Here is a 43,579-nt window from a genome sequence, read left to right as displayed (position 1 = left end):
CGAATACATCGCCAAAATCTGGACGGCAGAGCCGGATAGGTTCATCGTCGATCCGATCCACCAGATGCCGGGACTAAACACCGAGCAAATTGACGTCCCACTGACTTTGCCCAGTTATTCCGGCCCCAAGGCTGGTAATCGTGGATAGACGCTGGCGGGCGAGGGCAGTCTGAGAGGGATTGCTAACGACGAAGGTTAGCTGTCCCCCACGCGTCGAAATGTCGCCGATTTCGATACGCGGGGTTCCGTTGCGCATTACGACCGATACGCTGTCACGCATCGCCTCGACCCGCGTCTTCGCCAAATCAGCGGTATCGCCTTCGAGGAGTAGATAGCTTCCACCATTGAGATCGAGCCCGAGGTTCACGTGGGATTGCGGATACCAAGCCGGTAGGTGGCTAGTTGGAATAAGGCTGGGGATGCCGAGCATGATGCCAATAAGGCACACGCACAGGACCGCCCCCGCCTTCAGACGGGAGAAATTAAGCATTTTAGATTCTCGTTCGCAGTCTTGAAGAGACAAGTGCGCCAGCAAGGGCACACCGTATCGGCCGCGCGTCTCAGGCGCGGCCAGACATCTTCAAGCTCCGGGAGGACCAGTAGCGGGGTGGGCGCGGACTGAACGTTCGGCGAAGCCTAGTGCGACGAGCTGAACGGGGGAAAGGCGCGATGGTGTTGGATTTGCGGCATTCGCCAGCTCAGCAGGGGGTAGGGCATTACCTCCGCTCTGCCGGGGGTCGTGCCGATCAGCTTCTTCGTGGAGAGCAATCGCGCGTTCACTGAGCGTGAACGGTCTCGCCGCGGCCTCGCGGACAGCCAGACCCTGCCCACGGCCGTGAACCGAGCCAGGCTCGCCGCACGAACTCAAGCTCAACAACGCTGCGAATAGCGTTTGCAGAACAGCCAGGAAGACGGACGGCGAGATCAGATCGGGGCACCCCTGTATGTGCGCTGACGTTATTTACGGCGCACACCCGTCCGGAAAGATTTAAGCTATAGCCGCATTTTGGCGAAAACAAGAAGAAGGTGGCAGACTGCCCGATCGCGGGACATCCGGTTTAGCGTCTGGGGTCTCATGAGACGAACCGTGTTTCTGGTAGAACCTGATTGTGAACGGCAGTCGGAACAGTCAGGGGGTTCCGTTCCCGAAATCGATCGATTCCGAGAAATCCACGCAGGCACGTTGGTCGATGCTATTCGGGACACGGAGCTTAGGTCTTGCAATTCGTGGACAGGCGGTCAGACTTCCGATGCTGCGTGACTGGCGACACAGGTGGGTTCTGCTGGCTCAGTTTGGCATCGATCTTTCGAAGAAGTCGTCACCCACCTGATGGTCCCCATGTTGATCCTGGCTGGAAAGTAGGATCACGAATTCCGCGGGGCAACCGATCTGGGCGCCACGCTCCGGCACCGGTCGATTGTCGCCCACCGGCTTCACCCGCGTCGCACCTGATACGGAAGATAGCCCCGCGGGCGGTGTGCCACATGGCACACCAGGCTCAACCCTCGGAAAGCAGGGTCCTCAGATTGGCCAAGACCATGATCGCGGCCTCCGCTTCGGTCATAAGAAGAAGCCGCGACAACGAACGGACCGCCCGCCCGGCGTCGATTGGCTCGGCAGCACGACTCCCCGCCTTCGTAAACGGACCGTCCGTTTCCGTCAGGAGGCGATCTCGTGGCAGTGATCGGATGAAGGCCGCCTTGCCTTCCTTCTCGAGCATCTGCTCGTTGACGGAAAAATAACAACCGAGGTCGGCTGCGCGGCGTGCGTCCGACGCCGAGCCAGTGAACCAGTGGAGCACGACGCGTCCGCGATCGGACGGCAAATGCGCCTCGACCATGTCGAGCACGGCTTTCGCCGATCGCACGCTATGCACCGAAAGGATCTTTCCCCCGGCGTCGGCACACGCTTGAAGGACGTGGGCGAAAACCTTCTTTTGCGCATCGAACGACGCATAATAGCGTGTGCCGGCATCAAGGCCCACCTCGCCGACGTAGCGCGTTTCAGGCAGCAGCTTCTCCCACAGCCTGATCTCACCGGCGCGCTCGCCCACGAGCTGTGGATGAAGGCCCAAGGCGGCGCGCACGTGCTTGGTCGACGCCGTGACCTCCGCGTTGCGTCGCCATGCCTTCGGCGTCGTCGTCACCGTCAGCGTGAACACGCCAGCCCGGTCGCTGCGATCCACGGCACGTTCGAAATCCGGATAGAGGTCCAGGTGGCAATGGAAATCGACTAGGTTCGTCATCGGCCGCGTCTACTTCGGTTTCGTGCGGACGCCATCCAAGAGTCGACCAACTTCCTCCAGTCCACGGGCATAGACACCGGCCATCTCCGCCTGGTCGTCGATGTCGTGATCGTAGAGGGGGCCTGGCTTGTGGATGAGCACCTTAGCGAGTTCGGGCCTGGCACGGAGCCTTGCTATCGCGAGCTGGAAGGACCGCACCTGCACCCCTTCGGCCTCAGCGCTGTTCAGTGCCCGGCGCTTCATATCTGTAAGGTAGTATTCGGTCGGATCACCGTCCGGGATCGATGCCCGTCGGATGAGGCACGGGAGGCAATAGCCACAATGCCCCTGCGCCTGGCCCGCCCAGCGTAGCTTTGCCGGTGATGAGCATGAGATAGACTTGTCGGCGATCGACAGCAGGAAGGCCTTGTCCGTACACGCTTCGACCATCTCGCCCTTGGTCATCGCCCAATAGGGGTTGGCGAGCGAGCCATCGATCCCGAGCGCGGCGACCAGTTCGGTCCAGCGCGCCATGTAGAAGGGGTGCGTCGTACGGGTGCTGAGTGCGCCGAGACGCAACGGATCCAAGGGCACGTTCAGGGCGATCAGCCCGTTCTCCGGGACCTTCAGTTCGAAGCGACGACGCAGCGCCGTACCGGCTGCCACGCCAAAAGCGAAAAACAGGAACGAGCGCGCTCGGGTCGATGTCTCCGAACCGACCCCGTCAGCGAGATCATGCGCGAACACCATCGGCAGGCGAACCCATTCGAAACGTTGCTTGAGGAACCGGGCCTTCAACTCGGCATGGCACAGATACTGCGCTTTGCTCCCCGCACCCTCGCCAGCATGACTGACCAGCAGGGGCTTTTCATCCTTCGTCAGGCTGTCGATCGCCCCGATCAGGCTATCGAGCCCGCCCGAGAACAGGTTGACGCCGAGGAGGTCGGTTTGCAGCAGTGGTGTAGGGACCGTTCCCGCAAGACGTTCCTTGCCCGCTGGTCGTTTGCGGAATTCGATCGACCAGCGATCGCCGCTCAAGAAGCCGAGCGCACGCATCACGATCGGCCGCGCGCGCTCCCAGGCTGCGACATCGCTGACCGGCGTGACGATACGGATCTCGCGCGTCCAACCATCCTGCGCTTCGGTCGCGCGCGAGATGCGCGTGTCGGCAGCGTAGACCAGCGCGCCGAGGATCAGGAGATCGATACCGATCTCATCAGGCACCAGATCAAGCTTGCGCAAGTCGTTGAGTGCGGTTTGTATCCCGTAGGCGATACCGCCCGCGTTCAGGAGCTGAACGTCCGAGCGGACCTCGTCCGTGCCCGTGTCGATCGCTGGCTTGTCTTTGGCACCCATCGTGCCGACGAGCAGGTGACGCTTCATCGTGCGGCCTCCGCATCACCCATCGCCTGAAGGATCCGATACGCGTCCTCGTACACCGACGTCACGAACCCGCTGATCTCCGCCGGCGATAAGGCCTGAATGTTGCTTCCCGATTGGGAGACGGCATCGCTGACACCGCGCTGGATGAAGTCGTGCAGCATGTCCTCGACGTTCTGTGCAGCTGCGGGATTGGCCGGGAGGGCGACGGCCTTCGTCCCAATGTCATTGCAGATCCGCGCTTCGATGGTGTGCGCGACATACAGTTCGAAGACCGTCGTCATCTGCTCGGGTGTCAGTCCATCGATGTCGGTGATGCCGGCATCGGCGAGATCGGCGATCGTCTCGATAAAGGCGTTGCGCGCGATCCCTTGGTCGATCGAGCCGTCTTCCGGGCAAACGTAATCGGCTAGACCAGCGAACACTTCCTCGATCGGGCGACCCGCAAGCGCCGTGAGGTTCAGCTCACGCAGCGTCTCGGCGATGCCGTTCGCCTGCACCGATTGCAGCAGTCGGACGACATTGGCACCCGACGCGCGTGCGGCGCCCATCCGTTGTGCGGCACGCCGCGGGCTCCCCATCGACGACCGGACATAGCCGGATACGGCGCGTCCGAGACTCTTGCGGTCGGTACCGCCCGATTTAGCGAATGTCGTGAAAGCGCTACGGGGCGCGCTAAAGCGGCCTGCCGGACCAGGTGGCGGCAGAGGGGTAGCGGGAGGCGGTGCGGCGCCATCACCCTGGTCGGCTCCATCATCGGCGTTACCGTCACCATCCTGACCATCGGCACTCCCGTCCGCATCACCGCGGTCGGAATCATCGATGAAGGTCGGAACGAGCGGCCGATCATTCGTCGGCCCATCGAAGGAAGATGAGGTGCCCATCAGCCTTTGATCCCCGTCCGGAGCGCGGCCGTCGCGGTCGCCTGGAGCGCCGGGTTATCGCTGAGCTTGCTCCACCGCTCGATCAGGTTCTGGAAGCGGCGCTTCTCGCCTTCTTCGGTCAACACCTCGGACCAGCCCGCAACGACCCACGGCCCGCAGGTTTCAGGCAACATCCCCAGCATATCGACCAACGCAGATTGCAGATGCGGTTGCGTGCGAACCAGGATCGTCGCGCCGTCGATGCCCGCGGGCGGGCGCACGAAATCGCCTGCGGCGAGGATCCGGCGTCGAACGAAATCGAACACCAGCGACGCTTCCGGTTTCGCCAGCGCGCGCAACTCGGCGTCCATCCCCGAGACGGTCATGCGTCGTCCCATCAGGCGCTCGACGACCGCGGCGAGCGGACCCAGCGCTGAGGCGGCCGCGAGGTAATCCTTCCGGTCTTTCGTGACGAACAGGTAAGGACGCAGGTCAACGCCGCTGATCGGCGGTTGCAGCTTGGCCCACGCCTTGATGACGTCCGACGACATCCACTGTGTCAGGACCGGATTTTCGGGCGGTGCCGGCGTCGCCTTCGCTGGCAATGTGGCGGGTTTCTTCGCCCCGGTCGCTGGCTCTTCGGCGGGTTTTTTGGTCCCGGATGCCGGTTCGTCGGCGGGTTTTACCGGCACCGCCTTCGGTTCGCGTTCGAGGATGCTTAGATCCTTGCATCGACCATCTGGATCGTTCGCGGACGCGAGACCGATCTCGTCGAACAACGTCGGGATGAACCGTTCGGCCAACATGAGCTTCGCGAGGACCGGTAGTTTGATCGCAGCCCCGAACCCGCGAGCGTCAGCGGTGCGCTCACGCAACAGCAGGCTGTTCAAGAACCGCTTGATCTGCCGCGGATTGCCCGACGTCCCGCTGGCGAGCAACGGCACGATCTGCTCGGTTAGAACGAGATCCTCCGCCACGTCCTTGGCGCGATCACCGAGCGCCGCTTGCACCGCGCCGCTGTCGAAGCCGGTCGGGTCCCAGGGCCGCTTCAGCGCCGTACGCGCCACTTTGACCAATTCGCCGAATTCCTCGTTGTCGTCGCCGAGGCGCGCACCGACCAACAGCAAAGTGACATAGATGTACGTCTCGACGCCGCCCAACGACGGTATCCGAAATGGGATCTGGATCAGCTTCTCGAGATAATTGCGGGCATAATCCCGCGGACCGGTCGTATCCGGCAGATCGGGGAAATGCTTGCGGACCGAATATTCGATCATCGCCTCGTCCGCGGCGATGACGAATGCCGTACGATCCATCATCACGAACAACCGCATCGCTTCCAGCGTCTCGATAGCCGGTTCGGGTAAGCAGCGATCCAGATCGTCGATCAGGACGACGAGTTGCTTCAGGCCCGCACGGCGCAGCAGCTCGTCGAATGCCTTGCGGAACTCCTCGACCTCCTGTGGGACCCGCCGGCTTTCCTTCTCCTTCAGCAGCCCTTCGGCGCCCTTGACGACCTTGTCGATCTCGTCCTTATCGAGGTGCTTCTTAGGATCACCGAAGAAGTTCTTCACCATCCCCACGACGGAGCCGATCTGATCGGGGTTGGGCAGCCCGGACATCGCCGTGAACGCGAGGCCGCCCCCCATACGCGCGATCTTGAGCCAGTCGAGCCGTTTGACGACATCCATCACGGCATCTGCGGCTTTGGTCGCGAGAGACCGCTTCTCGATCAATTGGGTGACGACGCCCTCGATCAGGGCGATCTTGGCATCTTCGAGTCCCTGAAAACGCCAGGCATTGAACTTGATGCACAGAATGTCATCGTGGCCGTCCAACGCGCTCTCGATCATCTCGAGCACACTCGACTTCCCCGCTCCCCAATCCCCGTGGACCCCTACCGTTACCGCCCGTTCGGGGTTCTCACCGATGAGTCCGACAATGGTGGTCGCAATCGCTTCGTTGTTCAGTAGATCGAACTTGGTTTCATTGTCTGCGAGCAGCACGTGTTCCCCTTCTCGGAACACGGCGTGGCCCCCACCCGCTCCGTTCTCAAGCATACTGCATGAAGTCCGGGATCGATCAAAGGCGTTTCATCAATTGATCGAGATTGGATGTTTTCCTTCGCGAAAGGCACAGCCGACATCTAGGTCGGCCATCCTTACTCTTGCCGAGGTTGCTGACGACGTTATCGAATCGGATGGTATCACGATGGGCGACGGTCACGATAGCTAAACAGGAGATATACCCTCTCTACCGCGGTGCCTCGCGCTTTCCCAAAACCGCAGCCAAATCGAGAATGGGAAGACAACTAGCCGAGAGCCGCCTTGTAGGCCGCAACTGCTGGCCTGAACCCCATCACTAACGCGTCTGCCGTCAGTTCGTGGCCGATGGACGCTTGGGCGATCGGAGGCAGAGCGCCGATCAAATCAGATAGGTTGGCAAGGTTGAGGTCATGACCGACGTTCACCAATGGCGAGAGCGAACCATGGGTTAAACGGCAGGGCAACCCCAGCCGTCTGCAATCCGTCGACAAAACCAACAGTTACCGGCTCGGCACAGATAGCCAGGTGGTGAGCCATGAGCGCGACCGCTTCAAAGAAACGCCGCACGTTGGGGATTGTGCGCGTATCAAATACGACAACAGCCGGGGCGTCACCCTTTACCGCTCGCCCGATGTTACTCCCTCACGAGAACCGGGAACGCCACAAACATCATTCCGCCCGCCGGTTGATCGCGAGCGCTGAAAGCCGGGAGTAAAAGCGTGACGCACCCGACCACGTTGACCGCTGGCCTCTCACGCTCAAAATAAGTTCGCTTAAAGTGAACTTATTTCTTGCGCCCAGCGCAATGACGTCGCATACGGCTCCGGTGTGAATAACGGAAGAAGTTCTCATATTCAGTTTTGGCATTTGCCAAAGCGTGGAGGGCGAAAGTTCTCTGTCGTTTTTTCCGGTCAGTCCGATGGCCCCCCGGCGACGGGGGAGGCGTCGGCGGGCGGGCGAAGCAGAGACGAAAGCGAGAAGTGCTTCCGTCTCTAGGTTGCAGGTGTAGTTGTCGGGTCCGCTCTGTTTGGCGAGAATCCATGGTCAGGTCAGCTCGTTTTGAGCTTGCCGCCATGGCGAACAGAGAAAGGAAAAGCTCATGGCTTTTTCGAGAAACACATACCGACGACGGCGGCGACGTGAGCTGCGAGGTAAAGCTCTTGGGCAGCGTCGTGGGTTTTGGGCTAGCCTCAAAAACCCAAATACTTTGAGATTTGCCTTTTCGGCAGGTCTTCTGATTTACAGGGTCATACGCTTCTTGCTGCGACTCTTTCAGCCCTCTTAGTAAACCGCCAACCTAATATCTACATAGACGGACGTTAGGAATCACAATGATAAACGAAGCTCTTAGATTGATACGGGTCTTTCATGACATTAAGCAATTTGAACTTGCTGAGCGTCTATCCGTGTCAAAATCTCATATCTCGGAAATCGAAAGCGGTAACAAAACGCCGTCTCTCGATTTGATCGAGAAATACTCGGCAGAGTTTAAGGTGCCGATTTCGGCTATTATGTTCTTTGCTGAGCAACTGCCCACCGCTCAACGTGGTGAGAAAGCTAGGACCAAAATTGCTTCTAAGGTTCTAGATCTATTGGGGTTCATCGAGAGGAAGGCGAATGCTACCTCTTCCTAACGGCTCCCAGTACGCTCTTCGAGACACGCCCTTTTTTCGCTTAAGATCCAGAAAAAAGCTTGCGGAGATTTTATTAGTATCTGACGCAGCGCTGCAAAGGGTTCTGAACGAAGAGAATTTGTATGAACGCCGATGGAAGCACAAAAAAGAAAAAGATAGCTGGCTTAATTTTGAACCCAAGCCTGAGGTCAGTCACTTTTATCGACCTATCGACATACCGGACAAGGGCCTAAAGTCGATCCAATCTCGAATTGCGAAGTTATTTGCGAAGGTTACCCCCCCTGATTGGCTTTTCAGTCCGGTTAAAGGGCGGTCTTATGTAAACAATGCAGCGCGCCACGTGGGAGCACGCGCTTTTTGGTTACTAGATATTGCTGACTACTTTCCGAGTTGCACCGATAATAACGTGGCGCATCTTTTCCATACCAGACTTGAATGCTCGCCGGATGTAACGGCGATTATTGTCAAACTTATCACTCTATGCGGTTGCCTACCGCAGGGATCGCCATGCAGTCCGATTATGGCATACTATTCGAATCATACAATGTGGCTGAAAATATCCGAAATCGTCACTGATTCTGGACTGACGCATAGCGTGTATGCCGATGACATAACGATCTCTGGCAACCTTATAAAGAAGGAGGTCATCTGGAATATCAAGGCAACAGTACACAAACATGGCTTGCGTATTAAAGCGGAGAAAGAACTGAGCATTATTGACAGTCCTGCTGACATCACAGGGGTCATTGTTAAGGGTGGCAGGACGATGTTGCCTAACCGGCAATTAAAACGACTTTTCGAGCTACGGGGTGAACGGCAACGAGCTAAAGGTTCGCTGGCAAAGGCCGCACTTGATAGCCAAATCGCAGGCCGGCTTGCCCAACAGCGTCAGGTCGAACACCAATATCGCCACCCGCCTTCCTGAATCGAGCGATCCGAGAATCCAGGGCGCCCGCTTGTACAGAGCCCGCTGCTGTCGCAGCGGGTCCAAGATAGCTGGACCCGAAAGGTCGGCGCATCAGCAGGGGCAACGCTGCGCTGTTGGGATGGCTGCGCGCTGCCCCTGCTGCTACCAACAAAGACCTACTCATTTTGCAGACGAAACCGCTTGATTTCCATTCCACATAAACGGCGACATGCAGCGCCGTGTCGTCGCGGCGTGCGATGCCTTTGCGCGGGACTTCGAGATCTACTCGATCGACGAGACGTTCCTCGACCTGACCGGCTTCGAGGACCGCGACCTGGTCGCGCACGTCAACGCGATGCGCGCCCAGGTCCGCCAGTGGACGACGATCCCCACCTGCGTCGGCATCGGCAACACCAAGACGCTGGCGAAGCTCGGCAACGCCGCGGCCAAGAAGAACCCGATGTTCGACGGCGTGGCAGATCTGCGGGATGATGCGGTTCGCAAATGGGTGATGGACCGGTTTCCGGTCGAGGACGTCTGGGGCGTGGGCGGCGCGACGGCCCGAAAACTGCTGGCGCTCGGCATTCGCAATGCCGGCGCGCTGCGCGACATGCCGATGAAGCAGGCGCGCGCGGTCGGCACCGTCGTGCTCGAGCGCCTGGTCGGCGAGCTGCGCGGTGTGCCGTCCGATGCGGTCGAGACCATCGCCCCGCAGCGCAAGGGCATGGCGGTCACGCGCTCGTTCGGGACGCCGGTGGGCGACTTCCACACCCTCTTCGGCGCGCTCACGCAATATGCGATGCGGGCGGGCGAGAAGCTTCGCTCGCATGGGCTGGTTGCGGGCCGGCTGACCGCGTTCTTCCATACCAACAGGCACAAGCTCGACCGGCCGCAATATGCCGGCACGCGCACGGTGGCGTTGCACCCGATGACCAGCGACAGCCTGGAGCTCATAGCCGCGGCGAAGCGCGGCGCGTCGGCCGCCTGGCGCGATGGCTATGCGTACACCAAAGCCGGTATCCTGCTCGACGATCTGATCGCGGCGGATCTTCGCCCCCGAACATTGTTCGAGGGCGACACGGACAAGCGCGACCGGTTGATGGGCGCTCTGGACGAGATCAACACCCGCTTTGGAAAGTTCGCGGCCACGACCGCTTCGCAAGGTTTCACGCGGGAATGGAAAATGCGATCCGAGATGAAATCGCCCGCCTGGACAACTGACATCCGTGAGGTGCCGAGCGTTCGGGCAGGATAGGCTGGCAAGAGCCCGCGGATTGCTATTCGGTCGTAACTGCTTCGATCAGACTTTGCACGTAAGATACAAGGCATTGCAGTGATGTCGTATCATTTGCCAGCATAAGTTTAACAATCTCAATCCCATCTAGAGTTTTGTCGTACTCAATCCGAGAATCACTGACGTCGGTAAATAACCTTGACAACAACTTTGCTGCATTAACTTTATTGAGCCAAGTTTCATTCTTAAAATCAGGTTCGACTCCAGAAATCAAAAAAGACGAACCTTTTCCTAAGGCAATTATGCGACTTGCAATATCGTCCGCGTTGGTAACACTAGCGGGATCTTTGGCGCTTATTCTCGATGCTATAGCTACGGGGTCAAGAAAATAACATTCCAAGTGCCTTCTAGGCAGAAAGCGAAGACGTCCACGGGAATCGCGTACCATTCCTTCTTTTTCTGAATCGCTCAGAGTTTCTGTATCGAATCCAAATATAACCTTTACGGGAAGTGTTGCTATGGCGACGCTCAGCCGCGAGTACGCGTCATAAACCATTTGCCTATCTCGGCGCTTGGCCCCGAAATCGCCAGTCGCAGCTACCGTGGTAAAAATTGTTCCGCGTGGCACGTCTCCCACTACCTCACGATAAAGATAGGGAAACAAAGTTTCTTCCGTTTCACCCTCTACCCAGATCACCCTATCAGCGGCAAATACGTCCGCCATAGATACGCCGAGATGAGATGCGACCTCGCGAAATGTGCCAACCTCCGCGGGGTTTAACGAAGTAATAGTCGAATTATAGCCATCGCGTTTAACTAGATGGACCGTCGACGGATTGGAAAAACCGACCACCTCCGGAGCATGTGTCGATATTATATATTGATGCTCTGCATAGTCTGTCTGAAGAATACGAAGCAGTGCTTTTACTGCCGCAGGATGCAGAAAGCTGTTGATCTCGTCGATTATGATCACCGCATGCTCTACGGTCATTATAGCGACCAAGAGAGCAACGGTCTGCGCAACCCCGGTGCCGCTTTGCGTTAGCGGAAAACTGAGTTTCACGTTCTGACGGGCTGGGGTAGGCCAAATGCGAATTTCCGTCATATTGGGATTGCCTGGCAGTATTCGCGTGCTCAAGTTTCCAACCGTCGGAAACAATTCACGGAGATGTGATACGAGTTTGTCAAACACGTCGCCTCTATCACCTGCTAGCGTTGCCAGGACGGCCGCAAGGTTTGATGCGTTCTGATCAAGTCTTTCAGTATGTGCAGTTGCAGTTTGACCTATGCTGAAACGCTCTGCCGAAAAATAGAACATTCGGGTTGTCCAGAGGTGTCGAATAGTATCAGGTAACGTATCTTCTCTGTTGATGTGGGGGCTGAGTTCCAGAGTTCCGTTGTTCGAAATAAGGCGCGCCGCCATCGGCTGCCCGCTGCCTGATGAAAATCGCCCATGCGAGGGATATGGAGCAGTGAACTCAATGCCAGGACGGTGTTGCACGTCAAGTTCGGACAGCGGCTGATCAAGAAAACTTTGGACATATTCCACCGGACCGTTCAATGTTCCTGACGGTGCCGGAATAATGCAAGACGCATTCTCAAGAACTGCGCCTCTTATCTCGGAGCCGCTCACCTCGATCCGCAAGCTCACTAGAGGTACCGGGAGCGCCTCGTCACGCCATTCGGCAGGGGTCCGGTGCCGATCGTCGGACAGCGATGGCTGCAGGGCCCGCAGAAACGCACTCTTGCCAACGTTATTGGGCCCCACGATTAAGTTTATGCCACCGTCAAAACGTACAACTTCGCTATCATCAAACGACTGAAAGCCGGTAACTCGTGCTCGAAGCAATCGCATCTTCGTCTCCCTGAAGATCATACATAGCTCAGACGTTTCGATCCGTCACATCGACCACCGTACTGCTGTGAGCGCTGCCGGGCGAAGGCCGCAGACCGACAATTTTATGCGGCAAATCTGTCGCGGAGGGACTGGCAGAAGATCGACATCTGCACGGATGGCAGAAGTGGCCAATGGCCAGGCTTCCAGCCCCGGACCGAACGCAAAGATGGGGTGTAGATCGCGTAGACAGGTACCATGACGTTCACCCCAAGCCGACGTTCGAAACGATCAACTCGCCCGCGCGCTGAGCCGCCCCGGCGCCGACTGTATACGTCGTCTCAGCCGTGCCGACATGAAACCGGGCGAATGTCGCCCTCGCTCCCGGCGTGTCGTTGATCGACAGGATGAAGCGCCCCTTGATCGCAGCCAGCTGGTCGGCGAGCTGGTCGAAGTCGGCGCGACCGAAGACGTCCTGGCCGTAATCGGTTTCGCAGCCCCAGTAGGGCGGATCGACGTAGAACAGCATGCCGGCGCGGTCGTAGCGCCGGATGAAGTCCGCATAGCCGAGCTGTTCGATCACGACGCCGGCAAGACGCTCGTGGATATCCGCCAGCAGCGGCTCCAGCTTGGTGACGTTGAAGCGCGCGCCCTGCGTCTTGTCGACGCCGAAGTACCGGCCGTTGACCTTGCCCCCGAAAGCCAGGCGCTGAAGGTAGAGGAAACGACACGCACGCTCGAGGTCGGTCAAAGTCTCGGGCGCCATCGCCTTCAGCCGTTCGAATTCGGCGCGCGACGCGACGCGGAAGCGCAGCATGTCGATCATGTAGGGGTAGTGTCGCTGCAACACGCGGAAGAACGTCACGACGTCGCCCGACACGTCGTTGATGACCTCGACCTTCGGCCGCGATCGGCGCCGCAGGAAGATGCCGCCCATGCCGACGAACGGCTCGGCATAGCCGTCATGGTCGACGCGCTCGATCATCGCGACCAGGCGCGAGGCCAGATTGCGCTTGCCGCCGATATAGCCCGCCGCGGGTGCGACGGGCTGAACCGAATTTAGGGTGTACATGTTGGATTTCCTCGCCTTGTAGAGATCCCGCCTGCGCAGATCGCGCGGGTGCGGGACGGCCAATGGCCGTTGGTCGTGGCGAGACAGGTCCTCGTCGGTGTGCCGGGCTGGACCCCGGCATCCCCCGCCCGGCTATGCCGAACGTAAAACTATGGCGCGGCCGCGTGCGCCTGACGCGGCGCGAAGGCGACCGCCTCGACGCCGATCTGCGCGTTCATGTCGAGCAGCCGCGCCTGGATCGGTTCGATCTCCAGCTCGAAGAACATGTCGACCGCCTCGCTCGGCTTGCCGAGGCTGGAGCCCTGCGCCGGTACGATCCCGAGCAGCGCGGGCGGCACACGGTGCGCGGCGAGCACGTCGTCGCGCGTCGCGTTCTTGATCCCGGTGAACTCGTCATTCGCGCCGACCTGCGCGATCGGCAGGATCTTGATCCCGCCATCCTTGCCGCCCGGCTGGTGGACGAACAGGTTCTTGAAATTGCCAGGCCCCTTCGACTGCTTCAGCGCGGTGCGGATCGCCTGCACGTCGCCGTCGGAGAACTCGCCGGTCGCGTGCAGGATGAAGCCCGCATGGCTGCCGTTGAGGTAGTATTTGCGGCGGAACAGCGTTGCCGCCTCGTTCAGCAGCGCAGACTGCAGCGCCGAGAGATATTCCGGCACGCCGTACAGCTCCTGGTTGATATCGGGCTGCATGATCTGGATGACGCTATTCGGGCGAAGCTCGGTCTCAATCGCGCCGCCTGGCGCGAAGAAATAACGCCCTTCCTCGACGCCGCGGCGGGTGAACTTGGCGAGCGCATGGTCGAGGCGGAGTAGATCGCCCAGCACGCTGCGGCGTTGCTCGACGAAGCCGAAGCCGAAGATCAGATAATCCTGCACCAGCTTTTCGAACGTCGCGCGCGACAGCCAGGCGGTCGGCACGAACGACCGCACCAGCAGATTGCGCTTCAGCAGGATCGCCGAGCTGTGATGTGGGCTCGCGCGGAACGATCGCGCCAGTCCCTCGACGCTGATCGGCGGTTCGTACCAGCGACCGTTGTGCCAGCACTGGAGCAGATCGAGCACCTCGCGCCGGCTGTTGACCGGTTCGGGATCGCCGAAGGTGAACGCCTCGACCGCGGTCGACGGCGCATGCGCCATGTCGATTGCACCAGTGCGGTCTATGCGGCGTGTGCGTCCCTTGCCCATTACAGGATCTCCATGGTGGCCTTCGGCTTTTCCTTGCCGTCGAGCGGTTCGTTGTTGAGCAGCTGTATCGTCGCCCAGGCGAGATCGGCGTGGCCCTCGTCACCGCCGCGCCCCGCCTTGAAGGTGACGTTGCGCCCCGAGGTGGTCAGCGTCTTCTTGATCGAGACGAACGACGACACGACGTCGAGCCAGCCGGCGTCGAACAGCATCCGACCGCGCGCGATGACGTGCTGCGCTTTCATGATCATCTGCGCCTTCACCTCAAGCGAATATTCGACCTTGGTGACGCCGCGCAGGCCTGCGTCGGGTTTGGCGAGCAGCTGATAGACGCCGGCGCCGACGCCGGTCGCGTCGATCGCGAGGAAGGTGCAAGTGTAGCGCGACAGCACGCCCTTGATGAAAGTCGCCTGCTCTTCGAAATCGAGCCCGCGCAGCTGGTGCTTTTCCAGCAGCCGGAACGGCGCGCCTTGCTCGGCGGGCGGCGCGGCGATCACCAGCGCCGCATTGTCGCCGTCGACGCTGTTCTGCGGATCGTAGCTGGCCCAGACGATGCCGGTGCCGAACGGGCGCTCGGCGTCGGGATTATAGTCGGTCCATTCCTCGACAGTATCGACGCCGCATTTGACCAGGTCGTTGAAGCGGAACGCGGACAGGCTGTCGTCGACGAAATCGCACAGGAACAGGTTGGCGAATTCGTCGGGCGCATATTCGTCCTCCAACTCCTCGATGTCGAACAGGTCGCAGCCGGCCGCCTCGGCGTCGCGGATGTTGACGATGTGTCGCCACACGCGGTCGGGCCCCTGCGCGCCGTCCTTCAGCGCGGCGTGGCTGACGTCGATCTCGACGCGGTTTTCCTTGCGACGCCGCTTGTTGCGTCGCTCGCCCGTCCAATAGGGATAGGCCGGATGCGCGATCGTCGACGGCGTCGAGAAATAGGTCTTCCGCCATTTTCTGTGCGTCGCCATGCCCGAGGCGACCTTGTTCAGCTCCTCGAAGCTGTGAACCCAGAAGAACTCGTCAAAATAGAAATTCCCGTGGCGTCCCTGCGCGGTGCGGAAATTGGTCCCAAGAAAATGCAGCTCGGCCGCGGCCTCTTCGGCCGGGCGCAGCTCGCTGGTGATCAGCATCGGATCGCCGGCCAGGCTAACGCCGACCAGCTTGGCGAAGCTGACGATGTAGCTGCGGAACTGGTGTGCCTGCGCCTTTGACGCCGACAGGAAGATCTGGTTGCGGCCGGTCTCGATCGCGTCGATCAGTGCCTCGAACGCGAAATAATAGGTCGCGCCGATCTGCCGCGATTTGAGGATCATGCGCGTTCGGAACGTCAGCGCCGCGAACCATGCCTCCTGATAGCCATAGAGCTGATCGAGGAAGATCGCCTTCAGCTCGGCCGCCTGGTCGGCGGTGAAGTGGTTCTTCTTCGCCTTCTTCTTCTCGCCCGCGTTCCGGTTGGCGACCTTGTCGTTCAGATCGCCCGAATGCCCGCCGGGCGCCTCGTAGCGGCGCACCTTGGCCAGGCTCTCTACCTGACGGCGCAGTGCGTCCAGTTCGGTATAATCAGCGCCGGTCTTTTTCTCCTTGCAGATCAGCACCATCAGGCGCGTCTCAAGGCAGTCCTCCAGCTTGCGGATCGACGGCGCGTCATCCCAGCAGTGACGTCGCGCCCAGCTCTTCACCGTGTCGTATTTGACCGCCAGCTCGTCGGCGATCTGCACGAGGCTCCAGCCGCGCCAGTACAGGCTGCGTGCCGGGCGCACCCGTTCTTCAACGGGGAGGGTAAGCGGGTCGGCAAGGATCGACATGATAAGCGAACCTTGCCAAGTCTTGGCACCCGCCGCTTCCTAGGGCTCTTGTAGAATGTGTTTATACAAGAGTGTCGGGTTAAGGATATTGCCCATGAACGCAAATGCGCGGCCCGCACCTAAAACCTGCCATTCCGATTGCGGCTAGGTCGTTAAGCTATAAGGTCTCTTTTCATGTGCGAGTACGGTAACCGTACAAGCAAGGTCGCGCATGTTTGCCTTTTCAAGGTTACAAAGCCGTCCCATAACATGGCGACATGGACATGCTTACATTCATAGGAACGTTCCTAACCCGGGTTCCCGCCCCAGTCTGGGCAGCAACGATCGCGCTGTTCGGCGTTTACATCACCCTGCGTCTTACACGCATAACGCTGTTCGCGTCCCTTTTAGAGCGTCGCATCGAATGGTTGAAGGCATACAAAAAAGCCGTCAAAAAAGCCGCAAAAAGAACACCGTCAATCCTACCGGACAGCCAAGAGAAGGCAGTCGAAACTAAGGCGCAAGCCAAGGTGAGGAACTTAGCCGCCGATGCTCGTTGGCTCTTTGATAAATCCGTTGCTGCAAATACGGCAAGAGTGCGAGATCAATTGGGAGTAATTCATGGCCTCTACAAAAAATTAGCATCCCCAAATGCTGACGCGGAAGACATAAACTCGCTTATTGATACCTCTATGGCACGTCTGAACGATCTGGTAGTCGACGTTTCGTATTCTGCTACGCCATTTCTCTACGTTGGTGACATCAAGCGCCCGACCAAGATTGTTGTTGTACCGAAACGCATCACAGAATTAATCGGGAAAGCTGTGATTGCAAAACACAATCAGCCCGGCTCTCTAAGAAAGAAATAGTAAGAGATATACTCTTTCAAATAGTGCTGTCTTGATAATTTCGGTTGGCGCAAAGATAATTTTTTAAGGATTAAAAATCCTGAGTTACCGCGATCGCGCGCCGCGGCGCCGCGGGGGCCTTAATAGAAAACACTAGGTTAGTTTCGCCTTTAGCGATAGCCTTCTCGCAACAGAACCTTTGATACAAGAGACTGTGAGCAATTAAGGCGCCGGCAGTTTTGTCTTGGCTCAGCCCCTTGACATAGTAAGTGACAATACTTGCATCTCTAGCCTCGCGTCGTTCTTTAGCTGTGTCTCGAACCGGGCGACATGTCGAAGTCTGGCTGAGCCCGGGACCGAGCAACCCTTGAACGACGTTCTGGCCGTTGTGACCGATCGCGCGGATTTTAGTGATCCCGGTGCTGTTATCGGACTCTATGAAGTACTTTTTGACCCTAGGATCATTGGCCAGCGACTCGGCAGCGTTCAGAGTGGTGGTCGCAAGATCGCCGCCCTTCGGTGCCGGAACAAGTGCGCGAGGACGAGTGATCTTTTTAATCGGTAGCCGGGCCATCCGTTTTGCTCCAGATAACTGGTGGTACTGGATTATTCCAATTCGCGCCTGCGGGCAATCAGCTCGGACGCGGAAAGGGTAAATTTGACCTTTGCGCCTTTTCGTTGGGCGTGGACATCTTGGGTACGCTGTTGCCTCCGCGAAACGCCTGGGGTTCCCTCAAGACATTCCTGTGGTTCCTGCCTTGGTAACGGAACGATGTCCGCCCCGTGGGGGCAACACGTGATGGGTGGCACCGGCGCGATTGCCCCTGACTGCGATCGGCGGCTCACTCCCGCATTTTCGAATTCATTATGCCAAGATCAGATGCACAAGTAGGCTTTGAATGACCGCTAAATCTCCCTTTTCTTGTAGAATGCCATTCTACAAGATCAGCCGCTTGAGACCTCGACCGTCTTCGTCCCTGTTCGGTCCAACAAACGGCGCCCGGCGCGCCGCAATCGAACCGAGGACCAGCCGCCATGGGCACCAAGAGCAAGCCGTTCCGCGCCTTCGTCGAAGGCGAGACCATCAGCGATGGCCGCAAGATCACGCCGGAGATGATCGACGAGTGCGTCGCGACCTTCGCACCCGCGACCTATTCGCCGCGGATCAACCTCGAGCATGTCTCGGGCTACAGCCCGGAGCCGCCCTTCAACGGCTATGGCGACGTCGTCTCGCTTGAAGCCAAGACCGACGACATCGTCATCGCCGGCAAGAGCGAGAAGCGCCGCGCGCTGTACGCGATTGTCGAGGGCAACGACCAGCTGGTCGCGCTGGCCAGGGCCGACCAGAAGCCGTTCCCGTCGGTCGAGCTCACCCCCAATTATGCAGGCAGCGGCAAGTTCGGCATCATCGGCCTGGCCTTTACCGACACGCCTGCGTCGATCGGCACCGAGCGCCTGCAATTCTCGCACCGCGCGCCGGGCACGGTGTTCGCCTCGGGATCCGATGCCGTCGCGATCGAATTCGAGGCGAAGCAGGCCGAACAGGAGAAGGTCGACAGCATTGTCGATCGCCTGTTCTCGGCCGTCGCCGCCAAGTTCAAACCCGCCGAACCCGTCGCGCCGACGCCCGCCAATGACAATTTTGATCCGGCGACCTTCGCCACCGACATGCGGACCGCGTTCAGCGGCTCGCTGACCGCAGCGCTGAAGCCGGTCACGGATGCGCATGCCTCGCTGCAACGCGAGCTCGCGACGCTGAAGACGCAGTTGGCCGCCACGGAGCAGCCCGGCTTCGCGCGCGCGCCGGCATCGGGGGCAGGGGACGACGCCGTCACCGACTGCTGATCCACCGCGCCCGACACCGACCGCCCCGTCAGACCGCCTTCACAGGAACCGCCCCGATGCTCAACGCTACCCGCACCAAGTACGATGCTTATACCCAGCAGATCGGCAAGCTGAACAACGTCGCCGACCCTAGCCGCGCTTTCGAGGTGCTGCCGGCCATCGCGCAGACGCTGCGCGCCAAGCTGAAGGGATCGAGCGACTTCCTGTCGAAGATCAACATCATCCCGGTCGTGGCGCAGGAGGGCGACAAGGTCGGCGTCGGCGTGAAGGGCACGATCGCCAGCCGCACCGACACGCGCACCAAGGACCGCAGCCCGCGCTATCCCGGCGATCTCGACGAGACACGCTATCGCTGCGAGAAGACCGACTTCGACACGCTCATCCGGTACGAGACGCTCGACGCCTGGGCGCATCAGCCCGATTTCCAGACGCTGCTGCGCGACGCGATCGTCAGCGCGAAGGCGGTCGACATCATCACCATCGGCTTCAACGGCATGTTCGTGGCGAAGGACACCGATCCGGTCGCCTATCCGCTGCTTCAGGACGTCAACAAGGGCTGGCTCCAGCACATCCGCGAGGATGCGCCCGAGCGCCAAGCCGCGGGCGGCGAGCTGAAGGCGGAAACGCGTGACGCGGACGGTGTCGTGACCGCGGCCGGCGCGATCTATGTCGGCGCCGGCGAGGTCGGCACCGACGTCGACTACGTCAACATCGACGCGCTGGTGTTCGCCGGCATCGAGCTGCTCCACGAGAATTACCGCGAGGACACCGACCTGGTCGCGATCGTCGGCCGCGAGCTGGTCAACGACAAGTATTTCTCGATCATAAACGCATCGGGCGACCGTGCGACCGAGCAGCTCGCGCGCGACGTGCTGCTCGCCGACAAAAAGATCGGTGGGCTCAGCGCAGTACGCGTGCCAAAATTCCCGAAGAACGCCATCCTCATCACCACGCTCGCCAACCTGTCGGTCTACGAACAGATCGGCACAGAGCGGCGCAAGATCGAGGACAACGCCAAGCGCGACCAGATCGAGAACTACGAGAGCGTGAACCACGCCTATGTCGTCGAGGACATGGGCAAGGCCGCGCTGATCGAGAACATCGTCATGGGCAAGTCGCCCGCCGCGCGCGCGCCGGCCGGCGACTAACCCTTTCCCCCCGTTCCCGCCCCCACAGGACACGCCATGAGCTTCGCTCGACGCCAGGAACAAATCCTAGCCATGAAAGCGGCGTCTGTTCCTGCCTCCGGGGGCGGGCACACCCGCACCGCCGCGGTCGCCAAACCGGCCGCGGCGGACCAACTGCTCGTGCCCGCTGGCAACACGCCGCCCGCGCGCGCCGCGGCCACGATATCCATGCGGCTGCGCCATGACATGCAGCGGCTGAAACAGATCAAGTCGATCGACCGCAAGGTCGCCGCCAAGCGCAAGATGCTGCCCGACTACCGCGCATGGTGCGATGGGCTGCTCGATGCCGGGCACGGTGCCGACACCAGCACGCTGAAGCCGACCGGCGCCGACGACGTGCTGCCGACCATCATGGTCTGGTGTATGGACGTCGGCGACTGGTCGCGCGCCTTGGCGCTCGCCCGCTTCGTGCTGCGCTTCTCGATCCCCATGCCCAAGCGATACGAGCGCGATGCCGCCACGCTGGTGCTGGAGGAGATCGCCGACGCCGCGCTCAAGACGCAGGTTCGCGGTGATGCCTTCCCGCTCGACGTGCTTGAGGCCGTCGAGCTGCTGACCGACGGCATCGACATGCACGACCAGCCGCGCGCCAAGCTGCTCAAGGCGATCGGCGCCGAGCTGATCCGCGCGGCCGGCATGTCCACGGGCGCCGCGATCATCCCGACGATCGACCGCGCGACGGCGATGCTGACGCGCGCGCAGGATCTGCACGACCGGGTCGGCGTGAAGGCCATGCTGCGCGGTCTCGAAAAGGCGAAGATTGCCGCAACGAAATCCCAAGCCGGCGACACCGCCGGCTGAACCAAGCTCGCCCCCGGCGCTCGGGGACGGATCACGCGAGACGGGAGGCCTTCGGGCCACAGGGCCGTCGCTCGACCTGATCCCCACCCTCGTGAAATTAAGGACCGTCCCTATGACCATCATCGCGACCGTCCTGCCCGACGTGGATACGCCAGCCCCGGCGCTGATCACGAATGACGGCTTCTTGCCAGACATCGACCCCGCCATGTTCCGCGAGCAGCACCGCATCCGCGACGCAGTCACGCCCGCCCGGGCGCGCGAGGCGCTGATCGCGGGCATCCTGACGGTAGGGCGCGATCTCGCCGCCTGGACCGCCGGGCATCGCGCGGCGGGGATATTTCGCCTGGAGAGCGTGCCCGCCTCGACGATAGACGGCATCAGCACATTGGTGCTGCTCTACCGCCGCGCCGTCTTCACCGCCGCCAAGGCCGAAGTCGTAGAGCGATATCGTGACGTCGACCTCACCGGCGCCGGGCAACGTAAGGCTGAGGATCTCGATCCCAGCGTCGCCGAGCTGCGCCGCGATTCCCTGTACGCCATCCGCGACATGCTCGCGGTCACGCGCACCTGTGTCGAGCTGATCTGATGGCTGCGCTCGACACCGCCCGCGCACGCGATGGCGACACGCTCGATGCGCTGATCTGGCGCGAGCGCGGGCTTGGTCCTGCCGATCTGCCGGTCGTGCTTGCCGCCAATCCCGGCATCGCCGCGCGCGGCCCAATCCTGCCCAAGGGGCTGTCCGTAAACCTTCCCGCCATCGCCGCGCCGGCCGTCGCCGTGCGCACCGATGTCGTCAACCTGTGGGACTGACGATGCACAAGCTCCTTCATGACCTAGCCGAAGGGCTGCTCGCCTTTCTCGGCTCGCTCGTCCCGCCCGCGCTCGGGTCGATCGTCAGCATGCTGTACGATCCCGACCTCACCTGGGGGCAGCGCGCGACACAGCTCTGGGTCGGCGTTGTCGTCAGCTATTTCGTGCAGCGGGCGGCCGGCGCGGTCTACCCGTTTCATCCCTTCGTCCTCCAGGCGCTCGGGTTCATGCTCGGGATGGTCGCCTTCAAGACCGCGCCCAGTTTCATCACCGGCTGCGCGACCGCGGCCGGTGAGCTGCCCGGCATCATCCGCGACCGCCTGGTCGCCTTCCTCCCCGCCAAGAAGGAGAAAAAGTGATGCCGAACCCCGGCACCACCACGCCTGCGCGCACGCCGCGCAAGACGCTGATCGGCGTCGTCGGTCTCGCCACCGCCGTTATTGTTACCCCGTTCGTGTCCGCATGGGAGTCGGGCGGCAGGCCGCGGCTCGAAGCCTACCGCGACATCGTCGGCGTCTGGACGATCTGCGGTGGCGAGACACTCGGCGTGACGCCCGGCATGCGCGAGACGGTTGCGGGGTGCGAAGCCCGCGACCAGGCCGCGCTGATCCGACACGCCGAACCCGTCCTAGCCTGCACGCCATCGCTGCGCGACCATCCCAACCAGCTCGCCGCGGCTATCAGCTTGGCGTACAATATCGGCACCGGTGGCTATTGCGGCTCGAACGTCGACCGCCGCTTCGACGCGGGCCAGTGGCGCGCGGCGTGCGACGCCTTCCTCCTGTGGAACAAGGCGGGCGGCAAGGTCGTGAACGGTCTCGTCCGTCGGCGCCAGGCGGAGCGTGACCTTTGCTTGAAGGATCTGCCGCGATGATCCGCGCCATCCTGTCGAAGCTGCGCGGTGAGGCTGCGTTTCTTGTCCTGCTCGCGGTCGCGGGGGCGGGGGCCTGGCTTTATGTCCTTTTCCAGCAGGTCCGCGCCGATCGCGACGACGCCGTGCACCGCGCCGAGATTGTCTGCGCGCGCTCGGGCGTCGAATGGGGCGCAACCGATACCGCCGCGCGCGGCGTCCTGTGCGCACGCCATGTCGCCGGCCTCGTCGCGTTTCGCGCCGACGCCGACCAGCAGACCGCGCGGCTGTTCGCCAAGGCGATGGCCGACGCCAGCGCCCGCACCGTCAAAGACAACCAGGCCGCGCGCCTCGCGGCCGAAGCCGCCAGCGCCGCGGCCATCCGCATGGAGACCGCCGATGCCGAAGCCGAACGCCGCAACCTTGTCGATCGTGAGTGGCTTGCTGCTGTCAACGGCGTTGCCGGCCTGCGCCCACCGGCCCGCTGATCGGCCCGTTGCGGTGCCGGTTGCCGTCGCGATCGAACGGCCGCTGCCGCCTGCCAATCTGATGGCCTGCGCAGAGCGCCCCGCGGGCCTGCCCGAAGATGCGTCACTGATCGCCCAGATCCCGACGGCCATCCGCGCCGGCATCATCCGCATGGCCCGCGCCTTCCGTGCAAATGCCGACAGCAAGGACCGCCTGGTCAACTGGCTGGCAGCGGACAGCTGCCCGGCGCCCGCAAAGGCGACCAGATGAAAAAGCTCGAAAGCCTGCGCGCGCATCTGATCGCATCTGTTCCCACAATCAGGAACAGCCCGGAGAAGATGGAGATTTTCGTCGATAAGGGGGACGTCGCGGTGCGCGCGGGCTCGCTGTCGTTCGAATATTCCTACACGGCTTCGATCTGGGTGCAAGACCATGCCGGCAGTGTCGACACTTTGTTGGTGCCGATCCTGGCCTGGATCGCTGCCAACCAGCCCGACTTGTTCGAGAAGGGCGAGCGCAAACCGTTCACCTTCGAAAGCGAGCTGCTCGACGCCGAGACGTGCGACATCACGATCACGCTCGCTCTGACCGAACTGGTGCGCGTCGAACAGGAGGCAAGGGGCCTGAAAGTCACGCATCTCCCCGAGCCCGTCCTGCTCGATCAGTTTGCCGGCGTTCCGACCGGCACCGCCCTATGGGCTGGGCTGATTGATGACGCAGCCGGCGGTATCGAGATCGTCACGCGATGACCGACTTCGAACCGATCGAGCAGCTCTGCCGCGATCTGCTGCTGCGCACCGCCGCGCCCGAGCGCGCGCGGCTTATGCGTTCGATCGGCCGCGAGATCCGCAAGAGTCAGTCGGATCGCATCGCCGCCCAGCGCGATCCGGAAGGCGCGGCATTCGCCCCGCGTCGTCCCAAGTCCGATCGCGGTAACAAGAAGGGACGGCTTCGCCAGCAGAAGATGTTCCGCAAGCTGCGCATGGCGAAGAGCCTTAAAGGTGGCGGCAATGCCGATGAGGCATGGGTCGGCTTCGGTGGGCGTGCTTCGCGGATCGCTAGCATTCACCAAGCCGGTATGTCCGATGCACCGGCACCGGGTCAGCCGAAGGTTCGCTATGCACGCCGCATCCTGCTTGGCCTGACGGAAGCCGAGCGTCAGCGGATCCTTGACCTTATTCTTGCGCAGCTCGCATCGCGCTGAACGGCAATAAGGGAGAGGAAACCAGACGTCAGCCCGGCAGAGCAGATTGAGCGATTAACTCAAACAGGCCTGCGCTTCCGGCGACTTGCAACAGCACAGGTATCATGAAGAAAAGCGCCGCCAGCCACGCCACTATGCTCGGACGTTCGACTCTGCCTAGGTGCCGTGCAACAGCGAAAGCGCCGAAGCCAAAGGCAATGGGAACTGCGGTTAAAAAGACGTAATTGGCCGGCAAGGCATCGTAAAGACTCCACGCAATGAGCATGCTCTCCGCGGTGGAGCACCATAAGAGGATTCGCGTAACTCCGACGCGATCAAGCCATCTTTTTAATCGGTCCTCGGCTGAACCCGGTTCGGCAATCCATCCCATGCATGATAGCATGCATCTGTTTTTCACAGCGGGCAATGTCCGGGATTGGGCGGAAACGGAATCGCCGAAATGGGATGTTTCCGACCGGATTCGGCATGATCGGTATTCGCAATAGGAGACAATCACGGCTCTTGTAGAATGCGTTTAAACAAGAGCGCGGCATAGCCATGCGCGCAGGCTCGCGCCGACATGGCTCATCATGGCCGCCACCTCCAGTCCCACCACCGTCGACCTGTCGCGCTTCGATCCCCCGACGATCGTCGAGCAGCTGGATTACGAGACGATATTCCGGCGCAAGGTCGCCCGTGTCCGGGCGTTGCTGCCGAGCTTCGACGCGACCGTCGACAGCGATCCGGCGGTAAAGGTCCTGCAGGTCGCGACCTATGACGAGCTGCTCCTGCGGCAGGACTTCAACGAGCGGCTGCAAAAACGCCTGGTTGCGTATGCGACAGGATCCACGCTGGATCATCTCGGCGCACAAATCGGCGTTGCACGGCTGGTCGCCACGCCGGGCAACCGCGTCACCGGCGCCGCAGCGGTTTACGAAACCGATGATAGCTTTCGCGCGCGCATTGTACTTGGTCCCGAGGGCTTCTCGGTCGCCGGGCCGGAACTCGCCTATGTAAAGCATGCGAAGGACGCGAGCGGACTCGTGCTGGACGCGAGCGCCACGTCGCCGGCACCGGGCGAGGTGCTGGTGACGGTCCTTTCTGCCGAAGGCGACGGCACCGCCTCAGCCGTGCTGCTCGAACAGGTCCGCGCGATCGTCACCGATGATGCGATCCGCCCGCTCGGCGATCTGGTTTCGGTGGCCCCGGCAACGCAGCGGCGTTTCGCGCTGATCGCCAATCTGTGGACGTTCGCCGGTCCCGATCCGTCGCTTATCCTGACTTCCGCCAGAGACAAGCTGGCGCGCTACCTTGCAGATTCGCGCAAGCTCGGTCGCGATATCACGATGTCGGGCCTGTACGCGGCGCTCACCGTCGAGGGCGTACAGCGCGTCGAGATCGACTCGCCCGCCGTCTCGATCGTATGCGACCTGACGCAGGCGGCGCTGTGTACCGCCATCACCGTGACGCATGCCGGCTATGACGAATAGCCTCCTGCCCCCCAACGCGACCCGGTTCGAGCGCGCGCTCGAGGCGGGCGCCGCGCGCATCGTCGACGTCGAGGCACCCGCCGATATCGACGATCCGCTGCAATGCCCGGTGGAGCTGCTGCCGTGGCTCGCCTGGGGTTTGTCGGTCGACATATGGGACGCGGACTGGTCCGAAGCGGACAAGCGCGCAGCCGTAGCCGGTTCGATCGCGCTGCACCGCCGCAAGGGCACACCCTTGTCGGTCAAGACGGTGCTTGGCCGGTTTGACCAGCTCGCACAGCTCACCGAATGGCACGAGGCGCGACCACGCCGCACGCCGCACACCTTCGACATCGTCATGCCCATGGTGCTGGCGGATGGTACCGCGCCTGGCGGACGGCGGGCAACGGCTGCGTTCGCCGAGGCGATCATCCGCGAGGTCTCGCGCGTGAAGCCGCTACGCGAGCACCTGACGATGGTGCAGTCGATCGCGGCGGGCGGGTTCGTCGGGATCCAGACCGTCGCGCGGCTCTTCATCGAAGTGCGGCAGGATCTGGTGCTGACACCCGACACCTCAGCCGTCTGGGCAACCTACCTGCAAACCGAAGACGGCGAGCCGTTGCAGGACACCGAAAGCGCCTTTCTGGAAACCACCCTATGACAGCGCTCACCCTCGTGATGACGACGGCCGGGCTTGGTCGCTTCACAGCCGCACAGGTTCAGGACGATATCGATCTGACGATCGCGTCGGTCGCCTTCACCGCGTCCGACTTCGTCGCCGCCCCGACATTGACCGCGCTGCCGGGCGAGTTCCGCCGCATCGGGGCGATCTCGGGCGAGGCGATCGGCGGCAACATGGTGCACATGATCGTCCGCGACGACGGCGATGTCGGCTATACCGTGCGCGGCTTCGGTCTGTTTCTTGCCGATGGCACCTTGTTCGCGGTGTACGGGCAGGCAACGACGATCTGCGAGAAGTCCGCCTCGACCTCGCTGCTGATGCCGATCGACATCGCCTTTCCAACGACCGCGATCGACAAGCTGACGTTCGGCGACGCCAATTTCCTGAACCCGCCGGCGACGACCGAACGCCGGGGCGTCGTCGAACTGGCGACGCAAGGCGAAGCCGCGGCCGGCACGGATACCAGCCGGGTCGCATCGGTAGCGGTATTGAAGGGGCTCCTGGGCACGCTCGAAACGCGTCTGACAAACGCTGTTGCCGATCTGGCGACGAGTTTCGGACAGGCGCTCGACGGCATCGTTGCCCGGACCATCTATGGATCCGGCCTGGTCAAGGGCGGTGGCAACCTGTCGGCGAACCGCACGCTGACCGTCGACGCCGCGAGCGCCGCGCAACTGCGGGCTGGCGTTCAGGCGGACGTCGTTGCCACGCCGGCTGCGCTCGCCGCGGCGGGTGTCATCTACCTGATCGAAGCGAAGGCCGATGGCCCCAGCCGCTATCGCCGCTTTTCAGATGGCAGCGTCGAGATGATGGGCGTGTCGGCATTGCCGGGCAGCGAGTCCAGCTTCACGCTGAACTTCCCGTGGCCGTTCCCGACCGTCTGCGAGGGGATCTTCGCGACGATCATCAACACCGCGGCATCGAATGACGGCCAGTCGACCGTTCAGGAGATCTCGCTGAGTGCCGCCAGCGCTCAACTCTACGCGCAGAATCACAAGACCCCCACGGCCGATGCGAATGGCGGCTTTCGCTGGTTCGCGCGAGGACACTGACATGGCGAAAATCTCCGGGCTGCCCGTCCTGTCGACCCCACTCGGCACCGAACGCGTCATCGTCGCGGATCCGGCCGATGGCGGACGGACGAAGAGCGCCGCCATCACCCCACTGGTCGAAGCCGCCGCGCGGCCGACCGTCGCGCGCGTCGAACAGACCGCCAGCGATCTGGCGCGGGCCTACCGCGAAATCAGTCCCGGCCCCAACCTCTTCGCGTTTCCCATACTCGACCCCTATGGATTCACTATCGGCGGCTTCCGGCGTGACGGCAGTCTGTCGCAACAGCATATCGACGGCGTCAGCACGTTAAAGCTTGCCCGCGAATTCACTGGCTTTGCCGCACCGACGATGGACAATTACGGCCTGATCGCGGGCGGTATGACCGACCGCGGCGACATGACGCTGGCGCCGGGGCCCCAGGGGCAGGCGTTCCTGCTGACCGATGGCTACGGGCTGACCGGCTTCTCGATCGACCGGACCGGCGCCGTGTCGGGCAGCGCCGGCGTGCCGGCAGAACCGCCTTCGATCTCGCGCGCGGACGCGGTTCGCGGATGGCGATCCAAAGCCCACGGCATGCGGTTTCGCGGCGAGCGCGCGGCGTTGGCGATCATCGGCGACAGCCAGTTCCGTGAGGTTACCGGGCAGGCCAACCGACCGCTTGTGCAGCGGCTGCGCGCGGCGTTCGGCAATGCCGGACCGGGCTGGTGTTGTCTCAACACGAGCAGCGTCGGCTATTCGGCAGACGATGGCGGGGCCATGCGCGGCGATGCCAGCGTGACGGTTACCGGGACATGGCAGAATCTGCTGTATCAACCATGGTCGCCCGACACCCGCGGCATCCAGTCTTTCTCCGCCGGTTCGACGTACGTCGTCGACTATCCGGGCGCGCTGGCAATCTCGCTGGTCGAGCTTCACCATGCCGGCGGAGGCATTCGCTACCGCTATGGAGCGGGAAACTGGGCCAGCCTCGATCTTGGCGCATCCCCGGGAAAGGTCGTGCTTGCCGCCCCGCCCGCCGGGCCGTTCAGCCTGCAGATCGAGGTCGTATCGGGCATGGTGAAGATTGCCGGCGTCGTGCTGGCGGCGGCAACCGGCTGTCTGGTGCATAACCTCGCATATGGCGGCTCCTCGGCCTTGGGCTGGGCGTCGGTCGACCAGGCGGTTTGGCTCCAGGCACTCGGCCGGCTCGGTTTCGACGCGGTCGCGCTTGGCCTTGGCGGTAACGACGAAAGCCAGTCGCGATCCGTGGCCCAATATACCGCCGATATCACGTCGATTGTCTCGACGCTGTGCAGCGCAAACCGCGCTGCCGATGTCGCCCTGTGCTTGCGCCCCCAGGCACCGCGAAGCGGCGTGCCCGAGCAGATGGACGCCTATGCATCTGCCGCCCGGCAATTCTGCAGCACGCTCGACCTGGCGCTGTTCGACGCCCGGCCGCGGTTCGGCGCGAGCTACGCCGAGTACGGATACGCGGGCACCCGGCGCCAGCTCTTTGGCCCCGACAACGTCCATCTCAATGCGGCTGGGGCGGACGTCTTCGCCAGCGGTGCCGCTGAACTCTTTCTCGCTTAACAAGGACCGACCATGCCCGGCATCATCTCTCCGACCGCAGACTTTTCGGCATCCGGCCTTGGTCGGGGTCTGTTCCTCACGACCAACCGCACCAACCTGATTTCCGAGTTCCTGTTCGGTCGCAACCTCGCGACGAGCCGGGTCAACAGTGCCGGCATGAAGACCAATGCGGTGGAGGCGCTGACGGGCGCCGCGGTAGCGCCGGTTTATGGCGATCACGAAGCCGAGCTGGGTAACGGCACCGGTATCGACACGTTGGTCGCGATGCCGGGCGTCGCGCATACGATGCTGCTCGTGTGCGGCGTCCAGGGCGCAGACGCCGCGGCTTTGGCGACCGACACGATCCTGTCTGGCGTATCGTCCGGCTTCAACGGCCGTCTTGCGGTCACCGTCGCTGCGGGGAAGCTCACCTTCAGCCTCGCCGATGTCAGTGCGACGCCGGCGTCCCTGCCCAACCTTCCCGCGCGACCGCTCAATGCGCATCGCTGCCTCATCGCCAGCATCTCGGGATCTGCTGCCGGTTCAATCATGACGATCGAGGAATTCGCCGGCGGCCAGCTGCTGCAATCCGCCAGCGCACCAACAGCCGGCGCGCGGACCGCGCCGGCTGGGACGATCGTCGTCGGCAACAGCAGTCACATCGGCCCCGGCGCCTTCCCGGCACGGGTAAAGCACGCGGCTCGCATTGATTGGGACCGCCAACTTTCCGCTGCGGAACGTTTGGCGGCCTATCAGGAAGTCCGCACGATCCTCGCCGGCATGGGCAAGGCGATCTGATCCAGCCACTGCTCTTGTAGAAAGCGTTTCTACAAGAGCAGCCCCGCGCAGATGGTGAACGACAGCGCCATGGTCGCCAAATGGCTGACCCTGCTGACATTCAGCGCCTCATTGGCGATCTCGCGCGCGAAGGCACCATTGCGTCGGTGGATCTCGACGCCGGCACCGCCCGCGTCCAGTTCGCCGACGATCTGACGACGGGCGACATTCCGTGGCTCGCGAGCCGCGCGGGATCCACGCGTACCTGGTCGCCGCCCGCGATCGGCGAACAGGTCGTTGTCTTGGCACCCGAAGCGGACACCGCGCGTGGCATCATCATCGGAAGCCTGTCGAGCGACGCTCATCCGCACCCCGCGAACGACGACTCCACCCTGACCGAATATCAGGACCGCGCACGGATCGGTTACGATCCCAGGACCCACACGCTGACGGCCATCCTGCCAGCAGGCGCGTCCGTCCGGATCGATGCGGATGGTGGCCTGTCGTTCAAGGGCGACCTTGCAGTCGATGGCGACATCCACGCGACCGGCAGCGTGACCGGCGACGCGGACGTCGTCGGTGGCGGCAAGAGCCTCAAGGGGCACGTTCACACGAACGTGCAGGCGGGTGGCGCGATCTCGGGCCCGCCCCGATGAGCGGTATGGATCGCAACACCGGTGCGCCGCTAGCTGGTGCAGATCACCTCGCGCAGTCGATCGGCGACATTCTCGGGACCCCGCTCGGCACGCGGATCGGGCGGCGCGAGTATGGCTCGCTCGTTCCCCAGCTGCTCGATCAGCCGAACAACGAACTCGGCCGCATGCGGATCTTCGCTGCCGCAGCGCTTGCCCTCCTTCGGCAGGAGGGGCGCGCGCGGATCTCCCGCGTCGTGCTTTCGCCCGGAAAACTCCCGCATGAGGCCGTCATCACGGTCACCGGCCGGCGCACCGACACGACGGCCGCCCCCGCCTTTTCCATCTCGTCCACCATCCGCGCCCTGTCGGCGCTCGCCTGAAAGGTCCGCCCATGAGTTTCCTCCACGGGATCAACGTCACCGAGGTCAAGACATCGACCCGCGGTATCGTGACGGTTGCCACCGCCGTTATTGGGCTGGTCGCGACGGCACCGGATGCGGTTGCCGGCGCGTTCCCGCTCGACACCGCGGTCAAGGTGACGAACCTCGACGACGCGATCGAGAAGGCCGGCGCGGGCGGCACGCTGCGCGCCGCGCTGGTCGCCATCGCAGGACAGGTCGCCGCGCCCGTCGTCGTTGTACGCGTCGCGCCTGGCGCTACGCCAGCTGACACCGCGACCGCGGTCATCGGCACCGACGTTGCCGGCGTAAAGACGGGCATGCAGGCTCTGTTGACCGCGCCTGCACAGTTGAACCTTCACCCTCGGATCATTGGCGCGCCCGGCCTGGAGGCGGAGCCGGTAACCGCGGCGATGGTGACGGTCGCGAAGCGCCTGCGCGCGCGCGTCTACGCCGCGGCGATCGGCGACGATCGCGGCGAAGCAATCGCGCACCGCGCGCTGTTCCCCGACGCGCGTGAGCTGACGCTGCTCTGGCCGAGCGTGACGGCGCCCTACGGCGCGGGCGGTGCGAGCATTGGCGTCCCGGTCGCAGCGGTCGCGATGGGCGCACGTGCGGCGATCGACCAGATGCAGGGCTGGCACAAAACGCTGTCCAACGTCGCGCTGCCCGAAATCGATGGCCTGGCGGCAGATGTCACCTTCGACATTCAGGACGCGGACTGCGACGCCAACGTGCTCAACGCGTCGCAGCTAGTGACGGTGGTCCGCATCGCGGGCGAGCTGCGCTTCTGGGGCAACCGCACCTGCGCCGCGCCGGACAGCGACTTCGTGTTCGAAAGCGCCTGCCGCACCGCGCAGATCCTCGCCGACACCGTCGCGCTCGGGCTGGTGTGGGCGATGGACAAGCCGTTGCTGCCCAGCCTCGCGAAGGACATCGTCGAGCAGATCAACGAGAAATTTCGCACCGAGACGCGTGCCGGCCGCATCCTCGGCGCCGTGGCCGTCTTCGACGGGGCGAGAAACCCGGTCGAGCAGCTGAAGGCCGGCAAGCTGCTGATCAGCTACCGCTACACCTTCGTGCCCCCGCTGGAAGCGCTCGGGCTCGAGCAGGAGATCTCGGACGAGTTCTTCGCCGACTTCACCAGCCTGGTCGCCGGCAACTAACCCCACCTCCTGCACGAAAGGCCGACGCGATGGCGTTCCCCAGCAAGCTAAAACAGACGATGATGTTCAACGATGGCGAGGCCTTTATCGGCGAAACCGTCTCGATCACCCCGCCCAAACTCGTCCGCAAGTTCGAGGATTACCGCGCGGGCGGCATGAGCCGCGCGGTCAAGGTCGACATGGGCGGCGAGGCGCTGGAAATGGAGGCGACCTATGGCGGCCCGATGCGCCAGATCCTGCGCCAGCACGGGATGCTCAATATCTCGGGCGTGCAGCAGCGCTTCGTCGGCTCGTTCCAGAACGACGATACCGGCGCCGTCGACGTCGTCGAGATCGTCACCCGCGGCCGGCACGAAGAAATCGACATGGGCGAATGGAAGCCCGGCGAAGACACCGAGTTCAAGGTCAAAAGCCAGCTCAGCTATTTCAAGCTGACGTGGAACGACGTCGTCGAGGTCGAGATCGATGTGCTCGGCATGATCGAGGTCGTTGGCGGCGTCGACCTGATGGCCGCGCATCGCGGGGCGCTGGGGCTTTAGACCGCGCACCAGCGCCGCTGCCCCGCCGAGAACCAAATCCGAGGATCGATAAGATGAACGACCAGAACGACACGCAAAACTCCGCACCCGCCGCGCCAGGCGACGTCACGCTCGAATACGACATCGTCGTCGCCGACAAGGTCGTGATGCCGGCGGGCACGCTGATTCATGTCCGAAAGCCGATGGGCGGCGCGCTGCGCGGTGCGAACCTCGGCGGGCTGGTGCGGATGGATTACAACCAGGTCGCGCTCGTCGCGCCGCGCGTGACGCAGCCGATCCTGCATCCGCACCTCATCGACGCGATGGATCCCGCCGACGTGACGCAGATCGCAGGGGTGCTCGTCGATTTTTTGCTGCCGACTGCGACGAAGGCGGCACTCTCCCAGAGCATGTAGAAGATCCGATGGCGGACATCGCCTTCGTCTTCCACTGGTCGCCCGATGCTCTGGACGCACTCTCGATCCACGACCTGATGCTGTGGCGCGGGCGCGCCGCGCGCCGCCACAATCCCGAAGGACAAACCCGTGGATCGTAACCTGCGCATCCGCATGCTGCTCGAGGCCGGCGACCGCGTTACCGGTCCGCTGCGCGCCATCGCCGGCGGATCGACCAAGGCCGCGCAGGCGCTCAAGCTGACGCGCGACGGCTTGCGGGAGATCGAGCGCGCACAGGGCGATATCGCGGGCTTCCGCAAACTGAAGACCGGCCTTGGCGATACCGGCACAGCGCTCGGGACGGCGCGGACGCGCATGGCGGGTTTACGGCAGGATATCGCCGCCACCGACAAGCCGACCGCGGCGCTGACCCGCGCGCTCGCCAAGGCGGAACGCGCGGTGACGACGCTGGAGGTGACCGAGCGCAAACAGTCGCAGTCGCTGCAGGAAATGTCGCTGCGCCTCCACACCGCCGGCATCAATACGAACGACCTGGCGCGGCACCAGCGCCGGCTACGCACCGAGGCGGTCCAGACCAACCGCACGATCGTCGAGCAGACGGCCGAGGTCGGACGGCTCGCTGATCGCGAGCGGCGCATGGCGGCTGGCCGCGCGCGCTTCTCGCGTATGCAGGGTACGGCCACCGGGCTCGCGGCCGGCGGTGCCGCAGCGATCGGCACCGGCATGGCGATGGCCGCGCCGCTGATCGGCAGCATCAAGGCCGCGCAGGACTTTCAGTCGGTGATGACCGACATCGGGCAAAAGGCCGATCTGTCGCGCGCGGCCTCGGACCAGCTCGGCCGCAACCTGCTCGCATCCGCGCGCGCCGCCAACCAGATGCCGGCGGACCTGCAAGCCGGTGTCGATGCGCTCGCCGGGCTCGGCGCGAAGGTGCCGGACGCGGTCGCGATGATGAAGCCGATCGGCCGCGCGGCGACCGCGTACAAGGCCGAGATCTCGGACCTGTCCGCCGCCGCGTTCGCCGCTACCGACAATCTGAAGGTACCGGTCGCGCAGACCGGCAAGATCATCGACGTCATGGCCAGCGCCGGCAAGGCGGGCGCGTTCGAGATCAAGGACATGGCGCAGTATTTCCCCGCACTGACCGCCGCCTATCAGGGGCTCGGCCAAACGGGCGTCGGCGCCGTCGCGGATCTTGCCGCCGGTTTGCAGATCGCGCGCAAGGGGGCAGGGGATGCCGCCAGCGCCGGCAGCAACCTTGCCAACATCCTCCAGAAGATCGCGTCGCCCGCCACCAACAAGGCGTTCGAAAAGATGGGCGTCGATCTGCCGGCCGCGCTGAAGAAGGCCTATGCGGAAGGAAAGACGCCGCTCGAAGCCATTGCCGAGCTGACCAACAAGACGCTCAAGGGCGACCTGTCGAAGCTCGGCTATCTGTTCGAGGATGCGCAGGTGCAGCAGGGCCTGCGCCCGCTGATCCAGAACATGGAGGAATTTCGGAAGATCCGCGCCGAGGCTGGCAAGGCCGGGGGCACGACGGACAGCGACTTCGCCGATCGCATGAAGGACTCGGCCGAGCAGTCCAAGCAGCTCAAGGTCAACGCGACGACGCTGGCGATCACGCTCGGCGCGCAGCTGCTGCCGACCATCAATGCGATCGTCACGCGCGCCAATGCGTTCGCGACGTGGATCGGCGACGTCGCCAACCGCTATCCCAATGCGACCAAGGCGGTGGCCATTGGCGCCGCGGCGTTCGCCGGGCTGTTCTTCGTGCTGGGAGGCGGCGCGATCGTCATCGCCGGGCTGGTCGCACCCTTCTCGGCGCTGGCGTTCGCGGCAGGCGCGCTCGGCATCGGCATGCTGCCGGTGATCGGCATCGCGCTCGCAGTCGTCGCCGGCATCGTCGCGATCGGTGCCGCAGCCTATCTGATCTATGCCAATTGGGGCGCGATCGGGGGATGGTTCGCCGGGCTTTGGCAGGGGATCAAGGGAACGTTCGCGGGCGCCGTCGACTGGTTCGCGTCGTTGCCTACCCGCTTCGCGCAGATCGGCCGCGACATGATCTCCGGCCTGATCCGCGGGATCTTCGGCATGTTCGGTTCGCTGAAAACCACGATTGTCGGCGTCGCCTCGTCCGCGGCGGGCTGGTTCAAGGCCAAGCTCGGCATCCATTCGCCCAGCCGCGTCTTTGCCGGCTTCGGTGGCAACATCGTCGACGGGCTGACCAACGGCATCGCCGCGCAGGAGGGCGAGCCGGTCAAGCGCATGGATCGCCTTTCCAGCCGCCTGACGTCCGCGATCGTCACCGGCAGCGCGATCCCCGCGCTGGCAATGGGCGGTGCCGCCGGCGCCGCCCCCGCATCGCCCGGCACGGTGAGCGCCGCACCTCGCAGCTACACCATCCACATCAACCAGCAGCCGGGCCAAGACGCGCAAGCCCTCGCTCGCGCCGTCGCTGACGAGCTGGACCGCCGCGACCGTGAAACGGCTGCGCGGCGCCGGTCGTCCTTCGCCGACACCCCCGATTACGAGACCGTCTGATGCTGCTCGCGCTTGGCCTGTTTCCCTTCTCGATCCATACGCTCGCCTTCGCCGAGCTGGCGCGCCGCGCGAGCTGGCGCCACGCCGCCTCGGCGCGGATCGGCGCACGCGACGCGACCCAATATACCGGCCCCGGCGAAGAGACGATCACGCTGCCCGGCACCGTCTATGCCGAGATCGCCGACGGTCGCGTGTCGATCGACGAGCTACGCCGCATGGCGGACAGCGGCGACGCCTGGTCGCTCGTCGATGGCCTAGGCTATGTCTATGGCGCGTTCGTCATCAGCGGCATCGACGATCGCGCAAAGGCGTTCTTCCCCGACGGCACGCCGCGCCAGATCGACTTCGCAATCGACCTCCTTCGCGTCGACAGCGACGTCGCATGATCGCCAACATCGCCGCCGTCCGCGTCGTCGTCGACGGCACCGATATCACGCCGCTGCTCGAAGGCCGCGTCGCGCAAGCCAATGGCCGCCCGCCGCGCCGGCGCCTCGTCTCGCTCGGCATCACTGAAAAGCGCGGCGAGGAGGCCGACCAGCTTGATCTCGTCATCGACGATACCGACGGCGCCGTCGCCCTCCCGCCGACGGGCGCGAAGATTCACGTCTGGCTCGGCTGGAAGCAGGGCAGCGACGTCACGCCCGGCCTGGTCGACAAGGGATGGTTCATCGTCGACGAGGTCGCGCATGGCGGCCCGCCCGACCTGATCACGATCCGCGCGCGTTCGGCCGACTTCACCAGCGACCTGAAAACCCGGCGGGAGAAGAGCTGGCACGGCACGACGCTCGGCGCGATCGTGACCGAAATTGCCGAGCGGCACCAGCTGACGCCGCGCTGCGCGGCCAGCCTGGCCGACATCGCGGTCACGGCAAAGGCGCAGAACCGCGAAAGCGACCTCGCCTTCCTCCGCCGCCTCGGCCGCGAGCGCGGCGCGGTGGCGAAGATCGCGCGCGGCGTGCTGATCTTCTCGCCGATCGCCGCCGGCACGACGCCGTCCGGCAAACGGATCGCGACCGTCACCATCGCGCGGCGCGACGGCGATGCTCACCAATTCAGTCGCCAGAAGCGGGACGATGTTTCAGGCGTGAAGGCGACCTGGCACAACCGCAAGTCCGGCAAGCGCGAGCAGCTCGTGGCGGGAAAGACGGACGGAGCGAGGATGCTTTCAAAGGTCCATGCCAACGAGACGGACGCCCGTACTGCGGCCAACGCCGCACACGCTCGCGCGCGTCGTGAGCTGGTGTCGCTGACGATGAAGCTCGCCTTGGGCCGACCGGATATCTACCCAGAAATAAAGGCTCACGTTATGGGCTATAGAGCAGCGATTGACGCCGTAGAATGGTTGGTCGCCGAAGTGACCCACACGCTCGGCGAACGCGGCTACGTCACCGGACTGACTCTTGAAGCCGCTTAAGCGCCGGGAATAAAACGAGCGATGGCCGCAAAGCCCTTTTTGTCGGGCATCGTCATTTGGTTTCTAAGCAAACGGTCATTTTGTGTTTAAAGATTACACGCAGCAAAAAAAGTTAATTTAACTCGCTAGCTTGACGATGCCAACCATCTTAGCATTCTTAATTTGATATAGCATGTACTGCAACTGTCTGAATTATCACCCGGTCACTGACGTTAGCACGAAACTATATGTCCAACAAATAATCGTATTTAAATTCTCAATCCAATTCTTGATAAATCGCTGTTTCAATTAAACTGATGGCATGATAAACGTCATATTAATGTCTGCGAATGTCATCAATGCGAACCATTTGCTCGTCCCGTTCGACTTGAACCGGAACAATGTCATCATAACTATTTCTAAGCCAGCCCTGTGGCGCTAAACCTTCGCGCTCGGCCAAGACTACATGATGTTTTATGGATCGCTCTGCAATTGCCTCTGCGAACGGCTTTAGGTATGTGTCAAGGAATTCTGTAAGATAATCCTTGTGAACCAAATCTATTGCAAACCGGGTGCCAAATGCTGGTCCATCCTCAACATGGACATGTTCATGTCGATAAACTCTTACCCAAGGCGTGAACTCTAACCGGCCTTGCTTTGCTACAAGCATCGGGCCGTCAATGACACCGATCGCAAATGCCATTTCAAGAGAAAGGTAAAGATAGGTACTTCTTGGCTTTCTGGCAGACTTAAAGTGTGACAAAGACTTTACTAGTGGAAGAATTAGACTTTGATATGCGTCACTGCCGCAAAGCTCTAGGGATTTTCCTTTCCTTGCCGCCTTGCTGAAGGTGTAGCAAAAGTGCGGCGTAGTGAGATAAGGATGATCGGACGGGACGATCATATCCGCGACCCGCGCGATTAATTCGAAACCTTTTCCGTAGTGTATATTAACTGTATCATCGAAGAGGCCAGCTAATATTGGCGTTGATGACGAGGGGGGCGGACCGTCTGCTGGAAAGAATATATGTGGCATCACACTCTGCTTGCATTCAATCAGTGCGTTTGCCGCCGGGTATACCCGCTTACCATCCGCAGTGTTGTAAAGCATGAGATTCGCTAAAATATCGAGCGTTCTAGTTTGGCCCGTCTGTGGGTCAACGAACGACCACTCATGCTCAATGCTATACTCGTCCGACAATTGGCGGGCGATCTCGATTTGTAAAGGGTAGCCCGATATTGCAACCGCGCTGGCTAGCGATTCAAGATCTAGCCCTTCTCCAAGCTTATTACTTTCCGGGTTTTGCACAACTGCGTCCCTTAATTAAGTAGCATGTGAGCGCAGTTTCAAAACCCCATAGCCTCATCCCACGGCATGACGCGGTGGACGGATGAAACCTGTTCGTTCGGCACCTCGAACTCAACGGCAGGATTAAATTGGCGCAACACAACGACACCAGGTCGGCGTCGCACGAGTTGCTTGATCAGGACATGGCGGACCTCTTCGCCATCGAATGTCGGACCGCGCAACTGGACGACGACATCGTCACCTACCCCTGGGGGGCGCTTAGGGTCGACGAGCAGGCGTCTGCCAGAATCGAACCTCGGCTCCATCGAATGGCCAGCTACGGACACCACGTATAGGTCCGGCCTTCCGGTGACGCCGATCGGGCGAGCCATATAATCTAGAGGTGCGGACATATGCACCTCCGTCTGCTCGACATTCACTACGATTCCGTTGCCGCTTCCAAATTCGAAATCGGCGCCGAGCGCAGTACCGTAAACGGGCAACGTTTTAGGTAGCCGGCGAAACGCGGCTTCAGACGGGTGGCCGTCCTCCGGTATCGTGCGCTCGATCCCTTGATCGCGGCCAAGCAGCCAATCCGACGTTGTCCCCAAAACATCGGCGATTGCATCAAGTCGGTCAAGGCCTGGCATGTGGCCGGCGAGGATCGCTCGGATGGCGTCGGGCTTGTTCAACGCTGCGATCGACACCTCTCGAGCGGACATGTTCTTCTCGGCAACTTTAGCCGATAGCCGCTCCTTCAGTACGTCAGGTACGTTCTTCCTCATGCTGCAATCATGACGCATGAGATGCCGCATGGCGTGCGGAATATTTACGTTGACCACTGCTGCATACGTGACGTAAGTATACGTCATGACCGCTGCATACGATACCGCATTGCGAACGATCGCCGACTCTTACGACGCCGAAGTCGCGCGGCGTGGTGGCAAATCGTTGTCCCGGATCGCTACGATCGTCGTCAGCAGCGGCGCGTTCTTCAATCGCTTGCGGGACGGTAAGACGTTCTCCGTCACCAATCTTGAGAAATTTGCCGCGTGGTTTCGAGTGCCAGCCAACTGGCCGGACCGCACGATCCCTCATGTCGCCGCTATCGCATTGACCAGCATTGGTCGCCCGCCTCTTCCTGCCAACACCATGCCGCATTCTTACCGCACTGGTGAAGCATCGGTCGATTGCGATCTTCGTACAATTCCGCAGCCGAGCGACGCGGCATGACCAAGGCTCGCACCCCCGACAGCTTCGCCGACGCGATGATCAAGGTAATGGCGCAGGTCGGCGCGGCTGCTGCTGCGAAGGCTGTCGATCGCGCCGAGCGTACCATCTACGAGTGGGCTAACCCGGACAGCGACACGCTCCCCACCCTGACGCAAGCCTTGGCGCTTGATACCGCCCACCGCCTAGCTGGCGGCGAAGACGCGCCGTTCCGCGACGCGTTTAGCCAGCAGCTCGACATTGAGGTGCAGCAGCAGGATGCCTGCCGCCTCGCGCTCGTGACGGACTCGATCGAGCTGATCCGCGAGACAAGCGAATTGCACGCCGCCCTTTTCACCGCCGCTCAGCCTGGCGCCTCCCCGCGTGATCATCATCGCGCGCTGGTCGAGGCGCAGCAGGTTGACGGCGTTCTGCGCCGCATCCGCCGGCGCCTGCCCAATTTCCTTCGTCCCGCCATGTCGACGGGGCCGGGGAATGCCGGGGGGACCCATCAGTGACGAAGAAAAGAAACTACACGCCCCGCGTTCCCGCGACGGTGTGCCCGCACTGTCTGACACGCTCGATCGCCTATGACTCGGTCGAGATCGACCGGCTGACGCGCGAGATCCGCTATGTCTGCCAGAACCCCGATTGCGGCCACACCTTCGTGGCGCAGCTCGGCATCTTCCGCACGGTCCGGCCGAGCATGATCCCGAACCCGGCGATCCGCCTGCCGCACGGCCAGTGGCGCTCGAAGCCCGCGAACGACGACAACCGCGTGCCGGCTAATGACGACGACCAGCCCGACGCGGCGGAGGTCTCGCCAGCCCCTGGCTGATCCCCTGATCTGACCTCCGCGGCCGATCCGCCGCCAGCCTCCTGAACCATCCCCCCCGTCACTCCGGAAGATCCCGCTTCCGGCGCCGTCACCCCTTTGTCTGGAAGGATTGCCCCATGATCCATGTCGCGATGCCCACCGAACGCCGCCGCCCGGCGCCCTCGGTTCTGCCGCCGCTGACGCCTGCGCGCTATCTGCGTCTGCGCCGTATTGCCGCCGGCCTGTCGGTCGACGCGATCGCACGCAGCATCAGCGCGAACAACCAGGACGAGGCGCGGGCGCTCGTCATGCTGCTCGAAACCGAGGGGTCTACGGCACGCTATCGCGAGACCGTCGACGCATTCGCCGATGCCTTCCCAATCGATATCGACGTGTACTTTCAGCTGCGCGACACGCCGGCCGAGGAACATCCCCGGATCTGCCGCGGCTGCGGGTGCAGCGAGAGCGATCCGTGCGTCGCGGGCGACGGCTCGCACACGTGCGGCTGGCGCGGGCCGGCGACGTGCTCGCGCTGTGTCTCGGATCCTGCAGCGGCGGTGCTCCAGTGATCGCCGCCGCTGCAACCAGCCGCTCCCGCATCGAGCGCCGCATGCGACAACGCCGCATGGCGAAGGTCATCGTGGCGATTGCGCTCGCCGTGATCTGGGTCCCGGTCGCGATCATCATGCTTGCCGCGGGCATGGCGGATCGGCGCGGTTGATGGCCCAGCACATCCTCCACGGCTTCGGCATCGGCTTGCTCGCGGGCGGTGGCGCTGCGGCGCTCGGTGTCATCGCCGGGTCGCTCGCCCCGCAATGGCAGCGCATCTTCCGCCTCGCGCTCGGCAACGTCGAGCCGGCCATCGACCCGGCGGTCGAGGAGGCCATCCGATGAACGGCGTCGAACAGCAGCGCTTGCCCATAGGCTATCGGGTTCTCGCGGTCGGCACTGCGTCGCTGCTCGGCTGGGTGCCCATCGTCGCATGGTGGGCCTTGTGACGCCGCAGGCGTCGCCGCCTCCCGCGGCCGACATTCTTGCTGGCGCCGCCCGCCGCACCTGTTCGGACGCGTTCGCCGGTCTTGGCGAAACGCTTTCTACAAGAACGCCCACTGGCGCGTCCTCTGGCCTCCCAAGCATCTGCAGGAATTCCATGGTGATCAGCACCGCTCCCCCCGAAGCACGCGAAATCAAATCGTCCGCAGCCCTTGAGAGCTGTTCCCCAAAGCGGGAACAGCGCGGCCTCCCCATCGAGATATCGCGAATGATGGGGCTTCAAACCGCGTACGAAATCCTTGGCGGCAAGAAGGCGCTGGCGGATGCGCTAGGGGTCTGCGTTCGAAGCCTGAACCACAAACTCAACGCCGATCGCGGCGTGTCGAACCTCGACCTGTTCGTGACCGCCAAGACGCTTGAAACGCGCGCCGCGAAGATGATGCAGCATGCTGCAAAGCTGCGCGCAGTGCTCGCCGAAACCCCGCTCGAATCGGCGCAGCGATGAGCGCGCGCGCCCTCGTTCGCCAGGCCGACCTCGCGCGCGTGTTCCGCGCTGCTGCGAAAGTCGGCATCCCCGTGCGCGTCGAGATCGAACCCGGCCGGATCATCGTCACGACCGGGGCAGGGGTCGTCCCCGCCGGTGCGAACAGCCTGGACGAGATGTTCGCGTGAAGCGGCGTTGGCTTCCGAAGCACGTCAGCACGTTCCGCGACCGGCATGGCAAGGCCCATTACCGGTATCGCCGGACGGGCTTCGTCACATACTATTTCAAGAGCGAGCCGGGGACCGACGCGTTTCTGGCCGAGCTGCGCGCGTGCAACGAAGGCGTCAGCGCGCCAGCGATCGAGGCCGGCGCCAACCGCGCGGCGGTTGGCACGTTCGACGATCTGCTGTCCCGCTACTACCGCTCGCCTGACTTTCTCGATCCGGGCGAGCGAACGCGCGTCGTCTACCGTGGAACGCTCGAGCGCTGGCGCTCGCGGACCCGCAAGGGGCGGCGATACGGCGAGATCATGGTCCGCGAGCTGCAGCCGCGGCACGTCGAGGCGATGCTCGCCGAGCTGCTGCCGCACCGAACATCGGCGAACATGCTTCGCAAACGGCTCTCCGCCCTGATGAAATTCGCCATGCGTATCGGCATGGCCGGCTCGAACCCGGTCATCGTCACGCGTCCGTTCAAGATCAGCGGGGGCGGGTTCCACAGCTGGAGCGAAGACGAGATCGCCGCCTACGAACGGCGCCACGCGATCGGCACGGTCGCCCGGCTGGCGTTCGATCTGATGATCTGGACGGGTCAGCGCGGCGGTGATGCCCGCAAGATGGGTCCCGCCAGCGTTCGCGACACCCGGCTCGAACTGACGCAGGAAAAGACGAAGGTCTTTGTGTCGCTGCCGATCATGCCCGGCCTGGCGGAATCGATCCTCGCGACGCCGACGGTCGGCGCGTTCTTCGTCGTCACCGAGTTCGGCAAGCAGTTCTCGGTGAAGGGCTTCGGCAACAAGTTCCGCCAGTGGTGCGACGAGGCTGGCCTGCCGAACTGCTCGGCACACGGGCTGCGCAAAGCCGCCGCTCGGCGCTTCGCCGAGGCCGGCTGCTCGAATCAAGAGATCAAGGCGTGGACCGGTCACACGACCGACAGCGAGGTCGCGCGGTACACCGCTGCGGCAGATCAGCGCACGCTTTCAGACACCGCCGCGGACAAGCTTTTGGCTAACCTTGCGGAAAGGTTAGCCAAAGATGCCGCTAAGGCATTGAAATCAGGGGAAAATAAATGAAGTTTGGTGCACCCGACTGGATTCGAACCAGTGGCCTCTGCCTTCGGAGGGCAGCGCTCTATCCAGCTGAGCTACGGGTGCCTGAGGCGTGCGCGTAGCAAAGCCTAGTCGGGTGCGCCAGCCATTTTCTTGGCCGCGCCGATCTTGGCGGCGAGCTTGGGCGGCGGAGTCTTGGGCTTGAACGCGCACAGGTCCGCGACGAGGCAGCGCCAGCATTCGGGGGTGCGCGCCTTGCAGACATAGCGGCCGTGCAGGATCAGCCAGTGATGCGCGTGGAGGCGGAAGGGCTGGGGGGTGGCCGCATCGAGCTTCAGCTCGACCGCGAGCGGGGTCTTGCCGCGGGCAAGGCCGGTACGGTTGCCGACGCGGAAGATGTGCGTGTCGACCGCGAAGGTCTCTGCGCCGAACGCGACGTTGAGCACGACATTGGCGGTCTTGCGGCCGACGCCGGGCAGCCGTTCGAGCGCGGCGCGGTCGTTCGGGACGATGCCGTCATATTCGTCGACGAGCATCTGCGACAGCGCGATGACGTTCTTGGCCTTGGTGTTGAACAGGCCGATCGTCTTGATGTGCTCCTTCAGCGCGTCGAGCCCGAGCGCGAGCATCGCCTGCGGCGTGTCGGCGATGCGGAACAGCGCGCGCGTCGCCTTGTTGACGCCGATGTCGGTCGCCTGTGCGGACAAGGCGACCGCGACGACGAGCGTGTAGGGATTGACGAATTCGAGCTCGGTCTCGGGATGCGGA

General features: G+C 62.7%; 54 protein-coding genes and 1 tRNA gene (1 of these 55 running past the window's edge). 39 read left to right on the top strand and 16 right to left on the bottom strand.

Annotated features, from left to right (window positions below; genetic code table 11):
* Positions 1–73: 73 nt before the first annotated feature.
* The 6 genes from sphst_RS20855 to sphst_RS21640 all read right to left on the bottom strand — a co-directional run bounded on the left by sphst_RS20855 (position 74) and on the right by sphst_RS21640 (position 6,938).
* The gene (locus sphst_RS20855) at positions 74–490 is read right to left on the bottom strand and encodes a hypothetical protein (RefSeq protein WP_199848929.1); all 417 of its coding nucleotides are present in this window, start codon (positions 488–490) and stop codon (positions 74–76) included.
* A 1,009-nt stretch (positions 491–1,499) separates the two neighbouring features.
* The gene (gene qatD / locus sphst_RS06120; protein WP_031393269.1) at positions 1,500–2,246 is read right to left on the bottom strand and encodes a Qat anti-phage system TatD family nuclease QatD; all 747 of its coding nucleotides are present in this window, start codon (positions 2,244–2,246) and stop codon (positions 1,500–1,502) included.
* Positions 2,247–2,255: 9 nt separating this feature from the next.
* Positions 2,256–3,608, bottom strand: coding sequence for a Qat anti-phage system QueC-like protein QatC (gene qatC / locus sphst_RS06115; RefSeq protein WP_031393270.1), 1,353 nt, complete (start codon positions 3,606–3,608; stop codon positions 2,256–2,258).
* The gene (gene qatB / locus sphst_RS21120; protein ID WP_325049441.1) at positions 3,605–4,186 is read right to left on the bottom strand and encodes a Qat anti-phage system associated protein QatB; all 582 of its coding nucleotides are present in this window, start codon (positions 4,184–4,186) and stop codon (positions 3,605–3,607) included. The genes qatC and qatB overlap by 4 nt, the downstream gene beginning before the upstream one ends.
* A 302-nt stretch (positions 4,187–4,488) precedes the next feature.
* The gene (qatA, locus tag sphst_RS06105) at positions 4,489–6,474 is read right to left on the bottom strand and encodes a Qat anti-phage system ATPase QatA (RefSeq protein ID WP_031393272.1); all 1,986 of its coding nucleotides are present in this window, start codon (positions 6,472–6,474) and stop codon (positions 4,489–4,491) included.
* Between the two features lie 305 nt (positions 6,475–6,779).
* Positions 6,780–6,938, bottom strand: a complete 159-nt coding sequence (locus tag sphst_RS21640; RefSeq protein WP_442800387.1) for a pyridoxine 5'-phosphate synthase — start codon at positions 6,936–6,938, stop codon at positions 6,780–6,782.
* 49 nt (positions 6,939–6,987) lie between these two features.
* Between sphst_RS21640 and sphst_RS21635 the strand changes: the two genes are divergently transcribed.
* The 4 genes from sphst_RS21635 to sphst_RS06085 all read left to right on the top strand — a co-directional run bounded on the left by sphst_RS21635 (position 6,988) and on the right by sphst_RS06085 (position 10,309).
* The gene (locus sphst_RS21635; RefSeq protein ID WP_442800386.1) at positions 6,988–7,215 is read left to right on the top strand and encodes a KfrB domain-containing protein; all 228 of its coding nucleotides are present in this window, start codon (positions 6,988–6,990) and stop codon (positions 7,213–7,215) included.
* Positions 7,216–7,844: 629 nt separating this feature from the next.
* Complete coding sequence (locus sphst_RS06095; RefSeq protein WP_031393273.1) at positions 7,845–8,147, top strand: helix-turn-helix transcriptional regulator; 303 nt, start codon at positions 7,845–7,847, stop codon at positions 8,145–8,147.
* Positions 8,131–9,072, top strand: coding sequence for a reverse transcriptase family protein (locus tag sphst_RS06090; RefSeq protein ID WP_081877449.1), 942 nt, complete (start codon positions 8,131–8,133; stop codon positions 9,070–9,072). Before sphst_RS06095 ends, sphst_RS06090 begins: the two co-directional genes overlap by 17 nt.
* Before the next feature lie 211 nt (positions 9,073–9,283).
* On the top strand, positions 9,284–10,309 hold the full coding sequence (locus tag sphst_RS06085) for a DUF4113 domain-containing protein (protein ID WP_081877450.1): 1,026 nt from the start codon (positions 9,284–9,286) through the stop codon (positions 10,307–10,309).
* 22 nt (positions 10,310–10,331) lie between these two features.
* On the opposite strand, the gene sphst_RS06080 is transcribed toward sphst_RS06085, so the two are convergent.
* The 4 genes from sphst_RS06080 to sphst_RS06065 all read right to left on the bottom strand — a co-directional run bounded on the left by sphst_RS06080 (position 10,332) and on the right by sphst_RS06065 (position 16,183).
* Entirely contained in the window at positions 10,332–12,143 is a 1,812-nt protein-coding gene (locus sphst_RS06080; RefSeq protein ID WP_159043539.1) for an ATP-dependent nuclease, read from the bottom strand.
* A 244-nt stretch (positions 12,144–12,387) separates the two neighbouring features.
* A complete protein-coding gene (locus sphst_RS06075; RefSeq protein ID WP_031393276.1) occupies positions 12,388–13,194 on the bottom strand; it encodes a DNA adenine methylase in 807 nt (268 codons plus the stop codon).
* 149 nt (positions 13,195–13,343) lie between these two features.
* A complete protein-coding gene (locus sphst_RS06070; protein ID WP_031393277.1) occupies positions 13,344–14,381 on the bottom strand; it encodes a phage portal protein in 1,038 nt (345 codons plus the stop codon).
* The gene (locus tag sphst_RS06065) at positions 14,381–16,183 is read right to left on the bottom strand and encodes a terminase large subunit domain-containing protein (RefSeq protein ID WP_031393278.1); all 1,803 of its coding nucleotides are present in this window, start codon (positions 16,181–16,183) and stop codon (positions 14,381–14,383) included. The genes sphst_RS06070 and sphst_RS06065 overlap by 1 nt, the downstream gene beginning before the upstream one ends.
* A 257-nt stretch (positions 16,184–16,440) precedes the next feature.
* On the opposite strand from sphst_RS06065, the gene sphst_RS20405 reads away from it, so the two are divergent.
* Positions 16,441–17,031 (top strand): hypothetical protein, encoded by a 591-nt coding sequence (locus tag sphst_RS20405; RefSeq protein ID WP_159043538.1) that lies wholly within the window; start codon positions 16,441–16,443, stop codon positions 17,029–17,031.
* Between the two features lie 70 nt (positions 17,032–17,101).
* On the opposite strand, the gene sphst_RS20400 is transcribed toward sphst_RS20405, so the two are convergent.
* Complete coding sequence (locus sphst_RS20400; protein WP_031393707.1) at positions 17,102–17,584, bottom strand: hypothetical protein; 483 nt, start codon at positions 17,582–17,584, stop codon at positions 17,102–17,104.
* 461 nt (positions 17,585–18,045) lie between these two features.
* Here sphst_RS20400 and sphst_RS06060 point away from each other — a divergent pair, with 461 nt between their 5' ends.
* The 11 genes from sphst_RS06060 (at position 18,046) to sphst_RS06010 (ending at position 24,175) form a co-directional block, all read left to right on the top strand.
* Positions 18,046–18,855, top strand: coding sequence for a GPO family capsid scaffolding protein (locus sphst_RS06060; protein WP_031393706.1), 810 nt, complete (start codon positions 18,046–18,048; stop codon positions 18,853–18,855).
* A 56-nt stretch (positions 18,856–18,911) separates the two neighbouring features.
* Complete coding sequence (locus sphst_RS06055) at positions 18,912–20,003, top strand: phage major capsid protein, P2 family (protein WP_031393705.1); 1,092 nt, start codon at positions 18,912–18,914, stop codon at positions 20,001–20,003.
* A gap of 72 nt (positions 20,004–20,075) precedes the next feature.
* Positions 20,076–20,843 (top strand): phage terminase small subunit, encoded by a 768-nt coding sequence (gene gpM / locus sphst_RS06050; RefSeq protein WP_081877499.1) that lies wholly within the window; start codon positions 20,076–20,078, stop codon positions 20,841–20,843.
* Positions 20,844–20,955: 112 nt separating this feature from the next.
* Entirely contained in the window at positions 20,956–21,429 is a 474-nt protein-coding gene (locus tag sphst_RS06045) for a head completion/stabilization protein (protein WP_107045304.1), read from the top strand.
* Positions 21,429–21,653, top strand: coding sequence for a tail protein X (locus sphst_RS06040; protein WP_031396680.1), 225 nt, complete (start codon positions 21,429–21,431; stop codon positions 21,651–21,653). Before sphst_RS06045 ends, sphst_RS06040 begins: the two co-directional genes overlap by 1 nt.
* A gap of 2 nt (positions 21,654–21,655) precedes the next feature.
* Positions 21,656–22,012, top strand: a complete 357-nt coding sequence (locus sphst_RS06035; RefSeq protein WP_031396679.1) for a hypothetical protein — start codon at positions 21,656–21,658, stop codon at positions 22,010–22,012.
* Complete coding sequence (locus sphst_RS06030) at positions 22,012–22,527, top strand: lysozyme (RefSeq protein WP_107045303.1); 516 nt, start codon at positions 22,012–22,014, stop codon at positions 22,525–22,527. The genes sphst_RS06035 and sphst_RS06030 overlap by 1 nt, the downstream gene beginning before the upstream one ends.
* A complete protein-coding gene (locus tag sphst_RS06025) occupies positions 22,524–22,991 on the top strand; it encodes a hypothetical protein (protein ID WP_107045302.1) in 468 nt (155 codons plus the stop codon). Before sphst_RS06030 ends, sphst_RS06025 begins: the two co-directional genes overlap by 4 nt.
* A gap of 13 nt (positions 22,992–23,004) precedes the next feature.
* Positions 23,005–23,241, top strand: coding sequence for a hypothetical protein (locus sphst_RS06020; RefSeq protein WP_107045301.1), 237 nt, complete (start codon positions 23,005–23,007; stop codon positions 23,239–23,241).
* Positions 23,238–23,720, top strand: a complete 483-nt coding sequence (locus sphst_RS06015) for a phage tail protein (RefSeq protein WP_043157673.1) — start codon at positions 23,238–23,240, stop codon at positions 23,718–23,720. The genes sphst_RS06020 and sphst_RS06015 overlap by 4 nt, the downstream gene beginning before the upstream one ends.
* On the top strand, positions 23,717–24,175 hold the full coding sequence (locus sphst_RS06010) for a phage virion morphogenesis protein (RefSeq protein WP_031395317.1): 459 nt from the start codon (positions 23,717–23,719) through the stop codon (positions 24,173–24,175). The genes sphst_RS06015 and sphst_RS06010 overlap by 4 nt, the downstream gene beginning before the upstream one ends.
* Positions 24,176–24,203: 28 nt before the next feature.
* Here sphst_RS06010 and sphst_RS06005 read toward each other — a convergent pair whose 3' ends face one another.
* The gene (locus sphst_RS06005) at positions 24,204–24,440 is read right to left on the bottom strand and encodes a hypothetical protein (RefSeq protein ID WP_031395316.1); all 237 of its coding nucleotides are present in this window, start codon (positions 24,438–24,440) and stop codon (positions 24,204–24,206) included.
* 304 nt (positions 24,441–24,744) lie between these two features.
* Between sphst_RS06005 and sphst_RS06000 the strand changes: the two genes are divergently transcribed.
* The 14 genes from sphst_RS06000 (at position 24,745) to sphst_RS05935 (ending at position 36,774) form a co-directional block, all read left to right on the top strand.
* On the top strand, positions 24,745–25,644 hold the full coding sequence (locus tag sphst_RS06000; RefSeq protein WP_031395315.1) for a baseplate assembly protein: 900 nt from the start codon (positions 24,745–24,747) through the stop codon (positions 25,642–25,644).
* On the top strand, positions 25,634–26,284 hold the full coding sequence (locus sphst_RS05995; RefSeq protein WP_107045300.1) for a phage tail protein I: 651 nt from the start codon (positions 25,634–25,636) through the stop codon (positions 26,282–26,284). The genes sphst_RS06000 and sphst_RS05995 overlap by 11 nt, the downstream gene beginning before the upstream one ends.
* Positions 26,281–27,357 carry a gp53-like domain-containing protein gene (locus tag sphst_RS05990; protein ID WP_107045299.1) on the top strand — a complete coding sequence of 359 codons (1,077 nt, stop codon included), beginning with the start codon at positions 26,281–26,283 and terminating at the stop codon, positions 27,355–27,357. Before sphst_RS05995 ends, sphst_RS05990 begins: the two co-directional genes overlap by 4 nt.
* A gap of 1 nt (position 27,358) precedes the next feature.
* Positions 27,359–28,930: an SGNH/GDSL hydrolase family protein gene (locus tag sphst_RS05985; RefSeq protein ID WP_031395789.1), complete on the top strand. Its 1,572-nt coding sequence runs from the start codon at positions 27,359–27,361 to the stop codon at positions 28,928–28,930.
* A 12-nt stretch (positions 28,931–28,942) separates the two neighbouring features.
* On the top strand, positions 28,943–29,707 hold the full coding sequence (locus sphst_RS05980) for a hypothetical protein (RefSeq protein WP_031395790.1): 765 nt from the start codon (positions 28,943–28,945) through the stop codon (positions 29,705–29,707).
* A gap of 80 nt (positions 29,708–29,787) precedes the next feature.
* Positions 29,788–30,342, top strand: a complete 555-nt coding sequence (locus sphst_RS05975; protein ID WP_107045298.1) for a phage baseplate assembly protein V — start codon at positions 29,788–29,790, stop codon at positions 30,340–30,342.
* Positions 30,339–30,701 carry a GPW/gp25 family protein gene (locus sphst_RS05970; protein WP_107045297.1) on the top strand — a complete coding sequence of 121 codons (363 nt, stop codon included), beginning with the start codon at positions 30,339–30,341 and terminating at the stop codon, positions 30,699–30,701. The genes sphst_RS05975 and sphst_RS05970 overlap by 4 nt, the downstream gene beginning before the upstream one ends.
* Before the next feature lie 11 nt (positions 30,702–30,712).
* Entirely contained in the window at positions 30,713–31,885 is a 1,173-nt protein-coding gene (locus tag sphst_RS05965) for a phage tail sheath subtilisin-like domain-containing protein (RefSeq protein ID WP_031395793.1), read from the top strand.
* A gap of 29 nt (positions 31,886–31,914) precedes the next feature.
* Positions 31,915–32,424: a phage major tail tube protein gene (locus sphst_RS05960; RefSeq protein WP_031395794.1), complete on the top strand. Its 510-nt coding sequence runs from the start codon at positions 31,915–31,917 to the stop codon at positions 32,422–32,424.
* 53 nt (positions 32,425–32,477) lie between these two features.
* Entirely contained in the window at positions 32,478–32,819 is a 342-nt protein-coding gene (locus sphst_RS05955; RefSeq protein ID WP_031395795.1) for a phage tail assembly protein, read from the top strand.
* A gap of 8 nt (positions 32,820–32,827) precedes the next feature.
* A complete protein-coding gene (locus sphst_RS05950) occupies positions 32,828–32,959 on the top strand; it encodes a GpE family phage tail protein (RefSeq protein ID WP_081877736.1) in 132 nt (43 codons plus the stop codon).
* The gene (locus tag sphst_RS05945; RefSeq protein WP_234387480.1) at positions 32,949–35,360 is read left to right on the top strand and encodes a phage tail tape measure protein; all 2,412 of its coding nucleotides are present in this window, start codon (positions 32,949–32,951) and stop codon (positions 35,358–35,360) included. Before sphst_RS05950 ends, sphst_RS05945 begins: the two co-directional genes overlap by 11 nt.
* On the top strand, positions 35,360–35,746 hold the full coding sequence (locus sphst_RS05940) for a phage tail protein (RefSeq protein WP_031395798.1): 387 nt from the start codon (positions 35,360–35,362) through the stop codon (positions 35,744–35,746). The genes sphst_RS05945 and sphst_RS05940 overlap by 1 nt, the downstream gene beginning before the upstream one ends.
* Complete coding sequence (locus sphst_RS05935; RefSeq protein WP_031395799.1) at positions 35,743–36,774, top strand: contractile injection system protein, VgrG/Pvc8 family; 1,032 nt, start codon at positions 35,743–35,745, stop codon at positions 36,772–36,774. Before sphst_RS05940 ends, sphst_RS05935 begins: the two co-directional genes overlap by 4 nt.
* 316 nt (positions 36,775–37,090) lie before the next feature.
* Here sphst_RS05935 and sphst_RS20395 read toward each other — a convergent pair whose 3' ends face one another.
* Complete coding sequence (locus sphst_RS20395; protein ID WP_159043537.1) at positions 37,091–38,062, bottom strand: hypothetical protein; 972 nt, start codon at positions 38,060–38,062, stop codon at positions 37,091–37,093.
* A 38-nt stretch (positions 38,063–38,100) separates the two neighbouring features.
* Complete coding sequence (locus sphst_RS05930) at positions 38,101–38,913, bottom strand: LexA family transcriptional regulator (protein ID WP_031395800.1); 813 nt, start codon at positions 38,911–38,913, stop codon at positions 38,101–38,103.
* Between sphst_RS05930 and sphst_RS20390 the strand changes: the two genes are divergently transcribed.
* The 9 genes from sphst_RS20390 (at position 38,912) to sphst_RS05905 (ending at position 42,835) form a co-directional block, all read left to right on the top strand.
* Complete coding sequence (locus sphst_RS20390) at positions 38,912–39,274, top strand: hypothetical protein (RefSeq protein ID WP_031395801.1); 363 nt, start codon at positions 38,912–38,914, stop codon at positions 39,272–39,274. The genes sphst_RS05930 and sphst_RS20390 overlap by 2 nt on opposite strands.
* Positions 39,271–39,768, top strand: coding sequence for a hypothetical protein (locus tag sphst_RS05925; protein ID WP_051916601.1), 498 nt, complete (start codon positions 39,271–39,273; stop codon positions 39,766–39,768). Before sphst_RS20390 ends, sphst_RS05925 begins: the two co-directional genes overlap by 4 nt.
* Positions 39,765–40,088, top strand: coding sequence for an ogr/Delta-like zinc finger family protein (locus sphst_RS05920; RefSeq protein WP_051916603.1), 324 nt, complete (start codon positions 39,765–39,767; stop codon positions 40,086–40,088). The genes sphst_RS05925 and sphst_RS05920 overlap by 4 nt, the downstream gene beginning before the upstream one ends.
* A 116-nt stretch (positions 40,089–40,204) precedes the next feature.
* Positions 40,205–40,636 (top strand): hypothetical protein, encoded by a 432-nt coding sequence (locus sphst_RS20385; protein WP_031395804.1) that lies wholly within the window; start codon positions 40,205–40,207, stop codon positions 40,634–40,636.
* Positions 40,633–40,788, top strand: coding sequence for a hypothetical protein (locus tag sphst_RS20380; protein ID WP_159043536.1), 156 nt, complete (start codon positions 40,633–40,635; stop codon positions 40,786–40,788). The genes sphst_RS20385 and sphst_RS20380 overlap by 4 nt, the downstream gene beginning before the upstream one ends.
* Positions 40,788–40,961 carry a hypothetical protein gene (locus sphst_RS20375; RefSeq protein WP_159043535.1) on the top strand — a complete coding sequence of 58 codons (174 nt, stop codon included), beginning with the start codon at positions 40,788–40,790 and terminating at the stop codon, positions 40,959–40,961. The genes sphst_RS20380 and sphst_RS20375 overlap by 1 nt, the downstream gene beginning before the upstream one ends.
* Before the next feature lie 100 nt (positions 40,962–41,061).
* The gene (locus tag sphst_RS20370) at positions 41,062–41,565 is read left to right on the top strand and encodes a hypothetical protein (RefSeq protein WP_159043534.1); all 504 of its coding nucleotides are present in this window, start codon (positions 41,062–41,064) and stop codon (positions 41,563–41,565) included.
* Positions 41,562–41,732 carry a hypothetical protein gene (locus sphst_RS20365; RefSeq protein WP_156363523.1) on the top strand — a complete coding sequence of 57 codons (171 nt, stop codon included), beginning with the start codon at positions 41,562–41,564 and terminating at the stop codon, positions 41,730–41,732. Before sphst_RS20370 ends, sphst_RS20365 begins: the two co-directional genes overlap by 4 nt.
* Complete coding sequence (locus tag sphst_RS05905; RefSeq protein ID WP_031395806.1) at positions 41,729–42,835, top strand: tyrosine-type recombinase/integrase; 1,107 nt, start codon at positions 41,729–41,731, stop codon at positions 42,833–42,835. Before sphst_RS20365 ends, sphst_RS05905 begins: the two co-directional genes overlap by 4 nt.
* A gap of 4 nt (positions 42,836–42,839) precedes the next feature.
* On the opposite strand, the gene sphst_RS05900 is transcribed toward sphst_RS05905, so the two are convergent.
* Positions 42,840–42,916, bottom strand: a tRNA-Arg gene (locus tag sphst_RS05900).
* 23 nt (positions 42,917–42,939) lie between these two features.
* Positions 42,940–43,579, bottom strand: the 3' portion of a protein-coding gene (gene nth, locus sphst_RS05895) for an endonuclease III (RefSeq protein ID WP_031395807.1). It continues 50 nt past the right edge of the window; 640 of the gene's 690 nt are visible here — the last part of the coding sequence; its start codon lies beyond the right edge, outside the window; it ends in the stop codon at positions 42,940–42,942.

It is taken from the genome of Sphingomonas sp. STIS6.2, assembly GCF_000732685.2.
GTDB lineage: Bacteria > Pseudomonadota > Alphaproteobacteria > Sphingomonadales > Sphingomonadaceae > Sphingomonas > Sphingomonas aerolata.
Note: the sequence above shows the minus strand (reverse complement) of the source record. Positions and strands in the feature narration are given on the sequence as shown.

What these genes read in the sequence shown, in the direction of transcription:
- sphst_RS20855 (WP_199848929.1), bottom strand. Translation starts at nt 490, where the DNA reads ATGCTTAATTTCTCCCGTCTGAAGGCGGGGGCGGTCCTGTGCGTGTGC.
- qatD (WP_031393269.1), bottom strand. Translation starts at nt 2,246, where the DNA reads ATGACGAACCTAGTCGATTTCCATTGCCACCTGGACCTCTATCCGGAT.
- qatC (WP_031393270.1), bottom strand. Translation starts at nt 3,608, where the DNA reads ATGAAGCGTCACCTGCTCGTCGGCACGATGGGTGCCAAAGACAAGCCA.
- qatB (WP_325049441.1), bottom strand. Translation starts at nt 4,186, where the DNA reads ATGGGGAGCCCGCGGCGTGCCGCACAACGGATGGGCGCCGCACGCGCG.
- sphst_RS06095 (WP_031393273.1), top strand. Translation starts at nt 7,845, where the DNA reads ATGATAAACGAAGCTCTTAGATTGATACGGGTCTTTCATGACATTAAG.
- sphst_RS06090 (WP_081877449.1), top strand. Translation starts at nt 8,131, where the DNA reads ATGCTACCTCTTCCTAACGGCTCCCAGTACGCTCTTCGAGACACGCCC.
- sphst_RS06085 (WP_081877450.1), top strand. Translation starts at nt 9,284, where the DNA reads ATGCAGCGCCGTGTCGTCGCGGCGTGCGATGCCTTTGCGCGGGACTTC.
- sphst_RS06080 (WP_159043539.1), bottom strand. Translation starts at nt 12,143, where the DNA reads ATGCGATTGCTTCGAGCACGAGTTACCGGCTTTCAGTCGTTTGATGAT.
- sphst_RS06075 (WP_031393276.1), bottom strand. Translation starts at nt 13,194, where the DNA reads ATGTACACCCTAAATTCGGTTCAGCCCGTCGCACCCGCGGCGGGCTAT.
- sphst_RS06070 (WP_031393277.1), bottom strand. Translation starts at nt 14,381, where the DNA reads ATGGGCAAGGGACGCACACGCCGCATAGACCGCACTGGTGCAATCGAC.
- sphst_RS06065 (WP_031393278.1), bottom strand. Translation starts at nt 16,183, where the DNA reads ATGTCGATCCTTGCCGACCCGCTTACCCTCCCCGTTGAAGAACGGGTG.
- sphst_RS20405 (WP_159043538.1), top strand. Translation starts at nt 16,441, where the DNA reads ATGGACATGCTTACATTCATAGGAACGTTCCTAACCCGGGTTCCCGCC.
- sphst_RS20400 (WP_031393707.1), bottom strand. Translation starts at nt 17,584, where the DNA reads ATGGCCCGGCTACCGATTAAAAAGATCACTCGTCCTCGCGCACTTGTT.
- sphst_RS06060 (WP_031393706.1), top strand. Translation starts at nt 18,046, where the DNA reads ATGGGCACCAAGAGCAAGCCGTTCCGCGCCTTCGTCGAAGGCGAGACC.
- sphst_RS06055 (WP_031393705.1), top strand. Translation starts at nt 18,912, where the DNA reads ATGCTCAACGCTACCCGCACCAAGTACGATGCTTATACCCAGCAGATC.
- gpM (WP_081877499.1), top strand. Translation starts at nt 20,076, where the DNA reads ATGAAAGCGGCGTCTGTTCCTGCCTCCGGGGGCGGGCACACCCGCACC.
- sphst_RS06045 (WP_107045304.1), top strand. Translation starts at nt 20,956, where the DNA reads ATGACCATCATCGCGACCGTCCTGCCCGACGTGGATACGCCAGCCCCG.
- sphst_RS06040 (WP_031396680.1), top strand. Translation starts at nt 21,429, where the DNA reads ATGGCTGCGCTCGACACCGCCCGCGCACGCGATGGCGACACGCTCGAT.
- sphst_RS06035 (WP_031396679.1), top strand. Translation starts at nt 21,656, where the DNA reads ATGCACAAGCTCCTTCATGACCTAGCCGAAGGGCTGCTCGCCTTTCTC.
- sphst_RS06030 (WP_107045303.1), top strand. Translation starts at nt 22,012, where the DNA reads ATGCCGAACCCCGGCACCACCACGCCTGCGCGCACGCCGCGCAAGACG.
- sphst_RS06025 (WP_107045302.1), top strand. Translation starts at nt 22,524, where the DNA reads ATGATCCGCGCCATCCTGTCGAAGCTGCGCGGTGAGGCTGCGTTTCTT.
- sphst_RS06015 (WP_043157673.1), top strand. Translation starts at nt 23,238, where the DNA reads ATGAAAAAGCTCGAAAGCCTGCGCGCGCATCTGATCGCATCTGTTCCC.
- sphst_RS06010 (WP_031395317.1), top strand. Translation starts at nt 23,717, where the DNA reads ATGACCGACTTCGAACCGATCGAGCAGCTCTGCCGCGATCTGCTGCTG.
- sphst_RS06005 (WP_031395316.1), bottom strand. Translation starts at nt 24,440, where the DNA reads ATGCTCATTGCGTGGAGTCTTTACGATGCCTTGCCGGCCAATTACGTC.
- sphst_RS06000 (WP_031395315.1), top strand. Translation starts at nt 24,745, where the DNA reads ATGGCCGCCACCTCCAGTCCCACCACCGTCGACCTGTCGCGCTTCGAT.
- sphst_RS05995 (WP_107045300.1), top strand. Translation starts at nt 25,634, where the DNA reads ATGACGAATAGCCTCCTGCCCCCCAACGCGACCCGGTTCGAGCGCGCG.
- sphst_RS05990 (WP_107045299.1), top strand. Translation starts at nt 26,281, where the DNA reads ATGACAGCGCTCACCCTCGTGATGACGACGGCCGGGCTTGGTCGCTTC.
- sphst_RS05985 (WP_031395789.1), top strand. Translation starts at nt 27,359, where the DNA reads ATGGCGAAAATCTCCGGGCTGCCCGTCCTGTCGACCCCACTCGGCACC.
- sphst_RS05980 (WP_031395790.1), top strand. Translation starts at nt 28,943, where the DNA reads ATGCCCGGCATCATCTCTCCGACCGCAGACTTTTCGGCATCCGGCCTT.
- sphst_RS05975 (WP_107045298.1), top strand. Translation starts at nt 29,788, where the DNA reads ATGGCTGACCCTGCTGACATTCAGCGCCTCATTGGCGATCTCGCGCGC.
- sphst_RS05970 (WP_107045297.1), top strand. Translation starts at nt 30,339, where the DNA reads ATGAGCGGTATGGATCGCAACACCGGTGCGCCGCTAGCTGGTGCAGAT.
- sphst_RS05965 (WP_031395793.1), top strand. Translation starts at nt 30,713, where the DNA reads ATGAGTTTCCTCCACGGGATCAACGTCACCGAGGTCAAGACATCGACC.
- sphst_RS05960 (WP_031395794.1), top strand. Translation starts at nt 31,915, where the DNA reads ATGGCGTTCCCCAGCAAGCTAAAACAGACGATGATGTTCAACGATGGC.
- sphst_RS05955 (WP_031395795.1), top strand. Translation starts at nt 32,478, where the DNA reads ATGAACGACCAGAACGACACGCAAAACTCCGCACCCGCCGCGCCAGGC.
- sphst_RS05950 (WP_081877736.1), top strand. Translation starts at nt 32,828, where the DNA reads ATGGCGGACATCGCCTTCGTCTTCCACTGGTCGCCCGATGCTCTGGAC.
- sphst_RS05940 (WP_031395798.1), top strand. Translation starts at nt 35,360, where the DNA reads ATGCTGCTCGCGCTTGGCCTGTTTCCCTTCTCGATCCATACGCTCGCC.
- sphst_RS05935 (WP_031395799.1), top strand. Translation starts at nt 35,743, where the DNA reads ATGATCGCCAACATCGCCGCCGTCCGCGTCGTCGTCGACGGCACCGAT.
- sphst_RS20390 (WP_031395801.1), top strand. Translation starts at nt 38,912, where the DNA reads ATGACCGCTGCATACGATACCGCATTGCGAACGATCGCCGACTCTTAC.
- sphst_RS05930 (WP_031395800.1), bottom strand. Translation starts at nt 38,913, where the DNA reads ATGACGTATACTTACGTCACGTATGCAGCAGTGGTCAACGTAAATATT.
- sphst_RS05925 (WP_051916601.1), top strand. Translation starts at nt 39,271, where the DNA reads ATGACCAAGGCTCGCACCCCCGACAGCTTCGCCGACGCGATGATCAAG.
- sphst_RS20385 (WP_031395804.1), top strand. Translation starts at nt 40,205, where the DNA reads ATGATCCATGTCGCGATGCCCACCGAACGCCGCCGCCCGGCGCCCTCG.
- sphst_RS20375 (WP_159043535.1), top strand. Translation starts at nt 40,788, where the DNA reads ATGGCCCAGCACATCCTCCACGGCTTCGGCATCGGCTTGCTCGCGGGC.
- sphst_RS20365 (WP_156363523.1), top strand. Translation starts at nt 41,562, where the DNA reads ATGAGCGCGCGCGCCCTCGTTCGCCAGGCCGACCTCGCGCGCGTGTTC.